This is a genomic window from Microbacterium horticulturae, from assembly GCF_029094505.1.
Classification (GTDB): domain Bacteria; phylum Actinomycetota; class Actinomycetes; order Actinomycetales; family Microbacteriaceae; genus Microbacterium; species Microbacterium horticulturae.
The window spans coordinates 113,897-170,390 of the sequence record NZ_CP119108.1 but is presented as its reverse complement, the minus strand read 5'-3'; the positions used below and the strand labels follow the sequence as shown (position 1 = coordinate 170,390).

The 56,494-nt window shown below is 69.2% G+C and carries 51 protein-coding genes, 1 pseudogene and 1 riboswitch (1 of these 53 only partly in view); of the genes and pseudogenes, 23 read left to right on the top strand and 29 right to left on the bottom strand.

Annotation, left to right across the window (positions count from 1 at the left end):
- From PU630_RS00815 to recQ, 8 genes are all read right to left on the bottom strand, one after another.
- Nucleotides 1-194 carry the 5' portion of a LacI family DNA-binding transcriptional regulator gene (locus PU630_RS00815; RefSeq protein ID WP_275278458.1) on the bottom strand. 844 nt of this gene lie to the left of the window's left edge, so only the first 194 of its 1,038 coding nucleotides appear in the window; it begins with the start codon at nucleotides 192-194; its stop codon lies beyond the left edge, outside the window.
- The gene (locus tag PU630_RS00810; protein WP_275278457.1) at nucleotides 191-706 is read right to left on the bottom strand and encodes a gluconokinase; all 516 of its coding nucleotides are present in this window, start codon (nucleotides 704-706) and stop codon (nucleotides 191-193) included. Before PU630_RS00810 ends, PU630_RS00815 begins: the two co-directional genes overlap by 4 nt.
- Nucleotides 696-1,934 (bottom strand): D-mannonate dehydratase ManD, encoded by a 1,239-nt coding sequence (gene manD, locus PU630_RS00805; protein WP_275278456.1) that lies wholly within the window; start codon nucleotides 1,932-1,934, stop codon nucleotides 696-698. Before manD ends, PU630_RS00810 begins: the two co-directional genes overlap by 11 nt.
- Before the next feature lie 12 nt (nucleotides 1,935-1,946).
- The gene (gene uidB / locus PU630_RS00800) at nucleotides 1,947-3,485 is read right to left on the bottom strand and encodes a glucuronide transporter (protein WP_275278455.1); all 1,539 of its coding nucleotides are present in this window, start codon (nucleotides 3,483-3,485) and stop codon (nucleotides 1,947-1,949) included.
- A 56-nt stretch (nucleotides 3,486-3,541) separates the two neighbouring features.
- Nucleotides 3,542-5,323, bottom strand: coding sequence for a beta-glucuronidase (gene uidA / locus PU630_RS00795; RefSeq protein WP_275278454.1), 1,782 nt, complete (start codon nucleotides 5,321-5,323; stop codon nucleotides 3,542-3,544).
- 17 nt (nucleotides 5,324-5,340) lie between these two features.
- On the bottom strand, nucleotides 5,341-6,750 hold the full coding sequence (locus tag PU630_RS00790) for a mannitol dehydrogenase family protein (protein ID WP_275278453.1): 1,410 nt from the start codon (nucleotides 6,748-6,750) through the stop codon (nucleotides 5,341-5,343).
- Nucleotides 6,751-6,770: 20 nt separating this feature from the next.
- Nucleotides 6,771-8,165 (bottom strand): glucuronate isomerase, encoded by a 1,395-nt coding sequence (uxaC, locus tag PU630_RS00785; protein ID WP_275280145.1) that lies wholly within the window; start codon nucleotides 8,163-8,165, stop codon nucleotides 6,771-6,773.
- A gap of 161 nt (nucleotides 8,166-8,326) precedes the next feature.
- Entirely contained in the window at nucleotides 8,327-10,231 is a 1,905-nt protein-coding gene (recQ, locus tag PU630_RS00780; RefSeq protein ID WP_428982017.1) for a DNA helicase RecQ, read from the bottom strand.
- A 160-nt stretch (nucleotides 10,232-10,391) separates the two neighbouring features.
- Between recQ and PU630_RS00775 the strand changes: the two genes are divergently transcribed.
- Nucleotides 10,392-10,796 carry a VOC family protein gene (locus PU630_RS00775; RefSeq protein ID WP_343075851.1) on the top strand — a complete coding sequence of 135 codons (405 nt, stop codon included), beginning with the start codon at nucleotides 10,392-10,394 and terminating at the stop codon, nucleotides 10,794-10,796.
- On the opposite strand, the gene PU630_RS00770 is transcribed toward PU630_RS00775, so the two are convergent.
- Entirely contained in the window at nucleotides 10,785-11,540 is a 756-nt protein-coding gene (locus PU630_RS00770; RefSeq protein WP_275278451.1) for a hypothetical protein, read from the bottom strand. The genes PU630_RS00775 and PU630_RS00770 overlap by 12 nt on opposite strands.
- 28 nt (nucleotides 11,541-11,568) lie before the next feature.
- Nucleotides 11,569-12,486, bottom strand: coding sequence for a cation efflux transmembrane domain-containing protein (locus PU630_RS00765; protein ID WP_275278450.1), 918 nt, complete (start codon nucleotides 12,484-12,486; stop codon nucleotides 11,569-11,571).
- Nucleotides 12,487-12,660: 174 nt separating this feature from the next.
- On the opposite strand from PU630_RS00765, the gene PU630_RS00760 reads away from it, so the two are divergent.
- Complete coding sequence (locus tag PU630_RS00760) at nucleotides 12,661-13,557, top strand: SDR family oxidoreductase (protein ID WP_275278449.1); 897 nt, start codon at nucleotides 12,661-12,663, stop codon at nucleotides 13,555-13,557.
- Nucleotides 13,558-13,725: 168 nt separating this feature from the next.
- A complete protein-coding gene (locus PU630_RS00755; protein WP_275278448.1) occupies nucleotides 13,726-14,247 on the top strand; it encodes a DUF4262 domain-containing protein in 522 nt (173 codons plus the stop codon).
- 13 nt (nucleotides 14,248-14,260) lie between these two features.
- Here the strand turns inward: PU630_RS00755 and PU630_RS00750 are convergent, their stop codons facing one another.
- Nucleotides 14,261-16,828, bottom strand: a complete 2,568-nt coding sequence (locus PU630_RS00750) for a DEAD/DEAH box helicase (protein ID WP_275278447.1) — start codon at nucleotides 16,826-16,828, stop codon at nucleotides 14,261-14,263.
- A gap of 44 nt (nucleotides 16,829-16,872) precedes the next feature.
- Nucleotides 16,873-16,952, top strand: a riboswitch (ZMP/ZTP riboswitch).
- A gap of 46 nt (nucleotides 16,953-16,998) precedes the next feature.
- Between PU630_RS00750 and PU630_RS00745 the strand changes: the two genes are divergently transcribed.
- From PU630_RS00745 to PU630_RS00720, 6 genes are all read left to right on the top strand, one after another.
- Entirely contained in the window at nucleotides 16,999-18,114 is a 1,116-nt protein-coding gene (locus tag PU630_RS00745) for a hypothetical protein (protein ID WP_275278446.1), read from the top strand.
- A 79-nt stretch (nucleotides 18,115-18,193) separates the two neighbouring features.
- Nucleotides 18,194-18,490 carry a GNAT family N-acetyltransferase gene (locus tag PU630_RS00740; protein ID WP_275278445.1) on the top strand — a complete coding sequence of 99 codons (297 nt, stop codon included), beginning with the start codon at nucleotides 18,194-18,196 and terminating at the stop codon, nucleotides 18,488-18,490.
- Nucleotides 18,483-18,797: a GNAT family N-acetyltransferase gene (locus tag PU630_RS00735; RefSeq protein WP_275278444.1), complete on the top strand. Its 315-nt coding sequence runs from the start codon at nucleotides 18,483-18,485 to the stop codon at nucleotides 18,795-18,797. Before PU630_RS00740 ends, PU630_RS00735 begins: the two co-directional genes overlap by 8 nt.
- Nucleotides 18,798-18,830: 33 nt before the next feature.
- Entirely contained in the window at nucleotides 18,831-19,385 is a 555-nt protein-coding gene (locus tag PU630_RS00730; RefSeq protein ID WP_275278443.1) for an ECF transporter S component, read from the top strand.
- Between the two features lies 1 nt (nucleotide 19,386).
- Nucleotides 19,387-21,201, top strand: coding sequence for an ABC transporter ATP-binding protein (locus tag PU630_RS00725; RefSeq protein WP_275278442.1), 1,815 nt, complete (start codon nucleotides 19,387-19,389; stop codon nucleotides 21,199-21,201).
- Entirely contained in the window at nucleotides 21,198-21,983 is a 786-nt protein-coding gene (locus tag PU630_RS00720) for an energy-coupling factor transporter transmembrane component T family protein (protein WP_275278441.1), read from the top strand. The genes PU630_RS00725 and PU630_RS00720 overlap by 4 nt, the downstream gene beginning before the upstream one ends.
- 65 nt (nucleotides 21,984-22,048) lie before the next feature.
- Here the strand turns inward: PU630_RS00720 and PU630_RS00715 are convergent, their stop codons facing one another.
- Nucleotides 22,049-22,615 (bottom strand): TetR/AcrR family transcriptional regulator, encoded by a 567-nt coding sequence (locus PU630_RS00715; protein ID WP_275278440.1) that lies wholly within the window; start codon nucleotides 22,613-22,615, stop codon nucleotides 22,049-22,051.
- A 59-nt stretch (nucleotides 22,616-22,674) separates the two neighbouring features.
- Between PU630_RS00715 and PU630_RS00710 the strand changes: the two genes are divergently transcribed.
- Nucleotides 22,675-23,148 (top strand): DUF1772 domain-containing protein, encoded by a 474-nt coding sequence (locus PU630_RS00710; protein WP_275278439.1) that lies wholly within the window; start codon nucleotides 22,675-22,677, stop codon nucleotides 23,146-23,148.
- A gap of 11 nt (nucleotides 23,149-23,159) precedes the next feature.
- Here PU630_RS00710 and PU630_RS00705 read toward each other — a convergent pair whose 3' ends face one another.
- Complete coding sequence (locus PU630_RS00705) at nucleotides 23,160-24,419, bottom strand: FAD-dependent monooxygenase (RefSeq protein WP_275278438.1); 1,260 nt, start codon at nucleotides 24,417-24,419, stop codon at nucleotides 23,160-23,162.
- 114 nt (nucleotides 24,420-24,533) lie between these two features.
- On the opposite strand from PU630_RS00705, the gene PU630_RS00700 reads away from it, so the two are divergent.
- Nucleotides 24,534-25,121 carry a TetR/AcrR family transcriptional regulator gene (locus tag PU630_RS00700; RefSeq protein WP_275278437.1) on the top strand — a complete coding sequence of 196 codons (588 nt, stop codon included), beginning with the start codon at nucleotides 24,534-24,536 and terminating at the stop codon, nucleotides 25,119-25,121.
- Nucleotides 25,122-25,180: 59 nt separating this feature from the next.
- Here PU630_RS00700 and PU630_RS00695 read toward each other — a convergent pair whose 3' ends face one another.
- Together PU630_RS00695 and PU630_RS00690 are read right to left on the bottom strand one after the other, a co-directional pair.
- On the bottom strand, nucleotides 25,181-26,344 hold the full coding sequence (locus PU630_RS00695) for an acyl-CoA dehydrogenase family protein (RefSeq protein WP_275278436.1): 1,164 nt from the start codon (nucleotides 26,342-26,344) through the stop codon (nucleotides 25,181-25,183).
- A gap of 196 nt (nucleotides 26,345-26,540) precedes the next feature.
- Nucleotides 26,541-27,764: a M15 family metallopeptidase gene (locus tag PU630_RS00690; protein WP_275280143.1), complete on the bottom strand. Its 1,224-nt coding sequence runs from the start codon at nucleotides 27,762-27,764 to the stop codon at nucleotides 26,541-26,543.
- A gap of 141 nt (nucleotides 27,765-27,905) precedes the next feature.
- Here PU630_RS00690 and PU630_RS00685 point away from each other — a divergent pair, with 141 nt between their 5' ends.
- Nucleotides 27,906-28,979, top strand: coding sequence for an Rv2578c family radical SAM protein (locus PU630_RS00685; protein WP_275278435.1), 1,074 nt, complete (start codon nucleotides 27,906-27,908; stop codon nucleotides 28,977-28,979).
- Between the two features lie 89 nt (nucleotides 28,980-29,068).
- Here the strand turns inward: PU630_RS00685 and PU630_RS00680 are convergent, their stop codons facing one another.
- The gene (locus PU630_RS00680) at nucleotides 29,069-29,395 is read right to left on the bottom strand and encodes a hypothetical protein (RefSeq protein WP_275278434.1); all 327 of its coding nucleotides are present in this window, start codon (nucleotides 29,393-29,395) and stop codon (nucleotides 29,069-29,071) included.
- 606 nt (nucleotides 29,396-30,001) lie between these two features.
- Between PU630_RS00680 and PU630_RS00675 the strand changes: the two genes are divergently transcribed.
- A complete protein-coding gene (locus PU630_RS00675) occupies nucleotides 30,002-31,492 on the top strand; it encodes an HNH endonuclease signature motif containing protein (RefSeq protein ID WP_275278433.1) in 1,491 nt (496 codons plus the stop codon).
- Nucleotides 31,493-31,668: 176 nt separating this feature from the next.
- Here the strand turns inward: PU630_RS00675 and PU630_RS00670 are convergent, their stop codons facing one another.
- Nucleotides 31,669-33,456 carry a glycosyl hydrolase family 18 protein gene (locus tag PU630_RS00670; protein WP_275278432.1) on the bottom strand — a complete coding sequence of 596 codons (1,788 nt, stop codon included), beginning with the start codon at nucleotides 33,454-33,456 and terminating at the stop codon, nucleotides 31,669-31,671.
- A 227-nt stretch (nucleotides 33,457-33,683) separates the two neighbouring features.
- Nucleotides 33,684-36,029: a DEAD/DEAH box helicase gene (locus PU630_RS00665; RefSeq protein WP_275278431.1), complete on the bottom strand. Its 2,346-nt coding sequence runs from the start codon at nucleotides 36,027-36,029 to the stop codon at nucleotides 33,684-33,686.
- Between the two features lie 395 nt (nucleotides 36,030-36,424).
- On the opposite strand from PU630_RS00665, the pseudogene PU630_RS17400 reads away from it, so the two are divergent.
- A pseudogene (locus PU630_RS17400) lies at nucleotides 36,425-37,003 on the top strand (DUF998 domain-containing protein); the annotation flags it as partial.
- A gap of 128 nt (nucleotides 37,004-37,131) precedes the next feature.
- Here PU630_RS17400 and PU630_RS00655 read toward each other — a convergent pair.
- Together PU630_RS00655 and PU630_RS00650 are read right to left on the bottom strand one after the other, a co-directional pair.
- Nucleotides 37,132-40,380 carry an efflux RND transporter permease subunit gene (locus tag PU630_RS00655; protein ID WP_275278429.1) on the bottom strand — a complete coding sequence of 1,083 codons (3,249 nt, stop codon included), beginning with the start codon at nucleotides 40,378-40,380 and terminating at the stop codon, nucleotides 37,132-37,134.
- 107 nt (nucleotides 40,381-40,487) lie between these two features.
- Nucleotides 40,488-40,757 (bottom strand): DUF7218 family protein, encoded by a 270-nt coding sequence (locus PU630_RS00650; RefSeq protein WP_275278428.1) that lies wholly within the window; start codon nucleotides 40,755-40,757, stop codon nucleotides 40,488-40,490.
- Nucleotides 40,758-40,873: 116 nt separating this feature from the next.
- Between PU630_RS00650 and PU630_RS00645 the strand changes: the two genes are divergently transcribed.
- The 3 genes from PU630_RS00645 to PU630_RS00635 are packed head-to-tail and all read left to right on the top strand — an operon-like array spanning nucleotide 40,874 to nucleotide 42,797.
- Entirely contained in the window at nucleotides 40,874-41,038 is a 165-nt protein-coding gene (locus tag PU630_RS00645) for a hypothetical protein (RefSeq protein ID WP_275278427.1), read from the top strand.
- Nucleotides 41,039-41,046: 8 nt separating this feature from the next.
- The gene (locus PU630_RS00640) at nucleotides 41,047-41,505 is read left to right on the top strand and encodes a KUP/HAK/KT family potassium transporter (RefSeq protein ID WP_275278426.1); all 459 of its coding nucleotides are present in this window, start codon (nucleotides 41,047-41,049) and stop codon (nucleotides 41,503-41,505) included.
- A 50-nt stretch (nucleotides 41,506-41,555) separates the two neighbouring features.
- Nucleotides 41,556-42,797, top strand: coding sequence for a CynX/NimT family MFS transporter (locus tag PU630_RS00635; RefSeq protein ID WP_275278425.1), 1,242 nt, complete (start codon nucleotides 41,556-41,558; stop codon nucleotides 42,795-42,797).
- Nucleotides 42,798-42,804: 7 nt separating this feature from the next.
- Here PU630_RS00635 and PU630_RS00630 read toward each other — a convergent pair whose 3' ends face one another.
- On the bottom strand, nucleotides 42,805-43,026 hold the full coding sequence (locus PU630_RS00630; RefSeq protein ID WP_275278424.1) for a hypothetical protein: 222 nt from the start codon (nucleotides 43,024-43,026) through the stop codon (nucleotides 42,805-42,807).
- A 26-nt stretch (nucleotides 43,027-43,052) separates the two neighbouring features.
- Complete coding sequence (locus PU630_RS00625; protein ID WP_275278423.1) at nucleotides 43,053-43,811, bottom strand: MerR family transcriptional regulator; 759 nt, start codon at nucleotides 43,809-43,811, stop codon at nucleotides 43,053-43,055.
- Nucleotides 43,812-43,981: 170 nt separating this feature from the next.
- Here PU630_RS00625 and PU630_RS00620 point away from each other — a divergent pair, with 170 nt between their 5' ends.
- Complete coding sequence (locus PU630_RS00620) at nucleotides 43,982-44,863, top strand: DUF4097 family beta strand repeat-containing protein (protein WP_275278422.1); 882 nt, start codon at nucleotides 43,982-43,984, stop codon at nucleotides 44,861-44,863.
- Nucleotides 44,863-45,474, top strand: coding sequence for a PadR family transcriptional regulator (locus PU630_RS00615; RefSeq protein ID WP_275278421.1), 612 nt, complete (start codon nucleotides 44,863-44,865; stop codon nucleotides 45,472-45,474). Before PU630_RS00620 ends, PU630_RS00615 begins: the two co-directional genes overlap by 1 nt.
- Nucleotides 45,475-45,477: 3 nt before the next feature.
- On the opposite strand, the gene PU630_RS00610 is transcribed toward PU630_RS00615, so the two are convergent.
- Nucleotides 45,478-46,014: a universal stress protein gene (locus PU630_RS00610; RefSeq protein WP_275278420.1), complete on the bottom strand. Its 537-nt coding sequence runs from the start codon at nucleotides 46,012-46,014 to the stop codon at nucleotides 45,478-45,480.
- Nucleotides 46,015-46,177: 163 nt separating this feature from the next.
- On the opposite strand from PU630_RS00610, the gene PU630_RS00605 reads away from it, so the two are divergent.
- Nucleotides 46,178-46,387, top strand: a complete 210-nt coding sequence (locus PU630_RS00605; protein WP_275278419.1) for a DUF3073 domain-containing protein — start codon at nucleotides 46,178-46,180, stop codon at nucleotides 46,385-46,387.
- A 33-nt stretch (nucleotides 46,388-46,420) separates the two neighbouring features.
- Here PU630_RS00605 and PU630_RS00600 read toward each other — a convergent pair whose 3' ends face one another.
- From PU630_RS00600 to purM, 3 genes are all read right to left on the bottom strand, one after another.
- Nucleotides 46,421-46,840 carry a TIGR02611 family protein gene (locus tag PU630_RS00600; protein WP_275278418.1) on the bottom strand — a complete coding sequence of 140 codons (420 nt, stop codon included), beginning with the start codon at nucleotides 46,838-46,840 and terminating at the stop codon, nucleotides 46,421-46,423.
- Between the two features lie 450 nt (nucleotides 46,841-47,290).
- Nucleotides 47,291-48,751 (bottom strand): amidophosphoribosyltransferase, encoded by a 1,461-nt coding sequence (purF, locus tag PU630_RS00595; protein ID WP_275278417.1) that lies wholly within the window; start codon nucleotides 48,749-48,751, stop codon nucleotides 47,291-47,293.
- 6 nt (nucleotides 48,752-48,757) lie between these two features.
- Nucleotides 48,758-49,801 carry a phosphoribosylformylglycinamidine cyclo-ligase gene (gene purM, locus PU630_RS00590; protein ID WP_428982016.1) on the bottom strand — a complete coding sequence of 348 codons (1,044 nt, stop codon included), beginning with the start codon at nucleotides 49,799-49,801 and terminating at the stop codon, nucleotides 48,758-48,760.
- A gap of 194 nt (nucleotides 49,802-49,995) precedes the next feature.
- On the opposite strand from purM, the gene PU630_RS00585 reads away from it, so the two are divergent.
- The gene (locus PU630_RS00585) at nucleotides 49,996-50,601 is read left to right on the top strand and encodes a zinc-binding alcohol dehydrogenase (RefSeq protein WP_275278415.1); all 606 of its coding nucleotides are present in this window, start codon (nucleotides 49,996-49,998) and stop codon (nucleotides 50,599-50,601) included.
- A gap of 18 nt (nucleotides 50,602-50,619) precedes the next feature.
- On the opposite strand, the gene PU630_RS00580 is transcribed toward PU630_RS00585, so the two are convergent.
- Both PU630_RS00580 and PU630_RS00575 read right to left on the bottom strand, forming a co-directional pair.
- Nucleotides 50,620-50,988, bottom strand: coding sequence for a potassium transporter Trk (locus PU630_RS00580; RefSeq protein WP_275278414.1), 369 nt, complete (start codon nucleotides 50,986-50,988; stop codon nucleotides 50,620-50,622).
- A 264-nt stretch (nucleotides 50,989-51,252) separates the two neighbouring features.
- Nucleotides 51,253-51,606, bottom strand: coding sequence for a sterol carrier family protein (locus PU630_RS00575; protein ID WP_275278413.1), 354 nt, complete (start codon nucleotides 51,604-51,606; stop codon nucleotides 51,253-51,255).
- A 70-nt stretch (nucleotides 51,607-51,676) separates the two neighbouring features.
- On the opposite strand from PU630_RS00575, the gene purD reads away from it, so the two are divergent.
- Complete coding sequence (gene purD / locus PU630_RS00570) at nucleotides 51,677-52,948, top strand: phosphoribosylamine--glycine ligase (protein WP_275278412.1); 1,272 nt, start codon at nucleotides 51,677-51,679, stop codon at nucleotides 52,946-52,948.
- A gap of 3 nt (nucleotides 52,949-52,951) precedes the next feature.
- Here the strand turns inward: purD and PU630_RS00565 are convergent, their stop codons facing one another.
- Nucleotides 52,952-53,818, bottom strand: a complete 867-nt coding sequence (locus PU630_RS00565; protein ID WP_275278411.1) for an LLM class F420-dependent oxidoreductase — start codon at nucleotides 53,816-53,818, stop codon at nucleotides 52,952-52,954.
- Nucleotides 53,819-53,955: 137 nt separating this feature from the next.
- Here PU630_RS00565 and PU630_RS00560 point away from each other — a divergent pair, with 137 nt between their 5' ends.
- The gene (locus PU630_RS00560) at nucleotides 53,956-56,475 is read left to right on the top strand and encodes a glycosyltransferase (RefSeq protein ID WP_275278410.1); all 2,520 of its coding nucleotides are present in this window, start codon (nucleotides 53,956-53,958) and stop codon (nucleotides 56,473-56,475) included.
- Nucleotides 56,476-56,494 lie beyond the last annotated feature (19 nt).

Here is a 56,494-nt window from a genome sequence, read left to right as displayed (position 1 = left end):
CGCTCGGCCGCCGCTCTCACCTTCGCAGCGGTCGCGGCGCTGATCCGTCCCGGCTTGCCGAGCGCACGCGAGACGGTGGAGGGGTTGACACCCGCGAGCTCGGCGATGTCGTAGATGGTCGGTGCGCCCCCGCGCGCGTGAACGCGCGCGAGGATCGCCTCGGCCGGGTCGTCTTCCGACATCTGCACGGTCATCGGTCGCCGGTCGCTCCCTCGCCGATGCGCTCGACCGCCGCGTCGACCAGCTCGTCCACCGGCCGGGCAAAGTCGAGCGCGAAGCCCATCTCGTCGCGATCGAGGTCTTCCAGGGTGTCGAGCTGCGACTGAAGCAAGCTCGCCGGCATGAAGTGACCCTCGCGGTCGGCGATGCGCTCTTCGAGCACGTCGCGGTCGCCAGCGAGGTGCACGAACACGGTCGCGGGCACCGCCGTACGCAGCCGGTCGCGGTAGGCGCGTTTGAGTGCTGAGCAGGCGATCACGACCGGCCCCGCAGCGAGTCGGCTGGCTCCGGCATCCAGCCACGGCCACCGATCGTCGTCAGTCAACGGGATGCCGGCGGCCATCTTGTCGACGTTCGCCTGCGGGTGCAGATCGTCGGCGTCCACGAACGGGATGCCCAAATGTGCGGCAAGTGCTGAACCGACCGAGCTCTTGCCCGATGCCGACACACCCATCACGATGAGGGGCGGTAGGGCGTCACCAGTCATGCACTGTCCCGTCGGCGAGTCGGTTGTACGGCAGATATGCCTGTTCGTAAGGGTACTTGCCCGCCTCGTCGGTGTTCAGTTCCACCCCCAGCCCGGGTTTGTCACCGGGGTGCAGCATCCCGTTCTCCCACGTGAACGACTGCTCGAACACCTGGTTCGTCTTCTCGCCATGCTTCATGTACTCCTGGATACCGAAGTTGTGGATCGACAGCCCCAGGTGCATAGCGGCGGCCATGCCGACGGGCGATATGTCGGTCGGACCGTGCATTCCCGACTTGATCTGATACTGCGACGCATAATCGAGCACCTTCTTCAGATGGGTGATGCCGCCCGTGTGCGTGACCGCGCTGCGCACATAGTCGATCAGCTGCTCACGAATGATCTGCTGGTAGTCCCACACCGTGTTGAAGATCTCGCCGATCGCCAACGGGGTCGTGGTGTGCTGACGCACCAGCCGCAGCGCCTCCTGGTTCTCGGCCGGCGTGCAGTCCTCAAGCCAGAACAGGTCGAACGGCTCAAGCGACTTGCCCAACTGTGCAGCCTGGATCGGCGTCATCCGGTGGTGACCGTCGTGCAGCAGGGGCAGCTCCGGACCGAACTCGTTTCGCACCGCCTCGAACACCGTCGGCACGTGCCGCAGGTACGAGCGCGTGTCCCAGTCCTCCTCGCTCGGCCACGCACCGCGTTGAGCAGGCTCGTAGTCGTACCGCACGCCTTTGTTGGCCTCGAACGTCGCGTTCGACGCGATGCCGTAGATCGACTTCAGGCCCGGCACCCCGGTCTGTACGCGGATCGCCCGATATCCCTGCGCCTGATACGAGCGAATCGAATCGAACAACTCGGGCAGTGTCTTGCCTGACGCGTGCCCGTATGCGAGCAGTCCGGTGCGCGACGCTCCCCCAAGCAGCTGATACAGCGGCATGCCGGCGGCCTTCGCCTTGATGTCCCACAGAGCGACGTCTACCGCGGCGATCGCCGCCATCGTCACGGGACCCCGGCGCCAGTACGCCGACCGGTACAGGAACTGCCACGTGTCTTCGATGCGATGCGCGTCACGGCCGATCAGCAGCGGTACGACGTGCTCGGTCAGATATGCGACGACCGCCAGTTCGCGACCGTTGAGCGTCGCGTCCCCCAGGCCGGTCAGCCCGTCGTCGGTCGTGAGCTTCAGCGTGACGAAGTTGCGGTCGGGGCTCGTGACGACAACCTCGGCCTTGTCGATGATCATGGTTCTTCCTGCCTACTTCCTCTTGCGTCCAAGCAGACGCGGTCGCGCCTTGCCCGCGGCGAATGCCGCCGTGGAGAGCGACACATCCTCGGCTTCGGATTCCGGTCCGACCGTCTCCAGGCTCACGCCCTCTCCGGCCAGCACGATGGATGCCTCGTCCTCAAGGATGTCCGCGGCTGCGGCATCCTCCGCCTGTCGTCGCTGCTCGATCTCGGCGACGAGTCGAGCATGCGCCCTGTCGGTGAGCGGGTAGGCGATCATGACGAGCGCGGCCGCGACGACGAATACCGCCGGCACGAGGGCGGCCCCTGCCCGAATGCCCCAGGCCGCCTGCGTGGTGAGCGTGGATGTGCCCGCGACGTACCCGCCGATGCCGATCGCGTAGGCGGCGACGGCGCCGCCGAACGCCTGCCCGGTCTTGCGGGTGAACGAGAACAGCGCGTAGGTGATGCCCTCGGTGCGCACGCCTGTTTTCCACTCACCGTACTCGACCGTGTCGGCCTCGATCGCCCACATCAGCATGCTCACGAACATGACGCCGATCATGCCCACGAACAGTCCGACGAACGCGACGATCCCGTTGGGCGCGACGCCGGCGGCGAGCATGCCGAAGGCCCCCAGGAACGACCCGATCACGTAAGCCGTGCGCTTGCCCAGCTTGCGCACCAGCAGCGGCACGAACGGAGCGAGCACGAACACGAGCACCATCTGTCCGAGCGAGAGGATCGGCACCAGGTAGAGCGCGTGGAAGACGTCGCGCATGAGGTAGATCTGCGCCGTCGACATCGAGATCATGCCGGTGAGGAACAGCAGCGAGCTCAGGCACAGCAGCACGAGCGGCTTGTTGCCCTTCAGTGTGGCCATCGATTGCCGCATGGTCACGTGAGGAACCTTGCGGTACACGCGCTCCTTGGTCGAGAACGCCGTGAACAGGTACAGCGCCATGCCGATGAACACAAACGAGACGGTCACGGTGGTGAACACGCCTTGCAGGCCCTCCTTGGCACCCATCAGCGGCGAGACGATGATGCCCAGCGCCGCGCCCACGACCACCGCGCCGATCGTGCGGGCGGTGGCAAGTTTCGCGCGCTCGCTCGGGTTCTGCGTCATCGCCGCTGCCAGCGAGCCGTAGGGGATGTTCACGAGCGAGTAGGCGATGTTCAGCAGGCCGTAGGTGAGATACGCGTACAAGAGCATGCCGCTCTGACCGATCTGCGGCACATGGAACGTGGCCACCGACAAGAGCAGCAGCGGCAGCGATCCGAACAGGATGAAGGGGCGGAACTTGCCCCAGCGCTTCGTGTTGACCCGGTCGACCAGGCGGCCCACCGCGACGTCGGCGAACGCATCGAAGATGCGCAGCACGAGGAAGAGCGTGCCGACCGAGGCTGCGGCGATGCCCGCGACGTCGGTGTAATAGATGAGCAGGAACATCGTCGCGGTCGTGAACGCCAGGTTGTTCGCCGCGTCGCCGGCCCCGTAGCCGATGATGCTGATCTTGGGCAGTTTGGCCTTCACGGCCGCCGTTGACGCGGTATCGGATTCAGACATGTGTGGCTCCTTTGCCATGGGAGTCCCGCAGGCTGCCTGCGGCAGCCCCGGGACGATCAGTTCTCGATGATGCGAGTCCAGCGCGCACGCAGGGCGTGAGCAGCGGCCTTGGGCTTGCGGTCACGGGTGAAGACGCCCTTCTTGTTGCCGTCGACTCGGAAGAAGCCCGACGACGTCTGGAAGTCGGCGAAGTTCCACACCTGCTCGCCCACCATCGTCTCGACGCGGTCGAAGACGCGGTGGTAGACGTCGAGCATCTTGGCCTGGTACTCCTCGGTCCACGGCTGGTCCCACACCGAGTGGTAGCCGGCGATGGTGTCGGCACCGTACTCGGTCATGATCATGGGCTTGCCGTACATCTGCTCCCACCCGCGCAGCTCCTGCTCGAGGTGCGCCTCGGCGGTGGCGAGGTCGCCGCCGTCCACGTACCAGCCGTAGTAGCGGTTCAGGCAGAGGACGTCGGCGAACTTCGACACCCGGCACACATTGGGCGGCGCCATCATGACGTTCACGAACGTCACCGGCCGGGTCGGGTCGAGGTCGCGGGCGAGGGCGAACAGGGGCTCGAAATAGGTGTCGGTGCCCTCGCTCATCGTGTCAGGCTCGTTGGCGATCGACCACATGACCACGCAGGGGTGGTTCTTGTCGCGCGCGATGAGCTCGCGGATCTCTCGCTTGTGCGCCTCCTGCATCTTCGGCCCGAAACCGTCGGCGAAGTCCTTGTCGCCGGCGCCCCCGAGCATGTCGGCGATGCCGCCGCCGATCTTCTTGTTCAGGCCGACCGCGGCGGTCTCGTCGATCACGACGATGCCGTGCCGGTCCGCGAAGTCCATGACCTCTTCGGCGTACGGGTAGTGCGAGGTGCGGAACGAGTTCGCCCCGATCCAGTCCAGCAGCTGGAAGTCGTGGACCAAGTACGCGTTGTCGTGGCCCTTGCCGCGCACGGCGGTGTCTTCGTGCTTGCCGAATCCCGTGAAGTGGAACGGCTCGCCGTTGATGAGAAACCGTCCCCCGTCCACGGCCACCGTGCGGATACCCACGTTCACCGGATACTCGTCGACCACGACCCCGCCGTCGACAGCCTCGACAACGAGCGAGTAGAGGTAGGCGGCCCCGGGCTTCCATAGGTGCGCGGCCTCGACGCGCAGGGATCCGGCTGCGCCGGTGGTGGATGCCACGGCCCGCCCGTCCTCGTCGAGCAGGCGCACCCGCACCTCGGCGTCGCCGTCCAGGTCGACGCGGTAGTCGACGACGCCGGTCTCGCCGTCGATGTCGGTGACGACGGTCACATCGTCGACGTGCACACGCGGCCGGCTGGCCAACCAGACCGTGCGGTGCAGGCCGGCGTAGTTGTAGAAGTCGTGCATGTAGGTCTGCGCCTGCGAGCCATCCTGGCGAGTGACGACGGTCCCCGGCGGGATCGTGTCGGGTGTCAGCCGGTTGTCGACGCCGATTGTCAGGCGGAACTCAGCGCCCGCGGTGACGAGGTCGGTGATGTCCGCCTCGAAGGGCAGGTAGCCACCCTCGTGCTCGGCGACCAACCGGTCGTCGACGTACACGACACCGCGGTGGGTCGCCGCATCCACCCGCACCAGCACGCGCTCGTCACGCCAACCGCGCGGCACGCGCACGGTGCGCTGGTACCAGACCCAGCCGACATGATCGCGGATCTTCTGATCGATGAAGAGGTCGTTGTAGCTGGCGGGCACGGGTGCCTGCAGTTCGGTCTGCAGCGGCGCCGCCCAGGGGGTGTGCAGTGCGTCGTCGTCGACGGCGAAGCTCCACAGTCCGTCGAGGGAGAGCAGTTCGCGGGTGGCAGTGACCTTCGGTGTCAGCATGGTTGCCTTTCTGCGCGTCATCGCGCGGTGATGGGTGCCCGGGAACGCACCCGGGCGATGAATTCGGAGTCGAGGTCGGCGCCGACGAGGTGCAGGAGCGCCGCGACGGGGTCGGTGATGGATGCCGCGCCACGCACGGCCTCACCCTCGCGGTCGGCGGTCGGGATGACGGCCACGGCGGCGGTGATCCAGGCGGCGAGCGCGTCGGCGCAAGCTGCAGCATCCTCTCCTCGCTCGCGCAGGCGCGCTGCGATCGGCACGATGCGGTACCGGATCTTCGTGGTCGTCTCGGCGGCGATCTGGTCGAGCCGATGCGCGATACGCGGATTCGCGAAGCGCTCGGCCAGTTGCGCACGGTAGCCGACGGTCTCGACGTCGTCGGGCAGGCAGGTGACGGCCTCCGCCCAGAATGCCTCGACGAGTGCGCGGCAGTCGTCGTCGGCGAACGCCTCGGCAACCGTGGCGTGCCCGCGAGCCGGGCCGGCGACCGCGAGGATCGTGTGCGCCCCGTTGAGCAGCCAGAGCTTGCGGTCCTCCCAGGGCCGGATGTCGTCGACGAAGCGCGCACCCACGGTGTGCCAGGCGGGGCGTCCAGCGGGAAAGTCGCCTTCGAGCACCCAGTCTGCGAACGGCTCGGCGACCACCGTGGCCCGGTCGTGCCAGCCGCGCTCAACGACCGCGTCGACCTCGCCGTGGTGTGCCGGGGTGATGCGGTCGACGCTCGTGCTGACGAACGAGACGTCCTCGCCGATCCACCGCGCGAGGTCATCGTCGATCTCACTCGCGAGTGCCGTCAGGGTGCGCCGGGTGACATCGCCATTGGCGGGGATGTTGTCGCATGAGACGACCGCGATCGGGCCGGCGTGCGCAGCGCAGCGGGCGGCAAGGCCGAGCAGGAGGCGCCCGAGCGGGGTGACGGGACCCCTTGTTGCCGTCATCCCGTCGGCGGTCAGGGTCGCGGTGCGCAGCGCTGCGACGTCGGCTTGCACCTCGGGGTCTTCGCGGTCAAGCTCTCCGTCGGGGCCGAGCCGGTAGCCCGCCTCGGTGATGGTGAGGGACACGATGCCGACGGCCGGGTCGGAGAGCAGTTCGATGAGCCGGGTGAGGTCGGCTCCGTCGCGCGCCTCGCTGATACTCGTGATGATCTCGACCGTGTCACCGGCGGCCCCTCGGGCGACGAGGGCGTAGATGCCGTCCTGTGCGGCGAGGGGCTCGGCCGCGCGCGGCGAGCGTCCGGTGAAGGCGGCGATGCCCCAGCCGTCGCCGGCGCGCTGCGTGTACCAGGCCTGGTGTGCACGGTGGAAGGCGCCGAGACCGAGGTGCACTATGCGCACCGGGGCGGGTTCGGACGGGATGCCGGCGACGGCGAGATGCGCGCGGTTCAGGTCGAGAGGAGCCTGCGCCGCGGTGCTGCGGGATGATGCCATGGCCGGTGTGTACTGGTGTGTCACAGCTTGAACACCTCGCGCGGGATCGCGTCGACGAGGTCGCGCGCGATGCGACCGGCGGTGGGTCGGCTGATGCGCCCTTCGACGACCAGTCGCGCGAGGAACGCAGCATCCAGGCGTCGTGACGTGTCGTGCCGTGCCGGGATGGACAGGAACGCCCGGGTGTCGTCGATGAAGCCGCTGGAACGGTAGAAACCGGCCGTCTCGGTCACGGCGGCTCGCCAGCGGAGGATGGCGTCGGGTGCGTCGAGGAACCACCACGGCGCCCCGATGTACAGGCTCGGGTAGAAGCCAGCGAGGGGGGCGATCTCGCGCGAGAAGCTCGTTTCGTCGACCGTGAACAGCACGAGGTGCAGGTTCTTCTCAGTACCGAACGCCTCGAGAAGCGGACGGAGGTTCTCGGTGTACTCCGTGCGGACCGGGATGTCGTGCCCGGTGTCGGGACCGAACGCGTCGAAGGTCGGACGGTGATGGTTGCGCCGCACGCCGGGGTGCACGGTCATGACGAGGCCGTCGTCGACGCTCATCTTCGCCGCCTGGAAGAGCATGTGGCCGCGGAGCTCGCGGGCGGACCGGGCGTCGAGCGCGCCCTTCAGCGCTTGGGCGAAGAGGTCCTGCGCGGTGGCGGGGTCGAGGTCGGTCGTATACGGCTCGAGCACGCCATGGTCGGCCGAGACGGCGCCATGCTCAATGAAGTACGCGCGACGATCGCGCAGGGCCTGCACGTACCCGGCGAAGGTGGCGGGGCGGCCGGTGCTCTCAAGCAGACGCGTGACGCGGTCGGCGAAGCCGGCGGCCTGGGGATCGAGGTAGGCATCGGGGCGGAAGGTCGGCAGCACGCGCCCGCGGAAGTCCGGATCGGCCGCCAGCGCGGCATGCGCGGCGAGATCGTCGAGCGGATCGTCAGTGGTCGCGAGTACCTCGATGCCGAAGCGATCGAACAGCGCGCGTGGCCGGAAGTCGGGGTTCTGCAGCCAGGCGGCGATCGTGTCGTACAGTGCGTCGGCGTTCTCGGCGCTCGGCTCGTCGACGATATCGAACAGCGTGCGCAGCTCGTGTTCGAGCCAATACGCAGATGCGGTGCCCGCGAAGCGGTGCCAGTTCTCGGCGAGATGGCGCCAGATGCTCCGCGGGTCGGCGTTCGCAGCGGGCCCGACGCCGAGTTCATCGAGCGGAACCCCTGAGGCGAACAGCAGTCGGGTGACGTAGTGGTCCTTCGTGATCAGCAGCTCGGCCGGGTCGGCGAACGGGTCGTCGCGCAGCAGCATGCCAGGGTCGACGTGTCCGTGCGGGGACAGGATCGGCGCGTCGGCGACCTCGGCGTACAGCTCGAGGGCGACATCACGGGTGCTCTCGTTGGCGGGCATCAGCGCCAGGGCGGGAGAGTGCGTCATCGCGGGCATGACTCCATGATGCGCCGGTCTCCGCATCTTGTCAACCGATTGCCAAATGTTGTCTTCAGCCGGTCTGCTCGTTTGGTGTTACCACGTACAACCGATTGCACGAACGCGTGGCCGTGCCGTTCACCTCCCGGGTGGTACCGGGTGCTGCGGCCTCAGGCGTGCTCGGCGATGACCTCGAGCACGGCATGCCCATACGCCTCGCGCTTCTTGGCACCGATGCCGGAGATGCCGTCGAGATCCTCGAGCGAGCCCGGCCGGTGTTCGGCCAGGGCGCGCAGCGTGGCATCACCGAAGACGATGTACGCGGGCACACCCTGCTCGCGGGCCACGCCGCCGCGCCAGGTGCGCAGCGCCTCGAACAGCTCGCGGTCGGCGGGCTGCAGCGACTCGGCCGCGGCTGCCTTGCGGGCGCGGCCGCTCGAGCGCGACCCGCCGCGCCCGAGCACATCGTGCCGCAGGGGCACGTCCGTCTCGCCGCGCAGCACAGGGCCTGCGGCCTCGCCGAGCGCAAGGGTGCCGTACTCCCCCTTCGCCACAAGGATGCCGCGGGCCAGCAGCTGGCGCACGACGCTGCGCCAGTCCTGATCGGAAAGGTCTGCGCCGATGCCGTAGGTCGCGAGCTTGTCGTGCCCGAAGCGCACGATGCGCTCGGTCGATGCTCCGCGCAGGATGTCGATGAGGTGCCCGGCGCCGTAGGCCTGCCCGCGCTCGCGCTGCAGGCGCACGATGGTGGAAAGGATCTTCTGCGCGGGGACGAGCCCGTCCCACGTGTCGGGCTTCTGCAGGCAGGTGTCGCAATTGCCGCACGGCTCGGAGGATTGTCCGAAGTATCCGAGCAGGTTCTGCCGGCGGCATCCCACCGTCTCGCACAGCGCCAGCATGGCGTCGAGATGCTGGCCGAGGCGCATCTTGAAGGTACGGTCACCCTCCGACGCATCGATGAGACGGCGCTGCTGCACGACGTCGCCCAGGCCGTACGCCATCCAGGCGACGGACGGCTCACCGTCTCGGCCGGCGCGGCCGGTCTCTTGGTAGTAGCCCTCGACCGACTTGGGCAGGTCGATGTGCGCGACGAAGCGCACGTCGGGTTTGTCGATGCCCATGCCGAACGCGATCGTGGCGACCATGACGACGCCGTCTTCGCGCAGGAACCGCGACTGATGCCGGGCGCGCATGCCGGCATCCAACCCCGCGTGATACGGCAGCGCGTCGATGCCCTGACCGCGTAGATGCTCGGCGGTCGCCTCGACGCTCTTGCGCGACAGCGCGTAGACGATGCCGGCCGACCCTTCGGGCATGGTGCGGATGAACTGCACCAGCTGCCGCCGCACGTCGACCTTCGGCTCGATGCGGTACTGGATGTTGGGCCGGTCGAAGCTCGCGACGAAGTGCTTCGCGTCAGGCAGGTGCAGGCGCTCAGAGAGCTCGCGGTGCGTCTCGCGGGTCGCCGTGGCCGTCAGTGCCATGCGCGGCACACCGGGGAAACGCTCGCCCAGATCGCCGAGCGCGAGATAGTCGGGGCGGAAGTCGTGACCCCACTGCGACACACAGTGCGCCTCATCGATCGCTATGACGCTGAGTCGGCCGCGCTGCAGCAGCGCCGTGGTCTGCGCGAGGTTGAGGCGCTCGGGCGCAACGTAGAGAAGGTCGAGCTCGCCGGCGAGGTACGCCTGCTCGACAGCCGCTCGCTCTTGCGGCGTCTGCGTCGAGTTCAGATACGCCGCGCTCGCGCCGTTGGCGAGCAGAGCGTCGACCTGGTCGTGCATGAGGGCGATGAGCGGGCTGACGACGAGACCGGTGCCCTCGCGCACGAGCGCGGGCACCTGGTAGGTCACAGACTTGCCGCCGCCTGTGGGCATGAGAACGACGGCGTCACCGCCGGCGACGACCTGCTCGACGATCGCGGCCTGCTCGCCGCGGAACGCGTCGTATCCGTACACCTCGTGCAACACGTGCAGCGGGTCGGCGCCGGCGAAGTCGCGGCGCGGTGGGGAGATTCGGGATGCCGCGGGCCCGGGCGCGGTCGCGGTCGCGCGCGCAGCATCAGGCGGCGGCATCCACCCGTCGTCCTCCGGCGGGGGCGCCCACTCGTCGGGCGGAGCGTCGGCATCGCTCCACACGATGTCTGCGTACGGTTCGCCGGCGGGAGTGCTCACCCCTTCAACGTTAGCCGCGCCCGCCGACACCGACGTCGGACCCCACCTCTACACTCGGCGCATGCCCATCTTCGATCACCTGGGAATCACCGTCGACGACCTCGACCGCGGCCGCGAACAGTTCGATCCGATCATGAAGGCACTCGGTTACGGCCGCAGCGACTACGACCGCGGCACGTCGTGGACGCGCGACGGCGAGACCGAGCTGCTCCTCTATTGCGCCCGTGAGACTGGCACCGGCCCGCATGTGCACGGCCGGGTCGGCTGGCAGCACCTTGCCTTCACCGCCGACTCGCGCGCCGAGGTCGACCGGCTGCACGAGATCGCGACCGACGCCGGCTGGACGGTCGTGCGCGAGCCCAAGGAGTACCCGCGCTTCACCGACCGCTATTACGCGTCGTTCGTCGAGGACGACAACGGCATTCGCCTCGAGTTCATGTACAACCCGCCGCGCTCAGACGAGTAGGCGGCGCTCGAGCCGAAGCCCGCGAAACCGCGACCGGCTGATCACGTTGCGCACCGCGAGCACCTGCACGGGCGACATCCACCCCTGCGACGCCTTGTTCAGCACCCATCCGTTGCCGAGGGTCACTGCAGAGTGTGCGGGCGCGCCGTCGGTATCGCGCCACAGCAGCACGGTGCCGGCGTCTTCGTCGCGACCGCCGGGGCGAGTGGATGCCGCGAGCCAGTCCTCGAACGGCGGCAGTTGCATCCATTCCTCCGCCGCTCCGGGGATGCCCGCGGCCGCCATGACGGCGCCGAAGCAGTTCGGCCCGCTACCGCCGACGAAGGTGCCGGCCAGGCTCCGCGCGCCCGCCAGCGCCGCGGCATCCCGCCACTGAACCTCGGTGACCTCGCGGTGCCGGCTGAGTACACGACCGCGCTCCATGTATCGGAGCGTGCGGGTGGTATCGGCCGCGGTATCGCTCGTCGGCCAGCGGTGCGGGGCCGGCTGCGCGCGACGAACCTCGGCGGGCAACTCCTGGACGGTCGCACGGTCGAGTAGAACGATGGCTTGATCGGGCATCACCGCGTAGAGCTCGAACGTGTCGACGAGCTCGAACGCGAGGGCGGCACGGTCATCCGCCCATCCGCGCTGGCGGGCCAGGGCCATCGGCACGACGAACGGCTGCCGCTCAGGCATGAGCCAGCCGCGCCAGCGCGTGACCAGCTCGTCGTCGACGTCGATGCCGAGCACGGTCACGGTCATCCCGCGAGCGTATCGGTGTGGCGCACCGTCAGTCGACGAGCCGCGCGTCGCGCGTGAACTCGACGAGCAACCACAGCTGCATCGGCAGGTCGCCGAGCCCCTCCGTGACTCCCCGGCGCAGGCGGTCTTCGCCGTCGATGTCGCCGACGCCTTCAGGTAGCACGAACGCGAGCTCGACCATGAGCGCGTTGCCCATGCGGCCGAGACGCTGACGCGGTTCGGGCAGTCCCTCCCGGCGCCGGACCGCATCGACGACCGCGCTCACCCGCGCGACGACATCCGCATCGGGCCGCGGGGTCTGCAGCTCGCGCACGCCGCGACGCGCAAGCGAGAGAGGCACCACCGCCAGGGCGAGTCCGCTGATGAGCACGAGCACGGAGTCGGCATACGGCGTCACGGAGCGCCATCCCGCGGCTTCAAGCACCATCACGGCGATGCCGCCGATCACGATCACGACGCTGCTGCCGATGGACGACAGCCAGCCGGCTGCCTCGGCGATGATCAGCGACTGTCCGTGGGCCATGCGGCGCAGCATCCACCACGCTCCCGTGCACACGATCGTGCCGAACACCCCGTACAGCGTGAGCGACAGACCAGAGACGTCTGACCCGCCCTCGATGATGACTCTCACCGCCTCGACCATCGCGTAGAGCAGTCCCGCGAACATCACGAGCGCTTGCGCGAGCACGAACAGCGGAATCAGCGCGTCGCGGCCGAACGGAAAGCGTCGCGTCGGCGCCTCGGCCGCGATCCTCGACACGAGCATCGCCGCCCAGGTCGACAGCAGGCTCACCGGCGTGAAGATCGCGTCCAGCAGCATCACCTGCGACCCGGTCGCCAGCCCCCACACGACGGCCACGACGGCGAACACGCACGACACGATGATCGACAGCCGAAGCGCGCGCCGCTCCCGCTGCCGACTCGTCGCGGCGCCTGATTCGCCCACGCCGCCCATCCTGCCGCCGATCGGACGCCGGCGCGACCCGCCGCACCGGAACGCGCCCGCCCGCGTGCCGCCCGCGTGCCGCCCACGCACGGTATCGTCGTGCGCATGCAATGCCGGTGATCGTCTTCTCCCGATCGATCGATGGATGCCGCGGCATCCGAGAAAGGCACTGCCATGTCCGCACTTCCTCTGCTCGGCCAGACCGCTCTGGTCACCGGCGTCTCGCGCCGTCGCGGGATCGGCTTCGCGATCGCGGCCGAGTTCGCACGCCTGGGCGCGAGCGTGTTCATCCACCACTTCGCGCCTCACGACGCGGATCAGCCGTGGGGCGACGACGACCTCGACGCGCTGCGCGCCGAACTGCGCGGGATGCTGCACCCCGGCGCCCGGCTCGGCGATGCCTCTGCCGACCTGCGTGACGCGGACACGATCGAGCCGCTCGTTGCCGCGGCGCACGCGCTGACCGGGCGACTCGACATCCTCGTCTGCAACCACGCGCGCAGCGGCGGCGACGGCTCGCTGCTCGACCAGACCGCGGCATCCCTCGACGCCTTCTGGGAGACGAACACCCGCTCGACGCTGCTGCTCACGCGGGCGTTCGCAGCGCTGCACGCGGACAGGGGCAGTGCCGCGCCGGCCGCAGGACCCGGCGACGTCGCACCGGCCCGCCCCGGCGAGCGCGCCGGGCGAGCCGAGCCCTTCGCCGCACCGACCGGTCGCGTCTTCTGGATGACCTCCGGTCAGCAGGACGGTCCGATGCCCGGCGAGGTCGCGTACGCCGCCAGCAAGGCGGCGCTCGCCGGCGTCACGAAGACGATCGCGGCCGACCTGCTCGATCTCGGGATCATCCTCAACACGATCAACCCCGGGCCGGTGAACACCGGATACCTCGACCCAGAGACGACCGATCGCCCGCTCGACGAGATCGAGACGTGGATGCGCGCCACCCCGTTCGGCCGCTACGGCCAGCCGGCCGATCCGGCGCGGCTCATCGGCTGGCTCGCGACGCCGGCGGCCGCGTGGGTGGTCGGGCAGGTGCTGACGACCGACGGCGGGCTGTCGCTGGGGTGATGGGGCGGGATGCCGCGGCCCGCGCCGACCCGCAGCTCAGCACGTCTGCGGCGCGCGACGCTCTGCACGACGCCCTGTGGATAACCACGATGCGTTGTCCGTGACCCGGGCTATCGTGCTCAGCACGTGCCCTCAACCCCATCCACCCACTCCGAGAGGAACGCCTTCATGTCACCGACGCCCACACCCCAGCAGAGCGCCTGGCTCGATCAAGACGACGCGCGCGTCGCCGACGTCATCCGCCGCCATGGCGTCTGCCTGCAACTCATCGGCATGGGCACGTGCTCCGTTCCCGGCTGCACCTGCTCGGCCGAGTCGAAAAGGCCGTTCGCCTACACGATCGGGCTGTTCGGCATTGCCCATCCCGAGCTCGTCATCGTCGGCGTCGGAATGCCGGAGGTCGCATCCGTCCTCAACTCCGCCGCGCGGCTCGTGCTCGACGGGGCTCGCCTCACCCCGGGCGAGAACGTCGTGCTTCCCTGCTGGGACAGGCGCATCTTCGTCGAGGAAGTGCCGAATCCCGGCGACATCGCCTTCGGTGCCAACCGGCATTATCAGCGCCCGGCTGAGGCATCGGTTCCCCTGCTGCAATTGACCTACACCGACAATCGGGGACGGTTCCCGTGGGATCCGAGGTACACCGGAGCGCGCCGCCGCCAGCCGCGCCCCGGAGAATGGGATGCGCGCTGAGACCGGCTCGACCCTACAGCCGCACGACCTCGGCGACGCGCACGACAGCGGCGCCGGCCTCCGCCGACGCTTCCAGGTTGACGACCGCCCGGATGCGCCAGTCGTGGTCGCCCTCCGGGTCGTCGATCGTCTGCTCGACGCGCCACTGGCCGGACGACTCGGCTCCGGACTCGTCGATCGCGCACAGCCGCGGCGAGCGCGCCGGTCCCCCGACGAGAATCGCATCATGCTCGGCGAAGTACTCATCGAGCACCGCGGGCCACGAGACATCGGGGTCGAGCTCGATCAGCTCGTCATCGCGCTGCAGCGCCGCCAGCTGCACACGCCGGAACAGTTCGTTACGCACGAGCACCGTGAACGCGCGGTGGTTCGCGACGACCGAGGGCGGCGCCGGCGGCACGACAGGCTCGTCCGAACCCGAGGCCGCAGGATGCACGAGCTCCTCCCACTCATCGACAAGGCTCGAGTCGACCTGGCGCACGAGCTCGCCGAGCCACTCGATGACATCGAGCAGCTCAGAGGTGCGCGCCTCCCGCGGAACGGTCTGCCGAATGGCCCGGTACGCGTCCGACAGGTACCGCAGCACGAGGCCCTCGCTGCGCGCGAGCTGGTAGAACGACACGAACTCCGCGAACGACATCGCCCGCTCGAACATGTCGCGCACCACCGACTTGGGCGACAGCGCGAAGTCGCGCACCCACGGCTGGCTCGACGCGAACACCTCGAACGACTGGTGCAGCAGCTCGTCGAGCGGCTTCGGGTAGGTGACCTCTTCGAGCGCGTCCATGCGCTGGTCGTAGTCGAGCCCGTCGGCCTTCATCGCAGCCACAGCTTCGCCCCGTGCCTTGTACTCCTGCTGCGCGAGGATCGCCCGCGGGTCGTCGAGCGTCGCCTCGATGATGCTCACGACGTCGAGCGCATAGTGGCCCGAGCCGGCGGCTCCCCGTTCATCGGACGGGTCGAGCACTTCGATCGCCGCGAGGGCGAACGGCGACAGCGGCTGGTTCAGTGCGAAGTTCGGCTGCAGGTCGACGGTGAGGTGGATGTCGGAACCCGACACCTCCACGATCCCTGCATCGCGCAGCGTGCGGAAGATCGCCAACGCCCGCCGCGCCAGCGCGAACTGCTGTGCCCGGGTCTGGTGGTTGTCGAAGACGAGCGACCGGACGTGGGCGAACACGTCGCCGCCGCGCGCTATGACGTTGATGAGCATGGCCGCCGACAGCTGCAACTGGGGCACAAGCGCCTCGGGCGCGGCATCCACCAGTCTCTCGAACGGGCCCTTGCCCCAGTTGACGGCGCCCGTCGGAGCCTTCTTGCGCACGATCTTCTTGCGCTTGGCGGGGTTGTCGGCGGCCTTCGCCAGCGCCGCCGCGTTCTCGATCTCCCACTCCGGCGCCATCACGACGACGTTGCCGTAGGGGTCATAGCCTGCGCGTCCCGCCCGGCCGGCGACCTGGTGGAACTCGCGCGCCGTGAGCTGGCGCATCCGGGTCCCGTCGAACTTCGCGAGCTCGGTGACCACGACCGTGCGGATGGGCACGTTGATGCCGACGCCGAGCGTGTCGGTTCCGCAGATCACGCGCAGCAGGCCGCGCTGGGCGAGTGTCTCGACGAGGCGCCGATACCGCGGCAGCATGCCCGCATGGTGGATGCCGATACCGCCGCGCACGAGTCGCGACAGCGTCTTGCCGAACCCGGTCGAGAAGCGGAAGTCGCCCAGTGCCTCGGCGATCTGATCACGCTGCTCGCGCGAGGCGATCTTCATGCTCGACAGCGCCTGCGCGCGCTCGACGGCGGCGGCCTGCGAGAAGTGCACGATGTACACCGGTACTTCGCGGTCGCTCAGCAACAGTTCGAGCACCTCGTGCACCGGCCGGATCTCGTACGAGAAGTGCAGCGGCACCGGCCGTTCGACGCCGGTGACCTGCGCAACCGGGCGCTCGGTGCGCCGTTCGAGGTCTTCGGCGAGCGCCGTGACATCGCCGAGGGTCGCCGACATGAGCAGGAACTGCGCGTGCGGCATGAGCAGCAGCGGCACCTGCCACGCCCACCCGCGGTCGGGGTCGCCGTAGAAGTGGAACTCGTCCATGACGACCTGGTCCACCGGGCCCACGCGCCCGGAGGCTCCGGGCGCCGCGTCAGCGGCGTCTGGAGTGGGCGTGGGGAGCGTCTCGTCGCCGTGCCGCAGCGCCATGTTCGCGAGGATCTCGGCCGTGCAGCACACTATGGGCGCATCGGGGTTGACCGACGAGTCACCGGTGACCATGCCCACGTTCTCGGCGCCGAAGATCTCGACGAGTGCGAAGAACTTCTCGCTGACGAGCGCCTTGATCGGCGCCGTATAGAAGGAACGACGACCGGATGCCACGGCCGCCGCGTGCGCCGCGATCGCGACGAGCGACTTGCCGGTTCCGGTGGGCGTCGACAGGATCACGTGCGAACCCGAGACCAGTTCGATCACGGCCTCGTCCTGCGCCGGGTACAGGGTCAGCCCGCGACCCTCCGCCCACCCGACGAACCCGTCGTAGACGGCGTCGTCATCGGCACCGCGCACACGGTCGAGAAGGGAGGGGTTCACCCCTCGAGTCTGCCTCACATGTCTGGCATCCCCTGAGCGAGTACCCTGGAAGACGCGACTGGCGTGGCCGGATTCACCGGCAGGGAGCGCAGTAAGACCGGCATCGCCCGCCTGGGTGCCCATCGAGACCACCGTCGACGCGACAGCGCCGACCGACCAGGAGCACCCGCATGCGCTACGGAATGAACCCGCACCAGGAAGCCTCTGTCACCGGCGGCCCCACGATCCGCAACGGGGCCCCGTCGATGATCAACTACCTCGACGCCCTGAACGCCTACGCGCTGGTCCGCGAGGCCGATGACGTTACGGGCCGGCCGGCCGCGGCATCCTTCAAGCACGTCTCCCCTGCCGGCGCGGCCGTTGCCGGCCTCGTCGACGACACCGCGCGCGAGACCTGGAACCTCGAGGGCGCCGACGGCCTGCTCTCCGCCTACGTGCGGGCGCGCGACGCCGATCCCAAGTCGTCGTTCGGCGACGTGATCGCGCTGTCGCGTCCGGTCGATGCGGCCACGGCCGAGTTCTTGCGCACGATGATCTGCGATGCGTTGATCGCCCCCGGCTTCGACGAGGGCACGCTCGAGGTGCTCAGTGCCAAGCGGGGCGGAAAGTTCCTCGTCTTCGAAGTCGATCCCGACGCCGAGGTGCCGACCCGCGAGCGCCGCGACATCATGGGCGCCACGCTGATCCAGGATCGGGATGCCGCAGACCTGGCCGCAGCCCTCCCCGACGACCTCGAGCGCCACGTCCGCGAAGACGCACTGATCGGCATGGCCGCCGCGCGCTACACCCAGTCCAACTCGGTCGTGTTCGTTAAAGACGGCGCGGCGATCGGCATCGGCGCGGGGCAGCAGAACCGCGTCGACTGCGTGCGGCTGGCCGGTTCCAAGGCGCGCGTGTGGTGGCTGCGCCGGCACCCGCTCGTGCGCGACCTGCCGGTCATCGAGGGGATGAAGCGCCAGGACCGCGTGAACTGGCAGATCCGTTTCGCAGGCCACGAGATGACCCGGCTGCAGCTTGAGGAGTTCGGGCGCCTGTTCGGCGACCAGGCCCTGTCCGCTTACGACGAGCCGCTGTGGCGCGACGCGTGGGCGCGCGAGCTGACCGGCGTCACGATGGTGTCAGACGGCTTCCTCCCCTTCCGCGACAACGTCGACCATGCCGCCGAGTTCGGCGTGACGACGATCGTCGAGCCGGGCGGATCGACCCGTGCCGACGAGGTCGAGGCCGCCTGTATGGAGCTCGGCATCGCGCGCGTGCAGACGGGGCTGCGCCTCTTCCACCACTGAGCCGGGTCATCTGCCCGCAGCCTCTGGCGGAACACACGCCGCCCTCCGTACGTTGGAGCCAGCGACGAGAGGAGCCCCGATGGCTGAGACGACCGTCGAGCGCGACGACGAGAACGCCCGGTACACGATCGCTGTGGACGGCGAGCTGGCCGGTTACACCGAGATCCAGCCCGACGGCGAGGGACGGCTGCGCATGCCGCACACCGTGATCATCCCATCGTTCCGCGGACAGGGGCTTGCCGGCGCCCTGGTCGCGGGCGCGCTGGCCGACATCGCCGCCCGCGGCGAGACTGTCGTGCCGCTGTGCCCCGTGGTCCGCAAGTACCTGCGTGAGAACGAGGTCGAGGGGCTGGGCGTGGAGTGGCCGGATGCCTGACCCGACCCCGACCGTCACCTTCAACGAGGCCCGCAGCCGCTACGAGATCGACGTGGACGGCGTGCTCGGCGGATATGCCGTCGTGGAGCCGACCGGCGCGGGGGTCGTGCGGTTTCCCGAGACCGTGATCGACCCGGCCTTTCGGGAGAAGGGTCTGGGCAGTCGGCTCATCGATGAGGCGCTGCGGGATGCCGCGGCCCGCGGCCAGACGGTCGTTCCGCTGTGCCCGTTCGTGCGGAGCTTTCTGCGTGACCACGAGGTGCCGGGTCTGCAGATAGCGTGGCCACCCGGGATCGACCAAGGTTAGGTTCGCCTCACCTTGCCCCAATAGAATGGCCTGATGCCCGCCCGCGCTGTTCTGTCGACCCGCACGCTGCTCGTGTGCGCGGCGATCGGCGTCGCCACCGGCATCCTCGGCGGCATCGCCGGATGGATCACCCCCGTCGTCGTCGTGACCCTCCCCATGGTGTACGGCTTCGTGCTGGGCGTGCACGTGATCCCCGGCATCATCGCGCAAGAGGTGCTGCGCCTGCCCTGGGTGGCGCTGCTCACACACGTGCTCGCCGCCCTCGTCTCCAGCGCGGCAGCTCCCCAGTGGGCAGCGCGGTTCCTGGGCACCGCGCTGCTGTTCGGCGGCATCCAAGAGCTCGTGGCCGCTGTCACCCGCTACCGCGAGTGGCGTGCGTGGCGCTTCTTCGTCTCGGCGGTGATCATCGGCATCATGGTCGCGTTCGTCGTCTGGATGGTCGTCGACCTCGCCACCTTCCCCCTCTGGGCGCAGATCTCGTACCTCGTCTGCGCGGTGCTCGGCCCCGTCGCCTGGACGGCGCTCGGCCTTCTCGTGGGAACGAAGTTGCGCCAGGCCGGCATCGGCCGCCGCGCGGGCCGGAGCTGACATGTCGCTCCTGCGCGTGCAGGACCTCGCCGTGCGGCACGACGGCGAGGCCGTGTTCGCCCCCTCGAGCGCATCGTTCACCGTGGAGCCGGGCGAGGTCGTGCTGCTGCTCGGCCCGAGCGGTTCGGGCAAATCCACCCTCGCGCTGACGCTCAACGGGCTCATCCCGCACGACATCGAGGCCGAGGTACGCGGCAGCGTCACCGTGGACGGGATGGATGCGGCATCCACCCCCGTCTCCCGCCTCGCGACCCGTGTCGGCATGGTCTTCCAAGACCCCGACGCGCAGCTGGTCACCGGCACCGTGCTCGATGAGGTCGCGTTCGGCCCTGAGAACCTGCGGCTCCCGGTCAGCCAGGTGCTCGCGCGCAGCGAAGACGCCCTGCGCCGCGTCGGGCTGTGGGAGCGCCGCGACGACAGTCCCGACGCGCTCTCGGGCGGCGGCCGTCAGCGTCTCGCCATCGCCGCGGCGCTGGCCCTCGGTTCACCGCTGCTCGTGCTCGACGAGCCCACGGCCAACCTCGACCCGCGCGGCGTCGACGAGGTCTCCGCGACGGTCGGCGAGATCGTCGCGGCAGGCGACCGCGCCGTCGTGCTCGTCGAGCACAACCTCGATCAGGCGATCGGCTTCGTCGACCGGGTGGTGGTGATGGATGCCTCGGGCCGCACCATCGCCGACGGCCCGGCCGCCGACATCCTGCGCAGCCGCGCCGCCGAGCTGCACGAGCTGGGCGTCTGGCTGCCGACGGCGACGCTCGCAGCCCTGCGGATGCGTCGCGCCGGGTATGTGCTCGAGCCGTTGCCGCTGACCCCAGCCGAGCTGCGCGTCGCGCTGGAGAGTGCGCCGCCCGTCCACCCGGTCGTTGAGCGAGCGAAGCGAGTCGAAACGACACCCGGACCGCGTTTCGACTCGGTCGCTCCACTCCCTCGCTCAACGCCCGGTAACAGCACACCCTCGGTCGCCCCGCGAGCGGTGCAGCCGCGAGTCGAAACGCCCGAAGCAGTGAGCGTCCGCCATCTCACTCTGCGCCGTGGCACGACCGAGGTGCTGCACGACGTCAGCCTCGACATCGGCGCCGGCGAGTTCGTCGCCGTGGTGGGAGCGAACGGTGCCGGCAAGACGAGCCTGCTGCAGGCGATCGCGGGGGTCGTGCGGCCGCTGCGCGGCTCCGTACTGGTCGGCGGCGTCGATGTCGCCCGCGCACGCGAGCTGACGAGCCGCATCGGCTTCGTCTTCCAGAACCCCGAGCACCAGTTCGTCACGCACACGGTGCGCGACGAACTCGCCTACGGGCTGCGTCATCCCACTGACGACGCGGCTGACGCGCGTGTCGACGACATTCTGCGGCGCTTCGGACTCGAAGATCGCGCCGATGTGCACCCGTTCCTGCTGTCGGGCGGCCAGAAGCGCCGTCTCTCGGTGGGCACCGCGCTGGTGGCCGGCGCACCGGTGCTCGCCCTCGACGAGCCGACGTTCGGGCAGGACCGCGCCCGCGCCGACGAACTGCTCGACCTGCTCACCGACCTCAACCGCGACGGCACCACGGTCATCGTCGTGACGCACGACATGCAGCTGGTCGCCGAGCATGCGACCCGCACCATCGTGCTCGACGACGGGCGCGTGCTCGCCGACGGGCGGACGCACGCGGTGTTCTCCGATGACGCGCTCATCGAGCGCGCGGGGCTGCGACCCCCGCCGCTGCGCGCCGCGCTGCGTGGGCTGGCGCGGCATCCCGAACTCGACGGGGTCGTGCGCCTGGCCGACCTGCCCGGGGGCGACCTCCTGCGCCGCGACCTGCCCGAAGCGCGATCGTGACCGCGATCCCGGCCGCCGGCTCCGCGCGCTTCCTGCACGGGCTCAACCCTCTGGCGAAGCTGCTGGCGCCCGTGCCGGCGATGCTGATGCTGATCTTCGTGCGCGACCTCGCCACTCCCCTGGCCTTCATCGTGCTCGCGTACGCGCTCGTGCTCGTCGGCGCCCGGGTCACCGCGCGCACGGTGGTCATGCTGTTCGCCGTCGTCCCCGCGCTCGTCGCGATCATGACCGTCGGCTTCGCGCTGTGGACCGACCCGGCAGGCGTTGCACACGACGTCGTCGTCCTGCGCCTCGGCGGGTGGACGCTGTACGGCGCAGCCGTACAGGTCGGCCTGGCCACCGGCCTGCGGCTGGCGGCCATCGTCGCGCTCGCGCTCGTCGCGGGGCTGACCACGACCGGCCAGGATCTCGCCCGCTCGCTCGTGCAGCAGCTGCGGGTGCCCTACCGGGTCGGGTACACGGCGATCGCGGCGTTCCGGTTCGTGCCGCGGTTCCGCCACGAGCTCGAGATCATCCGGCAGGCGCATCGCGTGCGCGGTCAGGCGCGCGGCCCGCTGGCGGCGCTCGGCCGCGGTTTCGGGTACATCGTGCCGCTGCTGGCCGGCGCCATCCGGCATGCCGAGCGCGTTGCCCTGGCGATGGATGCCCGCGCCTTCGGCGCGTACCCCGACCGCACCGAGCGCCACGACGTGCCGTTCCGCACGCGCGACACGGTGTTCGTGGCGCTCGTGCTGGCGGTGTCGGCGGCGCTGTTCGCGCTGCTGTGGCCGTGGGGGCGGTGACCCTCAGCCCCGCGAGAGTGCCTCGAGCTTCGCTCGCGCGATCCGCAGCGTGACCGAAACCGCCCTCAGCCGCGCTCGAACAGGGCAACCATCTCGTCGATGCGACGCGCGTCGAGCGCGGCGTCGAGTCGTCCATGCGCGGCGAAGCGACTCACGCCGTGCAGCATGCTCCACAGCAACTCGGCGCGCACCTCGGCGTCATCGGCACGCGCCGCCGCCACCACGGCGACGACGGTGTCGAACGCACGGCGCAGCTCTTCGGGCGTCTTGTCGGACGCAAAGACGATCTCGGTGTCGCTCGAAGCCATGGCCTCGTAGAGCGCCGGATGCTCGCGGGCGAACGCGAGGTATCGCTCGATGAGGGCGCGCACCGGCGAGCTGCCCTCGCCCGAAGGCTCGGCGAGCACATCGGCCAGGCCCGCGTAGCCGGCGATCACAACGCGCTCCACGATCTCGTCGCGCCCGCGGGGGAAGTGCCGGTACAGAATCGGCTGGCTGAAGCCGATCGCATCGGCGAGACGCCGCACGGTGACGGCGGGCCATCCTTCGTCCTCGGCGATCTGCCGCGCGACATCCACGATCTTGCGCTCCCGCGAGCGGAACTGCTCTTCTGCTTGCGCTGATCGCGGCATGCCGCTACGTTAGCACCACTAACAGTTAGCGCCGCTAACACCATGAACGGGAGAACGACATGGACATTGTCATCGGCATCACCGCCACCCTCGCGATCCTCGGCACCGCCGTGATCTTCGGCACCGACGTGCTCACCGCGGTCGTTCTGCGCCCCTCCTACGCCGAGGTCGGCGATGAGGCGATGGTGCAGCTGGTCGGCCGCAGCCACCATTACGGCGACAAGCGGCTGCCCATCGCCGGCATCGGCGGTGCGGTCTTCACCGGTCTGACCGCCGGCATCGCCTTCATCGCGGGCGCCTGGGCCAGCGGCATCCTGGCACTGACGGCCCTCGTGCTGCTGTTCGTGTGGCTGGGCATCTTCGGCCGCGTCTCGGCTCCCATCAACAAGACGCTGACCGCCGCGGCGTTTGCCGGCGAAGTGCCCGCCGACACCCGCACGCTGCAGGCTCGCTGGGACTCGGTCATCGTGCTGCGCTCGGTGCTGCAGGGCGCAGCGCTCCTGCTGCTGTGCGCGGCGATCGTGCTCGCCTGACGTCACCGCGATCACGCGAGCACCGGCTCGCCCTCGGCCGACAGCGTCGGCGCGTCCTGCCCCGCGGCGAACATCCGCCGCACGAGCGGGCGCAGCGGGCGCGACAGCATCGCGCGGGTCATCGCGCGTGACATCGCCGCCTCGAAGCGGGATGCCGGCACCATGCGCGCGATGCCGCCGCCGGGGATCTTCTTGCCCGCCTCGGCGAAGGGCGCGATGTCGGCGTCGTAGCGGAGCAGGGCGGCCGCGGCATCCGCTCCCCCTTCAGCGGTGCGCTCAGCCTCGGCCAGCCGCTCCGCCAGCAGGTACGCACCGACCAGCGCCGTGGCCGTGCCCATGCCGGTCATCGGCGACCCGCACGACGCGGCGTCGCCGAGCAGCACGACGCGTCCCTCGACGACGCTCGGCATGTCGATGCGCAGCAGCTCGTCGAAGTAGAAGTCGGATGCCTGATCCATCGCCGCGAGGATCTCGGGGGCGCGCCATCCTGCGTCCTGCAGCAGTCCGCGGATGAGGTCCTGCTGCCGCGCGCGGTCGCCGCGCAGCGCGGGGTCGCGGTCGACGCGCAGCGTGAGGATCGCCTTCGATGTGGCCGGATCGAGATCGGGGCGGATGCCGAAGGTGATGCCCGGCACGAAGCGCATCGCGAACCACCCCGGGTCGACATCGGCGGGGGTGGGCATCGTGAAGAACGCGGCGTACCCGCCCAGGCCGGTCGCGTAGGCCTCTTCGGGGCCGAAGGCCAGGCGCCGCGTCGCCGAGTGCACGCCATCGGCGCCCACCACGACGGCGAACCGCTCCGCGCGGGCGTGCTCGAAGGTGACATCGACGCCGTCGCCGTCCTGCGTGAGCGCCATGATGCGATCGCCGAAACGCAGATCGAGAAGACCGGGGTGCGCCTGCGCCGCTGTCTGCAACTCGGCCAGCAGCACCTCGGCGAGGTCGCCCCGCGCGATCTCGATCTCGGCGACCGCGCCGGCGCCGTCGAAGGCCTCCATCGACATGCGCCCGAACACGCGCCCGCCGCCATCGACGTAGGCGAGGCCCTCCTCGTGCAGACGAAAAGGCTCGATGGCGCGCATCAGGCCCATGCGCTCGGCGACCTCGCGGCTTGCGCCGCGCAGGTCGACGGCTTGACCGCCGGGGCGGGGCGCGGAGGCGCGCTCAACGACAGTGACGGCGATGTCATGGCGGACGAGCTGAAGCGCCAGGGCCAGGCCGGCGATGCCGCCGCCCGAGACGAGGACGCGCGTGGTGTCGTGAGCGGTCATGATTCCTCCGTGAAACAAGTTGAGAAGAGTGAGACGTTTGTCTCATACAGATGTCTAACAGAGATCTGAGACGTTTGTCTAGTACGTATGTCTAAATCGCTCTAGGATCGGAGCATGGGAAACCGCGAAGACCTTCTCGCCGGCGCGCGCCGGGTGATCCTCGAACAGGGCGTGGCCAAGGCCACGGCGCGCGAGATCGCAAGCACGGCGGGGGTCAGCCTGGCGGCGATCGGCTACCACTTCGGCTCGAAGGAGCAGCTCATCACCGAGGCACTCGCCCAGTCACTGGGCAGCGGCCTGGGCGATGAGATGGAAGAGGCGGTCGCCGAACATGCCGCCGAGCCGCTCCTCGAAGGATTCGCCGCGCTCTGGAATCAGATGCCCGAAATCTTCGCCACCCACCACGAGACGCTGCTGGCCAGCCTCGAGAACGCCGCACGGGCACTGCGCAGCGAGGGCGGCGCGCGAGGCCTCGCCGAGGCCACCGCACACGGGCATCAGGGCATCGCCGAAAACCTCCGGTCGGTGCGCCCCGAGCTGAGCGCCGCCGACGCCGAGGCCGTCGCGAAACTCGACTTCGCGCTCGCACAGGGCCTCGGCACGCTCTGGCTGCTCAGCCCCGATGCGGTTCCCACCGGCGACGAGCTCGCGCGTGCGGTCGCGGTGATCGCGCGCACCGGCGCTGCGTCGGCGTCAGAATGACGGATGCCGCGGCCCCGGGCGCTCCATGAGCGCGGGGCCGCGGCATCCCGAACCGTCGGCTACTTGCGACCGGTCACCTGACGCGCGACGATCTCGCGCATGACCTCGTTGGTCCCACCGTAGATGCGGTGCACACGGGCGTCGGTCCACGCACGGGCGATCGGGTACTCGAGCATGTAGCCGTAGCCGCCGTGCAGCTGCACGCCCAGGTCGAGCAGCTCCCACTCGCGCTCGGTCGCCCAGAACTTGACCTTCGCGGCCTCTTCGGGGCTGAGCTTGCGGTCCTTGTAGAGCATCATCGCGCGGTCGACATAGGTCCACATCACGTCGACGGTCGTGGCCATGTCAGCCAGCGAGAAGCGCGTGTTCTGGAAGTCGGCGACCGGCTGCCCGAAAGCCTCACGGCTCAGCGTGTAGTCGAGCGTCCACTTCAGCGCCGCCTCGCCGGCAGCCGCCGCCGCGACGCCGATCGACAGCCGCTCGAGCGGCAGGTTCATCATCAGCTGGATGAAGCCCTTGCCCTCGGCGCCCCCGATGAGGTTCTCGTCGGGCACGAACACATCGGTGAAGCTGAGCTCGGCGGTGTCCCACCCGTGGAAGCCGACCTTGTTGAGCTTGTTGCCGTGCTCGAAGCCCTCCATGCCGTCCTCGATGAGCACGAGGCTGAACGCGTCGGGGCGGTTGCCCTCGCCGGTCTTGACGAACGTGACGACGACGTCGGCGGTCTTGCCGCTGGAGATGAACGTCTTCGCACCGTTGACGATGTAGCCGCCGTCGACCTTCTTGGCGGTGGTTTTGATGCCCCGCAGGTCACTGCCGGCGCCGGGCTCGGTCATCGCGAGCGCACCGAGGATCTCGCCGGTCGCCATCTTCGGCAGCCACTTCTGCTTCTGCTCGGGCGTGCCCATGTGCACGAGGTACGGCACAGCCAGGTCGTCCTGGATGCCGAAGGCACCGGCGAGCGAGCCCTGCCCCGCCTGGATGGTCTCCTCGAGCACAATCGAGCGGAACCGGTAGTCCTGCAGCATCCCGGCTCCCCCGAACTCCTCCGGAACGGACAGGCCGATGATGCCGGCCTCGCCTGCGGCGAGCATGGTGTCGCGGTCGATCTCGCCGTCGCGGTCCCACTGCTCGCGCTTGTCGTTGGTCGCGTAGCGCTTGAGGAACTCCTTGACGACGTCGCGGAACGCCTCGTGGTCTTCGTCGTAGATCTCCCGTTCCATGGCGGGCGGAACCTCTCTCTTCGTCGAGCTCGCGACAGGGATTCAACGTCGCGGCACGGTCGATCCTACGCGGTATCCAGTGTCAATCACGATGGCATTCAGTGCCGCCTACAAGGAATGGCGGATGTGAGCTGCTCGGCGTGGCCGGAGCGCACAAGAGCGAGTCTTGACGACTTCCGGCCGTCCGGAGCACCGCTCAGTCGGCGTAGTCGGGCGCGGCCGGCAGCCCGAAGAACTGCTCGAGCGTGCGGTAGCCGCCGTCTTGGTACGCCTCGGCGAGATCGCGGCCGATGTACCGCAAGTGCCACGGCTCGGGCGCGTAGCCGGTGACGCCGGTCTCGCCCTTCTCATAGCGGACGATCCAGCCGTATTTCCAGGAGTTCTTGACGAGCCAGTCGCCCTGGGCGCTGTCGGCGACGTCGTCGAGGGTCGCGCACGATCCGCCTGTGCACGGCACGATGTCGGCCGCGAGACCGGTCTGGTGCTCGCTGTAGCCGGGACGCGCGCTGACGGCATCGGCGCCCTTGGTGCCACGCTGCTCCTTCTGCGTGCCGTAGTTGCCGATCTGCGTCTTGTACGAGCGGTAGCCGCTGTTCAGCGCTATCTGTCCTGCGCCCGCCTTGCGCACAGCCTTGTCGAGGGCCGTGAGCGCGTCGGCGGCATCGGTGCGCAGCCCGCTGCCGTCGAGGCTCTTCATGTCACCGGGCTGCTGGCGTGGCGAAGGCGCGTAGTCCTTGGGATCGAGCGCGTGCGCCTTGTCGACGACGACCCAGACGTGCGTGGGGTCGGTCAGCGGCACACACGGCGCCTGCCCGTCTGCGACGGCGTCGCGGAACGGCTCAGCGCCGCCCGCCGCGCGGATCGCAGCCGCGTCGTCGCCGTTCTTCAGCGCTGTGGTGAAGTCGTCCGTGTCGCACAGGGCGATCGATGCGAGCGACTGGTCGAACGACGGCACGGTATCGTCGCGCTGGGCCGCGGGAGTCTTCGTGGCCTGGCCGGTGGGATCGACCATGCGCGGGCCGACCTTCGACCCGGTGATGTCGGCGACCAGCGTGCTCCCGGCGGTCACCGACACGTTCTGGTCGGGAAGCTGCGAAAGCGCGAACGCAGATCCCGCCCCGGCGAGAACGAGCGCCGATGCGGCTGCGACACTGATGCGCGCCGTGAGACCGACGCGCGGTTTGCGCGCGTGTCGCGCGTGCGCGTGCTCGGTGGTCAGAGGGCGCAGCACCGGCCGTAGACCGCCCGGTGGCAGCGGAGGTGGCGGCGGCTTGAAGATCGGGGGGTGCGATGGTCCGTCGTCGTCGGGCTGCACGATCGGGATCGGCAGTGTCTGGATGGTCGCCGTGTCGGCACGTTCGGCGAGGTCGGCCTGAGCGCGCGCTTCACGCAATGCACGCCGCGTCAGGGGCGCGTGCATCACGGAGGAATCGTGCGGGTCGGGGGCCGTCACCCGATCTATTCTGCCCCCTTGATTCGCTCCAGGTCGAGAGCGCTCCCAGGATTCGACACTCCGACCATCGATGTTGACATTGTCTCGTAGATCTGTTCCCATTGTGAAATGCGGTGGCAGGGGCAGGATGTGGGGGCGACGGATGCCGCAGCTCTGCCCGGTATGGAGCGGCTGAGCGGGTTCGTCCGCTCCGTGACGACGCCCGAATTCGCCGGCGTGACGTTCCACGAGGTGATGAGCAAGAGCGCGCTGAACCGGGTGCCGAGCTCGTCGGCGATGCCGTTCGACTGGACCGTCAACCCGTATCGGGGCTGCAGTCACGCGTGCAGTTATTGCTTTGCCCGCGGCACCCACGAATACCTCGACCTCGACGCCGGACACGATTTCGATTCACAGGTGGTCGTCAAGGTGAACGTCGCCGACGTGCTGCGCCACGAGCTCTCGCGAGGAACGTGGGGGCGCGAACCCGTGGCGCTGGGCACCAACACCGACCCGTATCAGCGCGCAGAAGGCCGGTACCGGCTCATGCCGGGCATCATCGACGCCCTCGCCGAATCGGGCACGCCGTTCTCGATCCTCACGAAGGGCACGCTGCTGCGCCGGGATCTGCCACAGCTCGTGGATGCGGCATCCCACGTCCCCGTGTCGCTCGCGATGTCGATCGCGATCTTCGATGACACGCTGCAGCACTCGGTCGAGCCGGGCACGCCGTCGACGGCGGCACGGCTGCAGACCGTGCGCGCGGCGACCGATGCGGGGTTCGCGGTCACGGTGTTTCTCATGCCGATCCTGCCGCATCTGACCGATTCGATCCGGATGCTCGACGACGCGCTGGCCCGCATCAGGGCCGCCGGCGCGGTGCGGGTGGTGTTCGGGGCGTTGCATCTGCGCCCGGGAGCGAAGGGATGGTTCCTGCAGTGGCTCGGGCAACAGCATCCTGAACTCGTGTCGTCGTATCGCGGACTGTATCCCGGCGTCGCGGCGTACGCGCCGAAGGGTTATCGCGCGTGGCTCGGCAAGCGGGTGCGCCCACTGCTGCGCGCACACGGCCTCGACGGAAGGCTTGAAGACGATCAGCCGCGGCGCGCGGTGACCGGGCCGGTGGTGACGACGTCGCTCGCTGCACCGCGGGGTGCGGCTTCGCCGAGACGAGTGGATGCCGCAGCCGACCGCCTCTTCTGAGGGGCGGGCTGCTCGGCGGGTTGGGCTGTTCTGTGGGCAAGCCTGCTTCTGCGAGCGAGCCTGCTTCTGCGAGCGAGCTCGTCCGACGGTCACGCCCACCAGGCGACGAAGCGGCTGTCGCGCTCGTCGGCCGCACGGTCGGTGACGTTCATGATGTCCGCCTGATCGGTCGGGTGGATGCGGAACGGCAGCTCGCTGAGCGGGTGCGGCGACACGGTGTCGAATGCAGGCGCTTCAGCGCGACCATGCGGAAAGGAGGCGACCTCATACAAGGGCCGCCGGTCGCCGCCGCCGCCGACGCGGCGGATGAGCAGTTGTGCGTCAGTCGGCCTGAGAGGCAGAGGAGACGTCACTTCCGCATCGTCGACCGCACGGCCGCGCAACGACGAGGGCTGCTCAGGGTGGTGACGTCGCATCTGTTCAGCTTATGGCCGGCGTACACAGGGCGCGTCACTCGCCCGGGGCGCCGCCGGAGGCCGCGGCCAGATCGGTAAGAGCGTTCGCGTCCGAGGTGGATGCGAGGACGTGACGTCCGAGTCGGCGACTGGCACAATCGCCGACGACGGAGCGTGCAGTGGTACTGGCCTTGCTCACCATCACACGGGGGCAGCCGATGTTACGTATGAGCGTTCTCTCACTCCTCTTGGTTGCACATTCGTGGATATGTGCTAGTCTTGATTTATATCGCAGGTCCGCGAATCGTGAAGCAGCACCGAGGCCAGGATCATCACGCGGAGTCGACTGTTCGGTCGGTTCCTTTCGTTCAGACGCCGCGGACACGCCCATCATCATTGGCGTTCGTCTGGAGTGTGGTTCTCGTGTCTTCCCTCCCGCAGTCTCCCGACCCGGCAGAGCCGGACCCGGTCGACCCGGGTGGGTCGAGTGAGCCGCGTGCTTCCGGGGGCGACGTTCCGTCCTCGAGCGGGCCCGGCGCCACTCCTGGAGAGACATCGGTCGATTCGTGCCCTCCGGCGGCGGACCCGACCGCCGACCCGTGTGAGCCGGCCGCGCTGGCGGGCCCGGTGAATCGGTCGGGGATCTGGGGGACGCTGGACACTCTCGTAACCGACCTGGTCGATACCCGCAAGCAGATCGCCGCGCTGCAAGCGCACGAGACCTCGCTGCTCGCCCGGGCGGTCGATGTCGTCATCGAGCGGGAAGCAGACCGGCGTGAGCGGGGCCTGCGGGTCACCCATGACCTGCCGTTACGGGAGATCTCCGCGGAACTGGCCGCGGCGATGCGACTGTCTGACCGGTCCGTGCAGTCCCGGATGGGCACCGCGTCCCTGCTGGTGCAGATGTTCCCCGAAACCCACACCGCCCTGGCTGCGGGGCAGATCGATCTGGCCCACGCGCACACGATCGTCGACGCCGGCACCCTGATCGCCGACCCGGACAAACGTGCCGAGTATGAGCACCGGGCACTGATCGCCGCGGCCAGTGAGACCCCGTACCGGCTCAGCAAGATCGTGAAGATCCTCGCCGCACGCATCGACCCCGATACCGTGCAGGCCGAGATCGAACGCTCCAAAGAAGACCGGTCCGTGCGGCTGATCGATCTGCCCCACGGCCGCGGGCAGGTCATCTTCGAAGGCCCCGCCGTGCTCGCCCACGCGATCTACGACCGGCTCACCGCCGCCGCCCACACCCTCACCCGCACCACGAAGAACGCCCCCGCCGCGACCGTCGAGAAGGACGCGACCAGCGACAGCAACGTGGGCGATGCCGACACGGGCGCGGACGGCGCCGACTCCGGCACGACCGGCACCGGTGGTCAGGAGGCGACTGTCTCCGACGCCGGCCAGACCGACACCGGTGAGGAGACCGGTGGTGAGACCGGCGAACCCTGGTTCACCCTGATCACCGGCCCCCACGCCGACGCCTGCACCAGCGACGACACGGACGGGAACGACGCCGCTGACGCCGACCCGCGGACCATGGACCAGAAACGCGCCGACATCCTCGCCGACATCCTCCTGACCGGCACCCCCACCGGCCACGGAGACGCCCTGGACGCGATCCACGCCACCGTGCAGATCACCATCCCCGCCCTCACCCTCCTCGGCCACTCCACACAACCCGCCCTCCTAGCAGGCCACGGACCCATCGACCTGGCAACAGCCAAACGCCTCGCCGCCGGAGCCCCCGGCTGGGACCGCGTCCTCACCCACCCCTCCACCGGAGAACCAGTCGCCGTCGACCGGTACCGACCATCAGCACAACTCAAACGCTTCCTGCACGTCAGAGACCAACACTGCCGCTTCCCCGGCTGCACCCGGCCACCCTGGAACTGCGACCAAGACCACACCATCGACGCCGCCCTAGGAGGGCCCACCAGCGAAGAGAACCTCGGCGACTTCTGTCGACCCCACCACATCGTCAAACACCACACCCTCTGGCACGTCAAACAACTCGGCCACGGCATCCTCCAATGGACCAGCCCCACTGGACGCCACTACACCGACACCCCCATCAGCACCCTCACCTTCATCCCCGAACCAGCACCCTTCTGAAGACGCGCGGAGACGCCATGACACACGCACACATCACGTGCCGGCAACGCGTTCCACAGCGCGCCCGCAACCGCATTCCGCACGCTCCCGACACCGGCGTCAAGACAAGAACGGCCACCCCGAAGGATGGCCGCCCCGGCGCGCTGCGATTCAGCGCGTTGCGATTCAGATGCAGCTCAGCTCTGCCATGGGCCCCACTGCTGGCCGGGCTTCTGGTTACGGGTCCACCACTGCGCCGTGTAGGTCACGCCCTTGTAGGTCACCTTGTCTCCGCGCTGATACACGCGGTCGGCCGCCCATGCCTGAACCGTCGCCGGATCCACACCGCACGCCGTCAGCGTGCTCCACGGACCGACGTGGGATGCGCCCGGCTCCTGCGCCTTGCCCTTGGCATACCAGAGCGCCTCATACACGTGTCCGCCGAAGAACACGCGATCACCCGTGTCGTACTTCGTCTGCGCATTCCAGGCCTGCGCCGTCGCCTGTGGCGTCTGAGTGCACGAGGTGAGCTCGTCGCCGGCGACCGGGCCGCTGTCGGCAGCACGCATGACCGCCGCCGATGCCGCCGACAGGTTGCCGTCGAGGTCCTGGCTCAGCTCCCAGAAGTCGACGCCGCCGAGTCCCTGACGAATCGCCCACTTGGTCTTCTCCGCCACCGAGAACGTGTCGTCGAACGACCAGAACTCCTTCGCCTCGGCGTCGTAGCCCCACGTCGCGTTGTAGTGCCCATTCGCCGCGTAATCGTGGTGGATCTCGAGGTTGCGGGCCTTCAGCTGATCGTACGATTGCTGACCGATGCCCGTCGCCGGCGTCCAGGGCTCAGCCGCGGCATCCTTCCAGCCTTGCCCATAGGCGGGAACGCCGAGGTTCAGCTGAGCCGGGTCGACGCCGGCGTCCTTGTACGACGCGACGATCGTGTCGAGCCCCAAGCCCCAGTTCTGCGCGGGGTCGCCATAGATGTTGGCCTGATGCCCCGTCGTCGCCGACCAGGTGCCCCACAGGTCATAGCCCTGCAGGTTGCCATAGTCGAGGTACTGGAACAGCTCAGGTGCGCTCCACCCGCCCGCAGTGATCACCGTCGGGCTCGCCGGCAGGAACGCCGACAACTCATAGTCGTCACCGGTCTTGCTCGAGAGTGCATCGAGCTGCGTACGCAGCTCCTTCACGAACGCGAGCATGTTCGCCGCATCGTTCTCGGGATCGACGGAGTTACCGACTTCCTGCGCCCAGTCGGGTGCACCCGGCCACTCCCAGTCGATGTCGAAGCCGTCGAAGATGCCGGCAGCGGCGCCGTCGCCACCGCGGCCGTCGATCTGCGGCAGGTTGCCCTTGATGTAGAGATCAATGCAGCTCGTGGCCAGCTTGGCGCGGCTCTCCGGCGTCGCCACCGCCTTCGAGAACGACTTCGACCACGACCACCCGCCGAGCGAGATGCTCACCTTCAGCTCGGGGTACAGCTTCTTGAGCTCACGCAGCTGATTGAAGTTGCCCGCGAGCTTCTGCTTCTTGGCGTCCGCGACGCCCAAGACGGCGTCGTCGGCCGCGTACGCGCGCACGAAGTCGTCAGCCGCAGAACCGGCGGCCTCTGTCTCGCCCGCGGCGGGCGCGGCAACGTCCGAGATGAAGCACGTGTACGGGTCGACGTCATCGAGGCCCTGGGCTCCGTCGTCGCGCGCGGCGTCGAGCGCCTCCTGCGACCCGGCGATGTTGCCGAACGAATAGTTCAGCTGGGTGATGTTCTCGCCCGTCGGCTGGTCGACGAACAGCTTCTTCAGCGTCGCTTTCGCGTCGCCTGCCGCCTGCCAGCCGCCGTAGTAGCCGACATTGCGGTATCCGTTGACGGTCGTGGTGGGCGTGGATGCCGTATCGGGCGCGGGTTCGGCGGTGGCGGGGGATGCCGCAACCATGCCGACGATCACTGCTCCTGCCAGCGCGGTGGCCAGCAGCGAAGTGCGGGGGATCACTTCACAAGCTCCTTCGATCGGGGAGTGCGCTCGACGCGGGTCATCGAGCCGTATCCATCCGGCGTTAGGCAGTACGCCTTACAAACACGTGGGCCCCATCCTGGCAGAGACTCTGCCCGAAGGGAATACCCGCCCGGGGTCCACGGGCTGGACTCCGGACGGGTATTCCGACATGTGAGACCGGGCATTCGGCCCGAGCTCGATCCCGATACCGATCCCGCAGAGGATCAGACGGTCGGGTCGACCTGACGGCCGCTGAGTTCCTCGAGCACATCGTCACCCGGGCGCGCCGGTGTGAACGGCGCCTCGATCTCGGCGCGCTCGAGCATCTCCGACATGCGGCGCTGCCGCTGGCGCGGCACCAGCGTCACGACGGTGCCGGCGCGTCCCGCGCGCCCGGTACGTCCCGAGCGGTGCAGATACGTCTTGTACTCGCTGGGCGCATCGGCCTGCACCACCAGATCGATGTCGTCGACGTGGATGCCGCGGGCGGCGACATCCGTCGCCACCAGCACGTTCACCTTGCCGTCGGTCAGCCGCTGGAGGTTACGCGAGCGCTTGGCCTGGTTCAGATCGCCATGCAGGGCGACGGCGCGGATCCCGGCCTCTTCGAACTGCTCGGCGAGCATCTCCGTGTACGCACGCGTGCGCGAGAACACGAGGGTCTTACCGTCGCGGTCGACCAGCGAGTTGAGGATCTCGGCCTTGTCGCGATGGTCGATGACCAATACGCGGTGGTCGATCGTGCTCGACTCCTGGTCTTCGCCGGCGACCTCGTAGACGGCGGGCTCCACGAGGAACTCGTCGACGAGCGCCGCGACCTCGCGGTCGAGCGTGGCCGAGAACAGCAGCTTCTGCGCGCCGTCGGCGACGAGACGAAGAATGCGCTGCATCGGCTCGAGGAATCCGAGCTCAGACATGTGGTCGGCCTCGTCGAGCACCACCACGCTCACCTGCGAGAGGTCGAGCTTGCCCTGATTCTGCAGGTCCTCGATGCGGCCCGGGGTGCCGATGATGATGTCGACGCCCTTCTTCAGCGCACCGACCTGTCGCGCCTGCGGAACGCCGCCGTAGATCTGCGTCGTGAACAAGCCCACGCTCCGCGCGATCGGCTGCACGGTGCGGTCGATCTGCAGGGCGAGCTCGCGCGTCGGCGCAAGAATCAGCGCCACCGGCGCACGGCCGAACTCGCGCTTGACGCCCGCTTTCGAGCGCAGGATCGACTCCACCAACGGAGCACCGAAGGCGATCGTCTTGCCCGAACCCGTGCGGCCGCGGCCGAGCACGTCCTTGCCGGCGAGGATGGGGCCGATCGTCGCGGCCTGAATCGGGAACGGGTGCTCCGCGCCCAGACTCGCGAGCACGCGGACGATGTTCTCGCCGAGACCGAGATCGGAGAAGGATGCCGTGGCCCCGGCATCCGCCTGCACCGCCTGTGCCTGCAGCTTCTCGTGGACGACGTCGATGTGCTCTTCATGCTGCACAGACGCGTGGTTGTCACGGCGATCGAAGGAACGACGGTCGTCGCGACGCGCGGTGTGCGACGGGGTGTCGCGGAAGCGCGCTCCACGGTCGTCGCGGAACGACGGACGCGCTCCACGATCGTCGCGGCGGTCATCCCGATACGAGGGGCGCTGACCCCGATCCTCACGACGATCTCCGCGGAACCCCCGGTCATCGCGGTCGTTGTGCCGAGGCGCGCTGTCGCCGCGGTATCCACGCTCGGCGCGATCGTCATGGCGGGCCGGACGGCGGTCGCCGAACCCGCGGTCGTCCCGGCGATCGCCGCGATACGAGGGGCGCTGACGCCGGTCATCCCGATACGAGGGGCGCTGGCCGCGGTCGTCGTGGGAGGCGGGGCGCTCGGCGCGGTCGTCCCGGCGAGCGCCGCGGAACCCGCGGTCGTCCCGATCGTTCTGCCGAGCGCCGCGGAACCCGCGCTCGTCGCTGTCGTTCTGACGCGGTCCCCGGTCGTCCCGGTAGGCGGGACGCTGACCCCGGTCGGCACCGCGGTATCCACGCTCGTCGCGGTCGTTGTGACGCGGGCCACGGTCGTCCCGGTAGGCGGGGCGCTGGGCGCGGTCATCCCGGCGACCGCCGCTGAACCCGCGGTCGTCGCCGTCGTTCTGCCGCGCACCGCGGAACCCGCGGTCGTCGCGGTCGTTCTGCCGCGCACCGCGGTATCCACGCTCGTCGCGGTCGTTCTGCCGCGCACCGCGGAACCCGCGGTCGTCGCGGTCGTTCTGGCGCGGGGCGCGATCGTCGCGGTAGGCGGGACGCTGACCGCGGTCGTCGCGACGTGCTGACCGGTCGTCGCGGAAGCCGCGCTCGTCACCGCGGTACCCGTGACCGTCGCGGATGGCACGCGACTCATCGCGGCCGGCCTTCTCCTGCGCGGTCCAGCGACGCTTGGGCGCCTCGGCCTCGGCAGGGCGGTATCCGCGGTGGCCTGGGCTGCGGCTGCCGGCCTTTCCGGCCGACGACTCCCCCGGGCGATGCTTGGTCTTCGCGGCGTAGCGGGGATCGAAATTACGAGCGGGCCGGCCTCCGGCCGGCTTCTTGTTCTTGGGCATGGTCCTTCTGGGTTCTCTTACACGAGAACAGCGCTCGAGCGCACGCCCGAGCAACCCGGACATTCGTCGGCCGGGGCCATTCTGATGATGGTCATGCACGCCGAGCGGCGCCCATCATCGGCCCCTCGGGCACACAAACCCACATCTCGCCCTGAGCCGACCCGACCAGCCTATCGGCCGCACCTGGGAGACCGCCCGGGCCACGGCATTCCGGGCTACACACCCGGAAATCCCCTGTCAACCCCGGCTTCCGCCCGTGCGATCAGCGGTCGAGCCTAATAGCATCGTCTCGACGGCTTGCGCCGTCACGCTGGGGGCTGGAGAAAACTGCATCCGGCGCGACACACGGATCAGGTCTGGGGACTCGGGCGAGTGGTGCGCCTCGAGGGGGACTGATGTCGACCGGGGAACCGACCTCTTATTTCAGGCCGATACCGGCGCTGCGCTTCGACCCGACGCGATTGCCGATCCTGTTGCGCCCGACGGCTCCGCGGTGGGCGGCACTCGTGACGGTGATGCTGATCCTGGGCACGGCCGTCTCGATGGTCACGACGACTGACACCGACTGGTGGCGTTCGCAGTTCAGCGAGCTGGGGACGTTCCGCGATTTCTCGGGACACACCTTCAACGCCACGATGATCGTGGTCGGGATGCTGTTCCTCGGGTTCTCGCTGCAGGTCCGACGCGACATGCACGCCCTGCAGGACCTGCGGGGCACCAAGCGCTCGGGCAAGGTCAGCGTGCTGCTGGCATGCTCGGGCGCGCACCTGGCGGCAGTCGGATTCTTCCCGATGAACGTCAACCAGTTCATGCACGAACGCGCCGCCGACGGCATCATCTTCTCGTTCCTCGGCGTGCTCATCACGGTCGTCGTGCGCCGGCGCCACTACACGCCGCGCCTGATGATGTTCACCTATGTCCTGGGCAGCACCCTCGTGACCACGACCATCGTGTACCTGTTCAAGTTCATGACGCTGGCCGCATTCGAGCTCATCGCGTTCACGCTCATCTTCACGTGGGTCGGTGTGTTCGCGGGGCGGCTGCACCGCACCCTCACCGAGACGCGGCATGGGCATGCGTCCGCTCCGGCGACCGCGGACGCTCAGTGCTCGCGGCGCGACCTGCGCGATGACTCCACCTGGTGGATCGCCGGCGCTGACGGCAGCGCCCCGACCGTCTCGGTCCCGTCGACGTCGGCTGTGGCATCCGCCCTCATCCCGCGGGCTGCCTCCCGCCGCTCGCGCGCACCCTCGACGAGGTTGTACAGCGTCGGCAGCACAAGCAGCGTCATCACGGTCGACGACACGAGGCCGCCGATCACGACGATCGCGAGCGGCTGCGAGATGAACCCGCCGTGGCCCGTGATCCCGAGCGCCATGGGCGTCAGCGCGAAGATGGTCGCCAGCGCCGTCATGAGGATCGGCCGCAACCGCCTCGACCCGCCTGCCATCACCGCGTCATGGGTGGACAGGCCCTTGACGCGGTACTGGTTGACGAGGTCCACGAGCACGATGGCATTCGTGACCACGATGCCGATGAGCATGAGCACGCCGATGAGGGATGCCACGCCCAGCGGCACTCCCGTGATCAGCTGCAGCAGGATCGCGCCCGTCGCGGCGAACGGGATCGACACCAGCAGCAGCAGCGGCTGGCGCAGCGACTTGAACGTGGCCACCATCACGACGTAGACGATCAGGATCGCGGCGAGCATCGCCAGACCCAGCTGCGAGAACGCGGTGCCCTGCTGCGAGAGGACGCCACCGATCGACGCATCGGCCGCCTCCGGCAGATCGGCGTTCTTCAGCGCCTCGTCGATGGTGGTGGATGCCGCGGTCAAGTCGTCGGTCGACGGGGTGACCGTCACCGTCGCGGTGCGCACGCCGCGCTGCGTCGAGATCGAGGTGGGGCCGTTGCTCTTCTCCACGGTCGCTATGTCGCCCAGCTCGATGATTCCTGTCGCAGTCGCGACATCCATCTTCTTCAGCGCCGCGAGCGAGTCGGGCACGTCGGCGGCATCGAGGTACACGGTGACGCTCGACTCGTCGATCTCGACCGTGCCGATCTGCTGCGGGCGCATGGTGTTCGACACGATGCTGCCCACGGCCGCCTCGCTCAGGCCGTGTTCGGCGGCCTTGTCGCGGTCGACCGACACCGAGATGTAGGGCAGAGAAGCCGACAGGTTCGTGGAGACCTGCCCGATGCCGGCCTTGCCGCTGACGGCATCCACCACCGCATCGGTCGCGGTCTGCAGCGTCTTGCCGTCGGGGGCGGTGATGTCGATCTCGACGTCACTCGAGCCGAACCCGCCCTCGGCGGCAGCGACCGTCACGGTGCCGACGCCCTTCAGGTCGGCCACGGCGTCTTCGACGTCGGCCCGGACCTGCTCCTGGTCGGCGTCGGTGTCGGTCGTGATCGAGTACGTCACGCCGCTGCCGCCGCCCGAGAAAGCGTCGCGCAGGGCCGAGCCGCTCGAGCCGATCGAGGTCTGCACGGTGTCGATCCCGTCGACGTCTTTGATCGCGGCTTCGACCTTCTTCGCCGCGGCGTCCTGAGAGGCGAGGGATGCCGCGGGCCCCAGGTCCTGCGTCATCGTGAACGTGTTCTGCCCCGAGTCGCCGAGGAAGTTCGTCTTCATCAGCGGCGCGAGGGCGATCGTGCCGCCGAGCACGAGAACGGCGATGATCACGGTCACGCCGGAGTGCTTGAGCGTCCAGTGCAGGATCGGCAGGTAGCCCTTCTGCAGACGCGACGGCGGGGCATCGGCAGCCTCGGGATCGATCGGCTTGCCGTCGGCGTCGAGCAGCTGCTTGCCCGGCTTGAGGAACCAGTACGCCAGCACCGGCACGATGGTGAGGGCCACGACCAGCGAGGCGACCATCGCGATCGTGACGGTCAGCGCGAACGGCCGGAACAGCTCACCGGTCATGTCGCCGACGAACGCGATGGGAAGGAACACTGCCACCGTTGTCAGTGTCGACGCCGAGACGGCCGTCGCCACCTCGCGCACGGCGCGGGTGATCGCCTGCAGCTTGTCGGCGCCCTCGACGTAATGCCGTTTGATGTTCTCGATGACGACGATCGAGTCGTCCACGACGCGCCCGATGGCGATCGTCAGCGCGCCGAGCGTGAGGATGTTCAGCGAGTAGCCGAATGCCTGGATGCCGATGAACGTGATGAGCACGCTCGTCGGGATCGAGATCGCGGTGACCAGCGTGGAGCGCACCGACAGCAGGAAGATCAGGATGATGATCACCGCGAACAGCAGACCGAGCAGGCCCTCCTGGGCGAGCGAGTCGATCGACTGCTGGATGTACGGCGCCTGATCGAACACGACGGTGAAGTGTGCACCGTCCAGCTGCTTCTGCAGATCGGGCAGCGCGTCTCGCACGGCCGTCGACACGTCGACGGTGTTGGCCGCCGGCAGCTTCGTGATCGCCAGCGTGAGGGCGTTCTCGCCGTTGACCCGCGAGATGGTCGTCACCGGGTCACGCTCGAGCTTCACGCTCGCGACATCCGCGATGGCCGTCGTCGTCGACGTCGTGGTCTTCGCGCCGCCCGCCGCGCCCGCCTGCGCCGGGGCCTGGGCCTGCTGCTGGGCCAGGCCTTGCGCGCTCGGCACGAGCGGCAGCTTCTCGATCTCCTTGACGGCGTCGAGCTTCGCGCCGGTCTGCACGGTGAGAGTCTGGTCGCCCTCGGTGATGTCGCCGCCCGGGAAGAGCAGCCCGTTCTGGCTGAGTGCGTCGGTGATCGACTGCGTGGTGAATCCGGATGCCGCCAGCTCGTCGGTGTCGGGAGTGATGGTCACGCGCTGGCCGCGTCCGCCGACGATCTGCGCGGCGTTGACGCCGTCGATGTCTTCGAGGTCGGGGACGACGGTGCTCTCCAGCCGCGACTGCACGGTCTGCTCGTCGTCGAAGCCGGTCACCGCCAGCTGGATCACCGGGAAGTCGTCGATCGACGCTGAGATCACATTGGGATCCACCCCATCGGGGAGCGTGGACTTTATCCGGTTGATCGCGACGCTGATCTTCTGTTCGGCCGTGGCCAGGTCGGTGCCGTACGTGAACTGCGCCTGCACGATCGACGAGTTCGTGGTGCTGGTGGCGCTGGTCTCTTCCAGGCCCGGCACACCCTGGATCGCCTGCTCGATCGGGTCGGACACGTCGCGCGACACGACCTCGGGAGAGGCACCCGAATACGTCGAGACGACGATCAGCTGCGGAAACTCGATCGAGGGGATGAGCTCCTGCTTGAGATTGACCAGGGCGATCGAGCCGAAGACGGCGGCGATGATCGTGATCAGCGCGATCAGCGCGCGGTTACGCAGACTGAGGACGGCGAGCTTCGACACGGGGGCCCTTCGAGCGGGAGGCGGGGCACGGCCGCGATCAGCCGCACGGGCGCGATTATTCCACGCGTCCGTTGTGCGTACGCCGTGCCGCTGTACAGACCTGCCGGTCAGTGATTGCGCAGCATGTCGATGAGCTCGCTCTTGCGCTTGTCGGAGTAGCCGTGCAGGCCGAGTTCCTTCGCGCGCTTCTTCAGCTCGCCGACGGTGCGGTCCTCATAGTCTTTCGCCTTGCCACCGCGCCGCCCGACCTTCTTCTCGCCCTCGTTCGCTGCGGCGTTCGAGATGCGCGCGGCCTTCTCTTTCGAAGCGCCGTCGTCGCGCAGCTCTTCGTACATGTCGGGATTCTTCAGGCTGTTCGAGGCTCGTCCTCGGGGCATGATGTCTCCTTCCTTCGGCCCCTCACCGTAGCGCCGCGAGCCGTGCCGCGGGGAGGGGTTGACGCGCCTACCCGATCCATGCTCAGGTAGGCACACGTTAAAGGGAGGTCACGCTTATGAATGCCGCATTGATCATCATCCTCATCATCGCTGTGATCGTCGCGATCTTCAGCGGACTGAACGCCGCCCTGCACTGGTTGCTCTGGGTCGCGCTCGTGGTCGCCGTGATCGCTTTGATCGCGTTCTTGTTCCGGGTCATCAGCGGGCGCAACCGCACCTGATCGTCGCGATGTCGCGTGCGCGCGACGAGCCGGACGACCCACCGGACGCCGAACCAGCCGATGTCGCGAGCGAGGAGCGCCGCGACCGTCCTGCTGCCGTGCCCGCCGAGGAGCGGGCACGGCAGCAGGGTGCCGGCCAGGTGGCGCTGGTCGCATTGGCGGTGCTGGGCGTCGTGTACGGAGACCTCGGCACGAGCACCATCTATGCGCTGCACGCCGTTTTCAACGGTGGCGCCGGCCACCTCGAGCCCGACCGCGACAACGTGCTCGGCATCCTCTCCCTCGTATTCTGGACGCTGATCCTCGTCGTCTCGCTGAAGTACATTGCCCTGGTGCTCCGCGCCGACAACCGAGGTGAAGGCGGCGTGTTCGCCCTCGTCGCACTTCTGCAGCCCTGGCGTGGTGTGAAACGACTGCCGCGTCGCACGCTGATTCTCGTCGGGCTGGCCGGCGCCGCCATGCTGTAGCGTGCGCATCTGATTCGGTCGCATGCACGGGCCGGGCATAGCCTGAACGCATGACCTCTGCGACGCCGCCGATCCACCGCGACGGCGCCGCCCGCGCGGGCCTCATGCTCGCCGGCGTTCTGCTGCTCGCCGCCAACCTGCGCGCGGGAATCACCTCGGTCGGCCCGGTCCTGGGCGACATCCGCACCGATCTGGGCATCGGCGGCACCGCAGCATCCTTCCTCGTCGCACTCCCGGTGATCGGGTTCGCCGTCGTCTCACCCATCGCCCCCGGCATCGCCCGCAAGGTCGGCCTCGAGCGCGCCCTCGGCGGTTCGCTGCTGATCCTCGCGGTGGCCATCGTGCTGCGATCGGTGCCGCTGCCGGGCGCGATCTGGGTCGGCACGGCGATCCTCGGTGGCGCCATCGCGATGATCAACGTGCTGCTGCCGGCCCTCATCAAGCGCGAGTATCCCGACCGGGTGGGGCCGATGACCGGCATCTACTCCGCGCTGCAGAGCGGGGTAGCGGCGATCGCCGCGGGCCTGGCCGTGCCGATCGCCGGCATGACGAGTGCGGGCTGGCGGCTGTCGCTGGGTATCTGGGCTGCGCTGGCCCTCATCGCGTTCGCGGTGTTCCTGCCGCAGCTGCGCGCCCGGTACACCCCCGCCGACAAGGCGATGGATGCCGCGGCCGCCGAAGGCGCCGACGCCCCGGCCGACCCCGCCCACGTGGGACCGATGTGGCGCTCTCCGCTCGCGTGGGCGGTGACGCTGTATCTCGGTCTGCAGTCGACGATATACTACACGGCGATCACCTGGTGGCCGACCGTCGAGCACGACGGCGGGCTGTCGATCGTGGGCGCCGGGTGGCACCAGTTCGTGTTCCAGTGTTTCGGCATCGTCGGCAGTCTCACCGCCGCAGCGCTGCTCCACCGGCTGCGCGCGCAGAGCGGGCTCGCAGCGATCGCAGCGGTCGTCGTGTTCGTCGCGGTGGGCGGGCAGATGCTGCTGCCGGCCCTGGGCATCGTCTGGGTGGCGATGCTGGGTGCGGCGGGCGGGGCATCCATCACCGTCGCGCTGTCGCTGTTCGGTCTTCGCACCCGCAACCACCACCAGGCTGCGGCGCTGTCGGGCATGGGTCAGTCGGTGGGCTATCTGCTGGCGGCGTTCGGGCCCATCCTCGTGGGGGCTCTGCACGACGCGACCGGCTCGTGGGAGTGGCCGCTGTTCGCGCTGCTCGTGGTGAGCGTCGGCATCTTCATCACGGGCATCCTCGCCGGCCGCGCCCGGTACGTCGGCGAACGGGCCTGACGCGCCCTCAGCGCCTGCGGCGGGGCGGCGGCTCGGGCACCCGGACGGCGTGCGTCACGGCATCCAACGGCACGCGCACAAGCCCCCGGCGGGTCTCGACGACGCAGCTGGTCGGCGTGATCTCGCGCAGATACCCGAGCGCGTCCGCCCAGCCGCCGTCGGTCCTGCGTCGCACGGTCACCCGCGTGCCCGGCTCGCAGGAGCGCAGGAAGTCGACGGGACCGGGCATACCGCCAGCTTAGAGCGGCGCTGCGGCTACAGGTCCGCGTCGGCATAGACGCGCAGCGCGTCGCGTACGAACGCGGCACCCTCGGCGCCGCCGTAGTTGGCGGCGAACCGCGGGTCGGCGACATACATCTCGCCCAGGCCCCGCACGTATCCGGCGATGTCGCCGTCGGATGCCGCGGCCGGCGTCCCCGGGATGCCCCGGAGCCACTGCACATGCCGTTCGGCCAGCCCGTGCGCCTCGGCGCTGTCAGCCGGGATGCCGCGGGCCGCGGCATCCCGCCACTGCTCGTTCAGGTCAGCGACCTGCCTCTGCCACGCCGCCCGCTGGTCGGGGGTCATCCCCTGCCACCAGTCGTTGCCGCGTGCGTACGCGTCGCCGCCCCAGCGCTCGGTGACCTCCGCCTGATACTGCGTGTTGTCGAATCCGTCGAACATCTTCTCGGCCATGGGTTCTTCCCCTTTCTGAAGGGCATCGATGGTGGACGTGACGGCGGCGATCCGCCGGTCGAGGCGCTCCTTCTCCTGCCGCAGCAGGTCGAGGTGCGTGCGCAGGGCCCGCACCTCGCTCGTCTCGCGGTCGAGCACCTCGGCGATCTGCGGCAACGGCAGCCCGAGCTCGCGCAGCAACAGGATGCGCTGCAGCCGCACGAGCGCCGACTCGTCGTACCGTCGATACCCGTTCGCGCCGATGCGGCTGGGAGCCAGCAGCCCGATCGCGTCGTAGTGACGCAGAGTTCTGCTGGTCGTGCCCGCGAGCGTGGCGATCTCGTGGATGGTTCTGTCCATGCGCCCCTCTCCTTCCGTTCTCGTCCCGTCGGGCTCCACGCTAATCCTTGACGTAACGTCAAGCTCAAGCGCCCGCGGCGGTGAGAATCTCCTGCGAGGGGTTGCGCTCGAGCTATATCGCGTTTATTGTCAAAGACACGATATATCTCGAATCACATACGGGAGTCCTCATGACCAGCGAGAAGTGGCTCATCCAGCCGGGCCAGACACGCGTCATCGATATCGAAGACGTGACCAGACTCAAGATCGGGCTCATCGGCGGGCAGATCGACGTGGTCGCCCACGACGAGCCGAACCTGCGCATCGAGGTGCACGCGGTCTCCGGCCGCGACCTGCGCATCGAGGCGATCGACGGCGCCGTCGAGATCGACCACCCTCAACTCGGGTGGGACAACTTCCTCGACGTGTTCCGCCACTTCGGCGCGAACGGCCCGAAGGCCGAGATCAGCGTCGCCGTCCCCCGCACCGCGGCCGTCACTCTCGGCGTGGTCAGCGCCAGCGCGCTGGTGAGCGGGCTGCGTACCGACGCGCGCCTGAACACCGTCTCGGGCGACCTGCTCGTCGACGGCCTGACGGGCGACCTCACCGTCAACGCCGTCTCCGGCGACGTGCAGATTCGGGGCCTTGCCGGCGCCCTCCTGGCCAACAGCGTGTCGGGCGACGTCACGGCGTCGGGCTCGATCGCCAAGGCCATCGTCGACACGGTCTCGGGTCCGGTCCTCATCGACAGCACCGGCGACGTCGACCGCATCTCGCTGAACACTGTCTCGGGCGACGCGACGATCCGGCTCGACGAGGGACGAGCCGCCAACTATGTCGTGCGCAGCGTCAGCGGCCAGGTGCTCATCGATGGCACGGTCCGATCGGGGCAGGGCAACGGCCCGGGCACGAGCTACACCGGCACGACCGGGCAGCTCTCGGGCAGCTTCGCCGACGTGCGGACCAACTCCGTCTCCGGAAACCTGTCGGTCCTGCGCCGACCGACGGACGGGGTGGATGCCGCGGCCGACGCCGGCGGCGACACCGACGCGACGACGGAGGAGGAGTGGTGATGGCCCCGGTCTTCTCACACGGCGACCTGCGCCTGTACCTGCTGAAGTTGCTCGACGAGCAGCCCCGGCACGGTTACGACCTGATCCAGGCGCTCACCGATCGCACCGGCGGCACTTACACGCCCAGCGCGGGCACGATCTATCCGCGGCTGGCGAAGCTCGAGGAGGAAGGTCTGGTCACCAAGACCGTCGAGGGCCGCAAGACGATCTACGCGATCACCGACGCCGGGCGCGCCGAGGTGGCCGACCGCGCCGAGGAGTTCGACGGGATCGAGGCGGGCCTGGCCGACTCGGTGCGCCTCATCGCCGACGAGGTGCGCGGCAGTGTGCGTGAGGCGATGAAGAGCCTGCGCGCCGACCTGGCCGCAGCCGCGCACGAGGAGCGGCGGGCCGCCCCGACGCGCACGGCGCGTGACGACGACCCGCGCGTGCGCAGCCGCGAACAGCTGCAGCGCGCCGACACGGCCGTGAACGCCTTCCGCGCCCACGTGCGCACCGACCTGCGCGCACACGTGGCGCGCGGCGGGGTGGTCGCGGCATCCACTGTCGACCGACTGGTGCGCGCACTCGACGACGCCGCGAAGGAGGTCACCCGTGCGCTGCACGGGTGAGCGTCACCAGTCGAAGTCCTGGTCGTCCGCCAACGTCTCGCCGATGGGCACCACCAGAACGGGCCGCGTCTGCCGGTGCGCGAGGCGCACGGCGACGGACCCGGTGAAGAACTCGCGGATCGACTCGCCGAGGCCCTGCTTGCGGGTGCCGACGACGATGACGCGTGCGCGCGCCTCATCGGCGAGCTTCTTCATCGCCAGCGCCGGGTCGCCCACGAGCCACCGCATCGACCAGTCGATGCCGCAGCCGTCCAGCGCGGCCTTCGTCTCATCGGTTATCTGCCGCACCTCGTTCTCGCGCCCGACGGCGGCGAGGTCGATCGCCGCCGTCTGCACCGAGCCGTCGGGGTCTTCGTACGCCACGAACCGCGTGACGTCGACGTTGACCACCACCAGCGGCGCGCCGAATGCCTTGGCGTACCGCGCGGCCTCCTTCACGACGCGCGGCGATTGCCCCGCGACGATGCCGACGATCACCGCACCGGCGAGGTCGGCGGCCGTCTCGGGCTTGGGTGCGGCGTCGGATGCCTCCTGGGACATATATCTCGCAGCCTCTCGTTGGGGACCGGTCGGGGGGCTGCCCGCAATCAGGCCGTTCGCCACCCCGCGTGATATCCTGAATGCTACTCTTGCCGGTTGATACCGGACATCGTGAACAGTCGGGCCAGACACTGCCCGCGACTTGACCATAAGGGGGTCTCGCATGGGGCGTGGCCGTCAGAAGGCGAAGCACACCAAGATCGCTCGCGAGCTCAAGTACGACACGTACAACGTGAACTTCGCGTCGCTCGAGCGTGAGCTGGGTCATCCCGAGTCCAATGAGGACGAATACGTCGACAAGTGGGCGGACAAGTACGCCGACGACGAAGACGACGAGAGCGCGGGCTCGTACCAACAGCGTCTGCAGGCGTAGACCGCCTCCGACCATACGCGGCGGCCGCGAGGCTCAGCGCGGGGTGTTCGACGCGCGCGCGTTCGGCGTGCGCGCAGTGTTCGATGCGCGTACGACGCGCCGGGCGTCGCGGCGCGCATGCCACCACGCCCAGAACCGGGCGAGCTGCTTCTTCAGCCAGCCCGACAAGCGGTGCGCCCACACGAACTCGGTGCCCAGCAGCGCGAGTCCGGTGAAGACGATGAGCCAGCCCGGGCCCGGCAGCGGCACGAGGATCAGTCCGCCGAGGGTCAGCAGCGTGCCGATGACCCCAACGGCGATGCGGTAGCCGCGCTCCAGGCGCGGGTGACCCGACAGCCAACGGCGGGCGCGGCGCAGGCCGCGACGCACGGGGCCTGCGGGTTTCTCGATGGCCGCGGGATCCGTTCGCGCGATCCGGGTGAGTTCTCCGGTGGGAGCGGAAGCGGCCGACATGAGCCGACGCTAACAACCGACCTCGAATGTGGGCTGTGAGTCTGCGTACTCGCACCACGCCCCGGGTCCCTCACGAAATCAGGTGTTCTCGCGAAATCAGGAAGGATTCGGCCCGCAACGACCTGATCTCGCGAAAACACCTGATTTGAGACCGGCGGGACGCCACGGGCGGCGGTCCGGCGGGGCGCCACGGGCGGCGCTGCAGCGGGATGCCCGGGAAGGGGCGCTGCAGCGGGATGCCGCGGGCCGATCATCCGCGCAGTGCTGTTCGTCTCGCAGGAGATCCAGGCCGAATCGCCCCGACACGCCGGCCGACGCGCCCGCGATCGCCATTCCATCCTGCGAGAGGAACGCCGGGGAGGGATGCCGGTGGCCGGAGGAACGCCGGGGAGCGACGCCGGGGCCGGGATGCCGCAGGCCGCGGACCCGACAGCCACCCGGCTGCGGAGCTCAGCTCTCCTGCGACCCCTCGACCCAGGCGAGGTACTCGTCGGTGACGGTACCGGTGACGTAGCGGCCATCGAAGCAGCTCAGATCGAGGTCGTTCAGCTCCGATCCCTCGACGATGGCGCTCTTGAGGTCTTCGACCTCCTGGTACACGAGATGGTCGCAACCGAGTTCGATGGCGATCTCGGGGATCGTACGCTCGTGGGCGATGAGCTCGCGCGCCGACGGCATATTGATGCCGTACACGTGCGGGTAACGCACGGGCGGCGCGGCCGATGCGAACGTGACCGAGGCGGCTCCGGCATCCCGTGCCATCTGGATGATCTGCTTGCTCGTCGTGCCGCGCACGATCGAATCGTCGATGAGCAGCACGTTCTTGCCCTCGAACTCGCTCGACATGGCGTTGAGCTTCTGGCGCACCGACTTCTTGCGCACGGCCTGCCCGGGCATGATGAACGTGCGGCCGATGTAGTGGTTCTTGTAGAAGCCCTCGCGGTACTCGATGCCCAGCACCCGGGCGACCTCCATGGCAGCGGGCCGCGACGAGTCGGGGATCGGCATCACGACGTCGATGTCGTCGACCGGCGTGTGCTTGGCGATCGTGGCGGCGAGCTTCGCGCCCATCCGCAGCCGCGCGTCGTAGACCGAGACACCGTTCATCACCGAGTCGGGCCGCGCGAGGTACACGTACTCGAACGAGCAGGGCACCAGCTGCGGCTGCTCGGCGCACTGGCGTGAGTGCAGCTCGCCCTCGCTCGTGATGAACACGGCCTCGCCCGGCGCTATCTCGCGGACGATCTCATAGTCGGCGTTCTCGAGCACGAGCGATTCGCTGGCCACCACCCATTCGTCGCCGGCCAGACCCGCGCTGCGCCGGCCCAGCACGAGGGGACGGATGCCGAACGGATCACGGAACGCGAGCAGACCGTACCCGGCGATCAGCGCTATCACCGCGTAGGCGCCCTCGATGCGCCGGTGCGTGCGGGCGACGGCGTCGAAGATGCGCTCGGGCTCGAGGTCGACGGGGCTCGTGGTCTCTTGCAGCTCGCTGGCCAGCGCGTTCAGCAGCAGTTCGGTGTCGCTCGACGAGTTCAGGTGCCGGCGGTCGCGGTGCGCCATCTCGTCGGTGAGTTCACGCGTGTTCGTCAGGTTGCCGTTGTGGATGAGCACGATGCCGTACGGCGAGTTCACGTAGAACGGCTGCGCTTCTTCTTCGCTCGAGGCGGCGCCCCGCGTCGCGTAGCGCACATGACCGAGGCCGACGTTACCGAGCAGCGACCGCATGTCGCGGGTGCGGAAGCTCTCGCGCACCTGCCCTTGGCCCTTGCTCATGTGGATGACGCCGCCCGGCTCGGCCGTGGCGATGCCCGTGGCATCCTGCCCACGATGCTGAAGAAGAAGGAGGGAGTCGTAGATGTCCTGGTTGACCGGGCCGCGCCCGACCATTCCGACGATGCCGCACATCTGCTGTTACTTCGCTCCGTCTTCCCGATACGCGCCGACCAGGCGCACCGCGCCGCCGTCGACGCCCTTGGCGCCCTGGTCGAACTCCCCCGTAGGACGCTCGCCCGAGGCGACGACGCCGATCTGCCAGGTGTCGATTCCCGCGGAGGCGAGAGTGGATGCCGCATCCGCCGCGACCGCCTGGTCGACGACCGCGAGGAAGCCGACACCCAGGTTCCAGGTGCCCTCCGTGGCGACGAGGTCCAGACCGCCGAGGTCCGCGAGCACGCGGAACACCGGCGCCGGAGACCACGTGGAACGGTCGAGCTCGACCCAGGTCTCCTGCGGCAGCACGCGCGCGAGGTTCGCGGCGATTCCGCCGCCGGTGACGTGGCTGAGAGAGTGGATGCCGCGGCCGAACCGCTCGACGAGCTGCAGCAGCGGGCTCGTGTAGAGGCGTGTGGGCTCGAGCAGGGCTTCACCCCAGGTCGTGCCCAGTTCGGCGCTGCGGTCACCGTACGTGATGCCGGCGCCCGAGACGATGTGGCGCACGAGCGAGAAGCCGTTGGAGTGCAGGCCGCTGGAGGCCAGGGCGAGCACGGCATCGCCCGGGCGCACGCGCTCGGCGCCGAGGATGCGGTCGGCCTCGACCACGCCGGTTGCGGCCCCCGCCACGTCGTAGTCGGCGGGACCGAGCAGGCCGGGGTGCTCGGCGGTCTCGCCGCCGACCAGCGCCGTGCCGGTCAGCTCGCAGCCGCGTGCGATGCCGGCGACGATGTCGGCGATGCGGTCGGGCACGACCTTGCCGCAGGCGATGTAGTCGGTCATGAACAGCGGCTTGGCGCCGACCACGACGATGTCGTCGACGACCATGCCGACGAGGTCTTCGCCGATGGTGTCGTGCTTGTCGATCGCCTGCGCGATGGCCACCTTCGTGCCCACGCCGTCCGTGCTCGAGGCGAGCAGCGGACGCGTGTATCCGAGCAGAGCGGAGGCGTCGAAGAGGCCTGCGAATCCGCCCACACCGCCGAGCACTTCGGGGCCGTGGGTGCGCTTGACGGCCGACTTCATCAACTCGACCGCGAGATCACCCGCGGCGGTGTCGACTCCGGCTTGTGCATAGGGGTTGGCGGAAGGGGTCGCTGCCACGGCACAAGCCTACCCGGGCGATGCCTGTGCAGATGCCGGATGTCGGGCGCCGCCCGAGCGGCGAGAACGCCCGATCAGCCCGGTCCTCGGGCGCGCGCTCGCCCTACAATGGCGGCATGCACAGCGACGATCCGGGATGGGCGATCCGCGAGAGCGCCGATCGCCCGGTGCTGCTCGCGCTGTGCCTGCGACAGCTGGCGGGAGTGCGCTCGCCGGTCGAACTCCCCTATCTGCGCGGCATCCCGCCTCGTGAGAACGACCGCAGCGCCGACGCGCAGGAGGCCCTCGAGCGGCAGTGGACCTCGTACTGGAAGATGACCGTCGAGCCTCAGGCGCACCCTTCGGCGGCGCCGCTCGAGCTCGTCGACGGCTTCGAGACGCTCGTGGCTCTCCCGGCGGGATTCGCCGAGTTGCGGCGGGCCATCATTCCGCACGCCGCCGAGGCGCTGCAGCTGTCGGACGACATGGCCACCCGCTACAAGAAGGCCGAGATCGCGAACCCCGGCATCTCTTACCGCGGCTATGCCAGCGCCATCGCCGAGCATGAGCGGCAGGTGGGCCGACGCGCGCACCCGTTCGAGCTGAACGTGCAGGTGCTGCCGCTGACGCAGCGCGGCGTGTGGTGGATCGGTGCGCTCACCGTCGCCGTGACCGATGGACTGCGGCAGGATGTCGCGGCCTTCGACACAGCGATCCACCCGATCATCGCCGACCTGGCGTGACGCAGGCCGGTCCGATCGTCAGTCGACGGTGGTGACCCGTTCGCGGCCGACCTGCACCTCTCGGGTACGACGGCCGACGGTGCGCTCGAGGATGAGTGCGACGATGCCGCCCAGCGCGACGCCGACGACACCGCACACCAGCACGAGGAAGCCGAAGACCTGGCCGCTCGTGTAGCTGACCGCGCTGTAGGCGCTCTGCTCGGCGCCCGTCGCGTCGAACACACCGAATCCGTAGGTGAAGATCAGCGCCGCGAGCACGCCGAGGGCGGCTCCAAGCACCAGGAATACGAGCATCTTCGGCGCGCGGCGCACGCTGACGGTCTCGACGCTCTCCTCGATCAGTTCCGCGGGAGCGGAGGGTGCCGGCTTGTCCGCTTCTTCGACCATGCCTCCATTGTCGCACCGCTGGTTGTGAGCGGGATCGGGATGCCGCGGGTCTTGATCGCACGGCGGCCGGCCCGCGGCATCCATCCTTCCGTCGTCACAGATGACCATTCCCGCGCCAGAAAGCGGCAATCCGTGACGACCCAAAATCGAGCGGAATTTCAGTCGTCGCAGATGACCACTTCGGCGCGCGAAAACGGTAATCCGTGACGACTGAAAATCGACGGCGCCGCATGCCCGCCTACCGCGCTCGGCACGCGAGCGCGCTCAGGGGCGCAGCGGCAGCAGGTCGGAGATGTCGGCACGCACGCCGGAGGCCAGGATGCGGCCGGATGCCTCGGCTTCTTGCCACTGCTGGGTGCCGAGGGCGAGCGAGATCCAGGTCATCGGGTCGGTCTCGACGACATTCGGCGGCGTGCCGCGGGTGTGCCGTGGCCCCTCGATGATCTGCACGGCGCCGAACGGCGGCACGCGCACCTCGACCGTGTGCCCCGGCGCCTTCTCGCCGAGCAGCTGCAGCAGATAGCGGACCGAGGTGGCCAGGTCGGTGCGTTCGGGGTCGCCGCTGCGGACCCCGGCCAACGCGGCTCTGCCATCCTCCGTGGAGATCTTGCGGGCCATGCGGCCACGCTACCCCGCGCGGCACGCCAAGCGGCAGTATCCGAACGGATCACGCCGTTAGGCTGGCAGCGTGAGAATCCTGGTCCTGGGTGCGGGCGCCCGTGAGCACGCCATCATCCTCGCTCTGCGCGAGGAGAGCACGCCGCACGAGATCTTCGCCGCGCCCGGCAACGCGGGCATCGCGCAGGACGCGGTCGTCGTCGCGCTCGACGCGAACGACCCGGGGGCCGTCACCACGTACGCGAACGACGAGCACATCGACCTCGTCGTCGTGGGCCCTGAGGCTCCCCTGGTCGCGGGAGTCGCCGACGCACTGCGCGAGCGCGGCATCCCGGTGTTCGGCCCCGGCAAGGCGGCCGCGCAGCTCGAGGGCTCGAAGGCGTTCGCGAAGCGGGTGATGGATGCCGCAGGTGTGCCCACCGGCCGCGCCGTGCATGTGCGCACCCCGAGCGACGTCGCCGCCGCCCTCGACGACTTCGGCGCCCCCTACGTGGTCAAAGCCGATGGCCTGGCCGCCGGCAAGGGCGTCATCGTCACCGAAGACCGCGATGCCGCGCTCGCGCATGCCGAGCAGTACCTTGCCGACGCCCCCGTGCTCATCGAGGAACACCTCGCCGGACCCGAAGTGTCGCTCTTCTTCCTCTGCGACGGCGACCATGTGCTGCCGCTGAGCCCCGCGCAGGACTACAAGCGTCTGCTCGACGGTGATGAAGGCCCGAACACCGGCGGCATGGGCGCCTACTCGCCCCTCCCCTGGCTGCTGGAGCGCTTCGGCGGAGAGGACGCGTTCGTCGACCACGTCACCGAGACGATCGCCGAGCCGGTCATCCGCCACCTCGACGCCGAAGGCACGCCGTTCATCGGCCTGCTCTACGCCGGACTCATCCTCACCGAGCAAGGTGTGAAGGTCATCGAGTTCAACGCACGGTTCGGCGACCCCGAGACCCAGGTCGTGCTGCCGCGGCTCGTCGATCCCTTGTCCGAGCTGCTGCTGGCCGCGGCATCCGGCCACCTCGAAGACCACCCCAAGCCGGCCTTCGCCGAGGCGACCGCCGTCACGGTGGTACTCGCCAGCGAGGGGTACCCGGCGAAGCCGATCACCGGGCGGGTGCTTTCGGGGCTGGATGCCGCAGCCGCCGTCGACGGCGTGCACGTCGCGCACGCCGCGACCGGACGCACCGACGCCGGCCTGGTCGCCACCGGCGGCCGCGTGCTCAACGTCGTGGCCCTGGGCACGACGTTCGCCGAGTCGACCGAGCGCGTCTACGAGGCCATCGCGAAGATCGGCCTGGAGGGCGGCCAGTACCGCACCGACATCGCCGCACGCGTCATCGAGGACTGAGGCCTACAGCTCCTTCAGTCGCGGCACCACGCCCTCGACCAGCGCGTCGACCGCGGCCTGCTGCGCGTTCGGGCGCACGCCGAACACGACCAGGTCGACGCCGAGGTCCGCGAAGCGCTGCATCGTCGGCCAGAACGCGGCGTCGTCGGAGTTCAGCCTGCTCCCCATGATCTGCTTCTCGATCGCGTCGTAGTCGGTGCCGACGGCGTCACAGTGCCCGCGCAGCACGTCGAGCAGATGCGCGACCTCGTCGGGGTCGGCCGAGGTGAGATTCACTATCTGCGCGTACTGTGCGGCGAGGCGCAGGGTCTTGCGCTCGCCCTTGCCGCCGATCATGATCGGCGGATGCGGCGCCGAGACCGCCGCAGGCGAGTTCAGTGTCTCGGCCGGCGAGTAGTGGCGGCCCTCGTAGGGTCCGTTGTCGTCGCCGAACATCTGCAGTGCGATCTGCACCGCTTCTTCAAGCCGTTCGAAGCGCTCGGCCAGCGCCGGATACGGCACCCCCAGCGCATGGTGCTCGCGCTCGTACCAGGCCGCGCCGATGCCGAGTGCCGCCCGGCCGGCGCTGAGCACATCGAGCGTCGTCACGGTCTTGGCCAGGAGCGCGGGATGCCGGTACGTCACGCCCGCCACCAGCGGCGCAAGCCGCATCCGGCTCGTCTGCGCGGCCACGAACGCGAGCGTCGAGAACGCCTCGAGCATGGGTTCTGCCGGATCTCCCGCCTGTTCCATCTGGAACCAATGGTCCATCACCGTGAACTGATCGACGCCGCCCTCCTCGGCTGTACGGGCGACCTCGGCGATCGTCGTGGGGATGGATGCCGCAGCCTGCGGCATCGTGTAATTCCAGAAGTGGAGTCCCGCGTGCATGAGGTCAGGGTATGCCCGCCGCCCCGCACGCGCACCTGGTCTCTCGCCATCGCCGCGCCGCGGCATCCATCCCTCACATCACAACCAGGTAACACCCCAAGGCGGTTCACAAGGAGGGCGGTCTACGCTCGGTTGTCGTGAGACCGCGCCTGCCGAAACGACTGAACCGCTACGTCTCGCGTGCCGAGAAGGCCGCGCAGGCCGAGCGCATCGCCTACGCGCGGTCGAAGCCGGTGCAGGCCGACACCGTGCTCTACGAGTCGTTCGCCGGCAACGGCATGCTGTGCAATCCGGAGGCGATCTTCCGCCACCTGCTGGGCCGCCCCGACTTCGACCACCTCTGGCATGTGTGGGCACTGGACGATGAGGCGGCCATCGCCCGATTCGAGGCCGAGTTCGCCGCGCACCCGCGGGTGTCGTTCGTGCGGCGCAGTTCGTTCGACTACTGGCGCGTGCTCTCGACCGCCGGCTACCTCATCAACAACGCGACGTTCCCGCCGGCCTTCGGCAAGCGTCCCGGCCAGGTGTACCTGAACACCTGGCACGGCACACCGCTCAAGCTCATGGGCTTCGACATGCCGAACGGCGCCGTCGAGTCGGCCAACACGCTGCGCAACCTGCTCTCGGCTGACTTCGTGCTGGCAGCGAACCCGTTCATGGCCGAGACGATGTACGAGAACGCCTACCGGCTGCGCAACGTGTACCAGGGTCAGATCATCGAAGAGGGCTACCCCCGCATCGACCGCCAACGGCTCACCCCTGCGCAGGAGGCCGACGTGCGCAGCGAGCTCGCGCAGCACGGCATCGCGCTGAACGGACGCAAGATCGTGCTGTTCGCTCCGACCTGGCGCGGCACCTCGTTCAGCCACCCCGACGACGACCTCGACGCGCTGGCCGTACAGGTCAGCGCGCTGCAGTCACGGGTCGGCGAAGACCATGTGGTGCTGCTGAAGACGCACCAGGTCGTGCATGTGGCGGCTTCCGGCCGGCCCGAGCTGCGCAGCATCCTTCTTCCCAACGCGATCCCGACCAATGTGCTGCTGGGCGCAGCATCGGCGCTCGTCACCGACTACTCATCGATCTTCTTCGACTACCTGGCGACCGGCCGACCCATCGTGTTCTTCACGCCCGACGCCGACGACTACTCCGCCGACCGCGGCACCTACCTGCCCCTCGACGAACTGCCGGGACCATCGACCAGCGACCCGTTCGAAGCCGGCAGCCTGGTCGCCGAGCTGCTCGAGGGCCGCCAGCACGAGCGCTATGCGCCGTGGGCCGAGCGCTTCACCCCCTGGGAGGACGGCGACGCCACCCGGCGCGTGGTCGACATCGTGTTCCGCGGTCGCACGACCGGGCGGCGCGTGCGACCGGCGGTCAATGACGGGCGCATCCGCCTTCTCTTCTACCTGGGCGGCATGCATTCGAACGGCATCACCAGTTCGATCCTCAACCTGCTCGCGGCCATCGACCACGACAAGTACGACGTCACCGCGCTCATGGCCAAGTTCCGCGCATCCGACACGCTGGCGAACCAGGCGCTCATCCATCCGGCGGTGCGCCAGGTGATGCGCATCGGGGGCATGAACGGCTCGAAGGCCCTGCAGCTGCGCCGCCACACCCGCGACCGTCGCGGCTTGCCCCCCGCCCCCCGCGACGAGCGCTGGCACGCCCAGCTGTGGGACGCCGAATGGGCCCGCGTCTTCGGATCGGCGACGTTCGACTGGGTCGCCGACTTCAGCGGCTACAGCCCCATCTGGACGAACCTGCTGCTGCACTCGCCGTACGCGCCGCGCGCGATCTGGCTGCACAACGAGATGGCGTCCGACCAACAGCGCACGGTCGGCGGCCGTCAGCCGCTGCGCCACAAGCTGCAGCTCGTCTTCAGCCAGTACGGCGCCTTCGACCACCTCGTGTCGGTCTCGCCGCGGCTGACCGAGCTCAACCGCGGCGCGCTGGCCGAGTACGCCGCCGCCGACCGCTTCACGACCGTGCGCAATCTGCCCGACGTCGAGCGCGTGGTCACCGGAATGGCCGAGCCGCTCGAAGAACTGCTGGCCGAGAACGAGGCCGAACCCGAGTGGATGACCGAACTGCGGCATCCCGATCATGAGACCCGCTGGTTCGTGTCGGTGGGGCGTCTGTCGACGGAGAAGAACCACGCACGCCTCATCCGCGCGTTCGCCGAGGTGCACGCGCTGCACCCCGAGGCGCGGCTGGTCATCGTCGGCGGCGGACCACTGGCCGGCGACCTCGAAAGTCAGATCCGGGATGCCGGGCTCGAGCATGCCGCGTTCCTCGCGGGGTTGCGGCGCAACCCGTTCGCGATCATGGCGGCGGCCGACTGCTTCGTGCTCTCCAGCCGCTACGAGGGCCAGCCGATGGTGCTGCTCGAGGCGGCGCTGTGCCGCCTGCCGATCGTCTCGACGGCGTTCGGGTCGGTGCGCGATGCGTTGCCGGGCGACACCATCCATGTCGTGGAACAGACCGACGCCGCGCTGCGCGACGGTATGCTCGCGTACCTCGACGGCGAGGTCGAGACCAGTACGCTCGACGCGCCGACCTACACCGCCGAGGTGCGCGCTGAGCTCGATGCACTCATCGCCTCGGGCCGCTCTGCACCGATGACCGCGCCGGTGCGCACGGTTCGCGCTCGCTGAAGCGGGGCGGGGCGGCGAG

Coding starts and splice junctions, on each gene's coding strand:
- PU630_RS00745 (WP_275278446.1), top strand. CDS start 16,999: ATGCGCTACGGAATGAACCCGCACCAGGAAGCCTCTGTCACCGGCGGC.
- recQ (WP_428982017.1), bottom strand. CDS start 10,231: ATGCCGCCGCCTGATGCTGCGCGCGCGACCGCGACCGCGCCCGGGCCC.
- uxaC (WP_275280145.1), bottom strand. CDS start 8,165: ATGACGCACTCTCCCGCCCTGGCGCTGATGCCCGCCAACGAGAGCACC.
- PU630_RS00690 (WP_275280143.1), bottom strand. CDS start 27,764: ATGCACGCGCCCCTGACGCGGCGTGCATTGCGTGAAGCGCGCGCTCAG.
- PU630_RS00705 (WP_275278438.1), bottom strand. CDS start 24,419: ATGACCGCTCACGACACCACGCGCGTCCTCGTCTCGGGCGGCGGCATC.
- PU630_RS00615 (WP_275278421.1), top strand. CDS start 44,863: ATGGCCCCGGTCTTCTCACACGGCGACCTGCGCCTGTACCTGCTGAAG.
- PU630_RS00790 (WP_275278453.1), bottom strand. CDS start 6,750: ATGGCATCATCCCGCAGCACCGCGGCGCAGGCTCCTCTCGACCTGAAC.
- PU630_RS00565 (WP_275278411.1), bottom strand. CDS start 53,818: ATGCACGCGGGACTCCACTTCTGGAATTACACGATGCCGCAGGCTGCG.
- PU630_RS00630 (WP_275278424.1), bottom strand. CDS start 43,026: ATGCCCGGTCCCGTCGACTTCCTGCGCTCCTGCGAGCCGGGCACGCGG.
- PU630_RS00740 (WP_275278445.1), top strand. CDS start 18,194: ATGGCTGAGACGACCGTCGAGCGCGACGACGAGAACGCCCGGTACACG.
- PU630_RS00810 (WP_275278457.1), bottom strand. CDS start 706: ATGACTGGTGACGCCCTACCGCCCCTCATCGTGATGGGTGTGTCGGCA.
- PU630_RS00725 (WP_275278442.1), top strand. CDS start 19,387: ATGTCGCTCCTGCGCGTGCAGGACCTCGCCGTGCGGCACGACGGCGAG.
- PU630_RS00575 (WP_275278413.1), bottom strand. CDS start 51,606: ATGGCCCGCAAGATCTCCACGGAGGATGGCAGAGCCGCGTTGGCCGGG.
- PU630_RS00650 (WP_275278428.1), bottom strand. CDS start 40,757: ATGCCCCGAGGACGAGCCTCGAACAGCCTGAAGAATCCCGACATGTAC.
- PU630_RS00685 (WP_275278435.1), top strand. CDS start 27,906: ATGCGGTGGCAGGGGCAGGATGTGGGGGCGACGGATGCCGCAGCTCTG.
- PU630_RS00775 (WP_343075851.1), top strand. CDS start 10,392: ATGCCCATCTTCGATCACCTGGGAATCACCGTCGACGACCTCGACCGC.
- PU630_RS00585 (WP_275278415.1), top strand. CDS start 49,996: ATGCACAGCGACGATCCGGGATGGGCGATCCGCGAGAGCGCCGATCGC.
- PU630_RS00600 (WP_275278418.1), bottom strand. CDS start 46,840: ATGTCGGCCGCTTCCGCTCCCACCGGAGAACTCACCCGGATCGCGCGA.
- PU630_RS00645 (WP_275278427.1), top strand. CDS start 40,874: ATGAATGCCGCATTGATCATCATCCTCATCATCGCTGTGATCGTCGCG.
- purM (WP_428982016.1), bottom strand. CDS start 49,801: ATGAAGTCGGCCGTCAAGCGCACCCACGGCCCCGAAGTGCTCGGCGGT.
- PU630_RS00760 (WP_275278449.1), top strand. CDS start 12,661: ATGTCCGCACTTCCTCTGCTCGGCCAGACCGCTCTGGTCACCGGCGTC.
- PU630_RS00710 (WP_275278439.1), top strand. CDS start 22,675: ATGGACATTGTCATCGGCATCACCGCCACCCTCGCGATCCTCGGCACC.
- purF (WP_275278417.1), bottom strand. CDS start 48,751: ATGTGCGGCATCGTCGGAATGGTCGGGCGCGGCCCGGTCAACCAGGAC.
- PU630_RS00700 (WP_275278437.1), top strand. CDS start 24,534: ATGGGAAACCGCGAAGACCTTCTCGCCGGCGCGCGCCGGGTGATCCTC.
- PU630_RS00715 (WP_275278440.1), bottom strand. CDS start 22,615: ATGCCGCGATCAGCGCAAGCAGAAGAGCAGTTCCGCTCGCGGGAGCGC.
- manD (WP_275278456.1), bottom strand. CDS start 1,934: ATGATCATCGACAAGGCCGAGGTTGTCGTCACGAGCCCCGACCGCAAC.
- PU630_RS00695 (WP_275278436.1), bottom strand. CDS start 26,344: ATGGAACGGGAGATCTACGACGAAGACCACGAGGCGTTCCGCGACGTC.
- PU630_RS00610 (WP_275278420.1), bottom strand. CDS start 46,014: ATGTCCCAGGAGGCATCCGACGCCGCACCCAAGCCCGAGACGGCCGCC.
- PU630_RS00755 (WP_275278448.1), top strand. CDS start 13,726: ATGTCACCGACGCCCACACCCCAGCAGAGCGCCTGGCTCGATCAAGAC.
- PU630_RS00770 (WP_275278451.1), bottom strand. CDS start 11,540: ATGACCGTGACCGTGCTCGGCATCGACGTCGACGACGAGCTGGTCACG.
- PU630_RS00665 (WP_275278431.1), bottom strand. CDS start 36,029: ATGCCCAAGAACAAGAAGCCGGCCGGAGGCCGGCCCGCTCGTAATTTC.
- PU630_RS00735 (WP_275278444.1), top strand. CDS start 18,483: ATGCCTGACCCGACCCCGACCGTCACCTTCAACGAGGCCCGCAGCCGC.
- PU630_RS00680 (WP_275278434.1), bottom strand. CDS start 29,395: ATGCGACGTCACCACCCTGAGCAGCCCTCGTCGTTGCGCGGCCGTGCG.
- uidA (WP_275278454.1), bottom strand. CDS start 5,323: ATGCTGACACCGAAGGTCACTGCCACCCGCGAACTGCTCTCCCTCGAC.
- uidB (WP_275278455.1), bottom strand. CDS start 3,485: ATGTCTGAATCCGATACCGCGTCAACGGCGGCCGTGAAGGCCAAACTG.
- PU630_RS00605 (WP_275278419.1), top strand. CDS start 46,178: ATGGGGCGTGGCCGTCAGAAGGCGAAGCACACCAAGATCGCTCGCGAG.
- PU630_RS00640 (WP_275278426.1), top strand. CDS start 41,047: ATGTCGCGTGCGCGCGACGAGCCGGACGACCCACCGGACGCCGAACCA.
- PU630_RS00635 (WP_275278425.1), top strand. CDS start 41,556: ATGACCTCTGCGACGCCGCCGATCCACCGCGACGGCGCCGCCCGCGCG.
- PU630_RS00730 (WP_275278443.1), top strand. CDS start 18,831: ATGCCCGCCCGCGCTGTTCTGTCGACCCGCACGCTGCTCGTGTGCGCG.
- PU630_RS00625 (WP_275278423.1), bottom strand. CDS start 43,811: ATGGACAGAACCATCCACGAGATCGCCACGCTCGCGGGCACGACCAGC.
- PU630_RS00580 (WP_275278414.1), bottom strand. CDS start 50,988: ATGGTCGAAGAAGCGGACAAGCCGGCACCCTCCGCTCCCGCGGAACTG.
- PU630_RS00620 (WP_275278422.1), top strand. CDS start 43,982: ATGACCAGCGAGAAGTGGCTCATCCAGCCGGGCCAGACACGCGTCATC.